Source organism: Aeromonas sp. ASNIH7 (assembly GCF_002903485.1).
Lineage (GTDB): Bacteria > Pseudomonadota > Gammaproteobacteria > Enterobacterales > Aeromonadaceae > Aeromonas > Aeromonas caviae.
The window spans coordinates 1,656,907-1,713,271 of sequence record NZ_CP026226.1 but is presented as its reverse complement, the minus strand read 5'-3'; the positions used below and the strand labels follow the sequence as shown (position 1 = coordinate 1,713,271).

General features: G+C 63.0%; 52 protein-coding genes, 2 pseudogenes and 1 riboswitch (2 of these 55 running past the window's edge). Of the genes and pseudogenes, 40 read left to right on the top strand and 14 right to left on the bottom strand.

Going from position 1 to position 56,365, the window contains the following annotated elements:
- The 26 genes and pseudogenes from C2U47_RS08060 to tldD all read left to right on the top strand — a co-directional run.
- Window positions 1–179, top strand: the final stretch of a protein-coding gene (locus C2U47_RS08060) for an MSHA biogenesis protein MshI (protein ID WP_069785482.1). Its footprint begins 685 nt before the window's first position; 179 of the gene's 864 nt are visible here — the last part of the coding sequence; its start codon lies beyond the left edge, outside the window; its stop codon occupies window positions 177–179.
- Complete coding sequence (locus C2U47_RS08055; RefSeq protein ID WP_069785483.1) at window positions 179–772, top strand: PilN domain-containing protein; 594 nt, start codon at window positions 179–181, stop codon at window positions 770–772. Before C2U47_RS08060 ends, C2U47_RS08055 begins: the two co-directional genes overlap by 1 nt.
- Window positions 772–1,419, top strand: a complete 648-nt coding sequence (gene pilO / locus C2U47_RS08050) for a type 4a pilus biogenesis protein PilO (RefSeq protein WP_039040419.1) — start codon at window positions 772–774, stop codon at window positions 1,417–1,419. The genes C2U47_RS08055 and pilO overlap by 1 nt, the downstream gene beginning before the upstream one ends.
- A 28-nt stretch (window positions 1,420–1,447) precedes the next feature.
- Window positions 1,448–1,777: a SctD/MshK family protein gene (locus tag C2U47_RS08045; RefSeq protein WP_042015443.1), complete on the top strand. Its 330-nt coding sequence runs from the start codon at window positions 1,448–1,450 to the stop codon at window positions 1,775–1,777.
- Between the two features lie 70 nt (window positions 1,778–1,847).
- Entirely contained in the window at window positions 1,848–3,524 is a 1,677-nt protein-coding gene (mshL, locus tag C2U47_RS08040) for a pilus (MSHA type) biogenesis protein MshL (protein WP_069785484.1), read from the top strand.
- Complete coding sequence (locus C2U47_RS22825; protein ID WP_139127957.1) at window positions 3,503–3,685, top strand: hypothetical protein; 183 nt, start codon at window positions 3,503–3,505, stop codon at window positions 3,683–3,685. The genes mshL and C2U47_RS22825 overlap by 22 nt, the downstream gene beginning before the upstream one ends.
- A pseudogene (locus C2U47_RS08035) lies at window positions 3,676–4,565 on the top strand (ExeA family protein). The gene C2U47_RS22825 and the pseudogene C2U47_RS08035 overlap by 10 nt, the downstream one beginning before the upstream one ends.
- Window positions 4,562–5,698, top strand: coding sequence for a tetratricopeptide repeat protein (locus tag C2U47_RS08030; protein ID WP_069785486.1), 1,137 nt, complete (start codon window positions 4,562–4,564; stop codon window positions 5,696–5,698). The pseudogene C2U47_RS08035 and the gene C2U47_RS08030 overlap by 4 nt, the downstream one beginning before the upstream one ends.
- A 74-nt stretch (window positions 5,699–5,772) precedes the next feature.
- Window positions 5,773–7,485 (top strand): MSHA fimbrial ATPase MshE, encoded by a 1,713-nt coding sequence (mshE, locus tag C2U47_RS08025; protein WP_069785487.1) that lies wholly within the window; start codon window positions 5,773–5,775, stop codon window positions 7,483–7,485.
- A 47-nt stretch (window positions 7,486–7,532) separates the two neighbouring features.
- Window positions 7,533–8,756 carry a type II secretion system F family protein gene (locus C2U47_RS08020; RefSeq protein WP_042015317.1) on the top strand — a complete coding sequence of 408 codons (1,224 nt, stop codon included), beginning with the start codon at window positions 7,533–7,535 and terminating at the stop codon, window positions 8,754–8,756.
- A 75-nt stretch (window positions 8,757–8,831) separates the two neighbouring features.
- Entirely contained in the window at window positions 8,832–9,293 is a 462-nt protein-coding gene (locus C2U47_RS08015; RefSeq protein ID WP_103261577.1) for a hypothetical protein, read from the top strand.
- 77 nt (window positions 9,294–9,370) lie between these two features.
- Window positions 9,371–10,030, top strand: a complete 660-nt coding sequence (locus C2U47_RS08010) for a type II secretion system protein (protein WP_103261576.1) — start codon at window positions 9,371–9,373, stop codon at window positions 10,028–10,030.
- 18 nt (window positions 10,031–10,048) lie between these two features.
- Window positions 10,049–10,495 (top strand): prepilin-type N-terminal cleavage/methylation domain-containing protein, encoded by a 447-nt coding sequence (locus C2U47_RS08005; RefSeq protein WP_039040426.1) that lies wholly within the window; start codon window positions 10,049–10,051, stop codon window positions 10,493–10,495.
- Between the two features lie 57 nt (window positions 10,496–10,552).
- Window positions 10,553–11,032 carry a prepilin-type N-terminal cleavage/methylation domain-containing protein gene (locus C2U47_RS08000; RefSeq protein ID WP_069785491.1) on the top strand — a complete coding sequence of 160 codons (480 nt, stop codon included), beginning with the start codon at window positions 10,553–10,555 and terminating at the stop codon, window positions 11,030–11,032.
- Window positions 11,019–11,591 (top strand): prepilin-type N-terminal cleavage/methylation domain-containing protein, encoded by a 573-nt coding sequence (locus C2U47_RS07995; protein ID WP_069785492.1) that lies wholly within the window; start codon window positions 11,019–11,021, stop codon window positions 11,589–11,591. The genes C2U47_RS08000 and C2U47_RS07995 overlap by 14 nt, the downstream gene beginning before the upstream one ends.
- Window positions 11,591–12,433 (top strand): type II secretion system protein, encoded by an 843-nt coding sequence (locus tag C2U47_RS07990; protein ID WP_082189370.1) that lies wholly within the window; start codon window positions 11,591–11,593, stop codon window positions 12,431–12,433. Before C2U47_RS07995 ends, C2U47_RS07990 begins: the two co-directional genes overlap by 1 nt.
- Window positions 12,423–12,884, top strand: coding sequence for an MSHA biogenesis protein MshP (locus C2U47_RS07985; RefSeq protein WP_069785493.1), 462 nt, complete (start codon window positions 12,423–12,425; stop codon window positions 12,882–12,884). The genes C2U47_RS07990 and C2U47_RS07985 overlap by 11 nt, the downstream gene beginning before the upstream one ends.
- A pseudogene (locus C2U47_RS07980) lies at window positions 12,881–15,897 on the top strand (DUF6701 domain-containing protein). The gene C2U47_RS07985 and the pseudogene C2U47_RS07980 overlap by 4 nt, the downstream one beginning before the upstream one ends.
- Before the next feature lie 216 nt (window positions 15,898–16,113).
- Window positions 16,114–17,154, top strand: coding sequence for a rod shape-determining protein (locus tag C2U47_RS07975; protein ID WP_005308111.1), 1,041 nt, complete (start codon window positions 16,114–16,116; stop codon window positions 17,152–17,154).
- A gap of 41 nt (window positions 17,155–17,195) precedes the next feature.
- Complete coding sequence (mreC, locus tag C2U47_RS07970; RefSeq protein ID WP_029313545.1) at window positions 17,196–18,104, top strand: rod shape-determining protein MreC; 909 nt, start codon at window positions 17,196–17,198, stop codon at window positions 18,102–18,104.
- Entirely contained in the window at window positions 18,104–18,589 is a 486-nt protein-coding gene (gene mreD, locus C2U47_RS07965) for a rod shape-determining protein MreD (protein WP_010672635.1), read from the top strand. The genes mreC and mreD overlap by 1 nt, the downstream gene beginning before the upstream one ends.
- A gap of 52 nt (window positions 18,590–18,641) precedes the next feature.
- Window positions 18,642–19,229, top strand: a complete 588-nt coding sequence (locus C2U47_RS07960; RefSeq protein WP_010672636.1) for a Maf family protein — start codon at window positions 18,642–18,644, stop codon at window positions 19,227–19,229.
- A gap of 79 nt (window positions 19,230–19,308) precedes the next feature.
- Window positions 19,309–20,778: a ribonuclease G gene (gene rng, locus C2U47_RS07955; protein ID WP_010672637.1), complete on the top strand. Its 1,470-nt coding sequence runs from the start codon at window positions 19,309–19,311 to the stop codon at window positions 20,776–20,778.
- Window positions 20,779–24,678, top strand: a complete 3,900-nt coding sequence (locus C2U47_RS07950) for a YhdP family protein (RefSeq protein ID WP_180911319.1) — start codon at window positions 20,779–20,781, stop codon at window positions 24,676–24,678.
- A gap of 244 nt (window positions 24,679–24,922) precedes the next feature.
- On the top strand, window positions 24,923–25,729 hold the full coding sequence (locus tag C2U47_RS07945; protein WP_043154366.1) for a carbon-nitrogen hydrolase family protein: 807 nt from the start codon (window positions 24,923–24,925) through the stop codon (window positions 25,727–25,729).
- 57 nt (window positions 25,730–25,786) lie between these two features.
- The gene (gene tldD, locus C2U47_RS07940) at window positions 25,787–27,235 is read left to right on the top strand and encodes a metalloprotease TldD (RefSeq protein ID WP_069652309.1); all 1,449 of its coding nucleotides are present in this window, start codon (window positions 25,787–25,789) and stop codon (window positions 27,233–27,235) included.
- Between the two features lie 103 nt (window positions 27,236–27,338).
- Here the strand turns inward: tldD and C2U47_RS07935 are convergent, their stop codons facing one another.
- The 3 genes from C2U47_RS07935 to C2U47_RS07925 all read right to left on the bottom strand — a co-directional run bounded on the left by C2U47_RS07935 (window position 27,339) and on the right by C2U47_RS07925 (window position 29,861).
- Window positions 27,339–27,542, bottom strand: coding sequence for a hypothetical protein (locus C2U47_RS07935; RefSeq protein ID WP_041212219.1), 204 nt, complete (start codon window positions 27,540–27,542; stop codon window positions 27,339–27,341).
- Window positions 27,543–27,701: 159 nt separating this feature from the next.
- Window positions 27,702–28,424, bottom strand: a complete 723-nt coding sequence (locus C2U47_RS07930) for a MarC family NAAT transporter (RefSeq protein WP_048208904.1) — start codon at window positions 28,422–28,424, stop codon at window positions 27,702–27,704.
- Between the two features lie 120 nt (window positions 28,425–28,544).
- A complete protein-coding gene (locus C2U47_RS07925; RefSeq protein ID WP_039040437.1) occupies window positions 28,545–29,861 on the bottom strand; it encodes an MFS transporter in 1,317 nt (438 codons plus the stop codon).
- Window positions 29,862–30,015: 154 nt separating this feature from the next.
- Here C2U47_RS07925 and C2U47_RS07920 point away from each other — a divergent pair, with 154 nt between their 5' ends.
- Window positions 30,016–30,693: an ATP-binding protein gene (locus tag C2U47_RS07920; RefSeq protein WP_103261575.1), complete on the top strand. Its 678-nt coding sequence runs from the start codon at window positions 30,016–30,018 to the stop codon at window positions 30,691–30,693.
- A gap of 73 nt (window positions 30,694–30,766) precedes the next feature.
- On the opposite strand, the gene ypfJ is transcribed toward C2U47_RS07920, so the two are convergent.
- Both ypfJ and C2U47_RS07910 read right to left on the bottom strand, forming a co-directional pair.
- The gene (gene ypfJ, locus C2U47_RS07915; RefSeq protein WP_042015333.1) at window positions 30,767–31,621 is read right to left on the bottom strand and encodes a KPN_02809 family neutral zinc metallopeptidase; all 855 of its coding nucleotides are present in this window, start codon (window positions 31,619–31,621) and stop codon (window positions 30,767–30,769) included.
- A gap of 74 nt (window positions 31,622–31,695) precedes the next feature.
- Window positions 31,696–31,959 (bottom strand): hypothetical protein, encoded by a 264-nt coding sequence (locus C2U47_RS07910; protein ID WP_039040440.1) that lies wholly within the window; start codon window positions 31,957–31,959, stop codon window positions 31,696–31,698.
- A gap of 140 nt (window positions 31,960–32,099) precedes the next feature.
- On the opposite strand from C2U47_RS07910, the gene C2U47_RS07905 reads away from it, so the two are divergent.
- Window positions 32,100–32,621, top strand: a complete 522-nt coding sequence (locus C2U47_RS07905; protein ID WP_049637292.1) for a GNAT family N-acetyltransferase — start codon at window positions 32,100–32,102, stop codon at window positions 32,619–32,621.
- 103 nt (window positions 32,622–32,724) lie between these two features.
- On the opposite strand, the gene C2U47_RS07900 is transcribed toward C2U47_RS07905, so the two are convergent.
- On the bottom strand, window positions 32,725–32,901 hold the full coding sequence (locus C2U47_RS07900; RefSeq protein WP_010672653.1) for a hypothetical protein: 177 nt from the start codon (window positions 32,899–32,901) through the stop codon (window positions 32,725–32,727).
- Between the two features lie 471 nt (window positions 32,902–33,372).
- Window positions 33,373–34,650, bottom strand: coding sequence for a cation:proton antiporter (locus C2U47_RS07895; protein WP_103261574.1), 1,278 nt, complete (start codon window positions 34,648–34,650; stop codon window positions 33,373–33,375).
- A gap of 204 nt (window positions 34,651–34,854) precedes the next feature.
- Between C2U47_RS07895 and metH the strand changes: the two genes are divergently transcribed.
- The 3 genes from metH (at window position 34,855) to rimK (ending at window position 40,774) form a co-directional block, all read left to right on the top strand.
- Window positions 34,855–38,550, top strand: a complete 3,696-nt coding sequence (gene metH / locus C2U47_RS07890) for a methionine synthase (RefSeq protein ID WP_103261573.1) — start codon at window positions 34,855–34,857, stop codon at window positions 38,548–38,550.
- Between the two features lie 67 nt (window positions 38,551–38,617).
- Complete coding sequence (locus tag C2U47_RS07885) at window positions 38,618–39,685, top strand: Gfo/Idh/MocA family oxidoreductase (protein ID WP_103261572.1); 1,068 nt, start codon at window positions 38,618–38,620, stop codon at window positions 39,683–39,685.
- Window positions 39,686–39,877: 192 nt separating this feature from the next.
- The gene (gene rimK, locus C2U47_RS07880; protein WP_010672657.1) at window positions 39,878–40,774 is read left to right on the top strand and encodes a 30S ribosomal protein S6--L-glutamate ligase; all 897 of its coding nucleotides are present in this window, start codon (window positions 39,878–39,880) and stop codon (window positions 40,772–40,774) included.
- Between the two features lie 154 nt (window positions 40,775–40,928).
- Here the strand turns inward: rimK and C2U47_RS07875 are convergent, their stop codons facing one another.
- A complete protein-coding gene (locus C2U47_RS07875) occupies window positions 40,929–42,185 on the bottom strand; it encodes a sensor histidine kinase (RefSeq protein WP_103261571.1) in 1,257 nt (418 codons plus the stop codon).
- Window positions 42,182–42,850, bottom strand: a complete 669-nt coding sequence (locus C2U47_RS07870) for a response regulator transcription factor (RefSeq protein ID WP_039040446.1) — start codon at window positions 42,848–42,850, stop codon at window positions 42,182–42,184. The genes C2U47_RS07875 and C2U47_RS07870 overlap by 4 nt, the downstream gene beginning before the upstream one ends.
- A gap of 90 nt (window positions 42,851–42,940) precedes the next feature.
- Here C2U47_RS07870 and C2U47_RS07865 point away from each other — a divergent pair, with 90 nt between their 5' ends.
- The 9 genes from C2U47_RS07865 (at window position 42,941) to C2U47_RS07825 (ending at window position 52,580) form a co-directional block, all read left to right on the top strand.
- Window positions 42,941–43,369 (top strand): hypothetical protein, encoded by a 429-nt coding sequence (locus tag C2U47_RS07865; protein WP_103261570.1) that lies wholly within the window; start codon window positions 42,941–42,943, stop codon window positions 43,367–43,369.
- Window positions 43,370–43,447: 78 nt separating this feature from the next.
- Window positions 43,448–43,936: a hypothetical protein gene (locus tag C2U47_RS07860; RefSeq protein WP_042864552.1), complete on the top strand. Its 489-nt coding sequence runs from the start codon at window positions 43,448–43,450 to the stop codon at window positions 43,934–43,936.
- Window positions 43,937–43,998: 62 nt separating this feature from the next.
- A riboswitch (TPP riboswitch) is annotated at window positions 43,999–44,112 on the top strand.
- A gap of 257 nt (window positions 44,113–44,369) precedes the next feature.
- Window positions 44,370–46,361 (top strand): phosphomethylpyrimidine synthase ThiC, encoded by a 1,992-nt coding sequence (gene thiC / locus C2U47_RS07855; RefSeq protein WP_069785503.1) that lies wholly within the window; start codon window positions 44,370–44,372, stop codon window positions 46,359–46,361.
- Window positions 46,358–47,965, top strand: a complete 1,608-nt coding sequence (thiE, locus tag C2U47_RS07850; protein ID WP_103261569.1) for a thiamine phosphate synthase — start codon at window positions 46,358–46,360, stop codon at window positions 47,963–47,965. Before thiC ends, thiE begins: the two co-directional genes overlap by 4 nt.
- The gene (locus C2U47_RS07845; protein WP_069785505.1) at window positions 47,955–48,734 is read left to right on the top strand and encodes a HesA/MoeB/ThiF family protein; all 780 of its coding nucleotides are present in this window, start codon (window positions 47,955–47,957) and stop codon (window positions 48,732–48,734) included. Before thiE ends, C2U47_RS07845 begins: the two co-directional genes overlap by 11 nt.
- A gap of 2 nt (window positions 48,735–48,736) precedes the next feature.
- Window positions 48,737–48,937 (top strand): sulfur carrier protein ThiS, encoded by a 201-nt coding sequence (thiS, locus tag C2U47_RS07840; RefSeq protein ID WP_039040452.1) that lies wholly within the window; start codon window positions 48,737–48,739, stop codon window positions 48,935–48,937.
- Between the two features lie 85 nt (window positions 48,938–49,022).
- The gene (locus tag C2U47_RS07835; protein WP_069785506.1) at window positions 49,023–49,790 is read left to right on the top strand and encodes a thiazole synthase; all 768 of its coding nucleotides are present in this window, start codon (window positions 49,023–49,025) and stop codon (window positions 49,788–49,790) included.
- On the top strand, window positions 49,787–51,058 hold the full coding sequence (thiH, locus tag C2U47_RS07830; protein WP_082189372.1) for a 2-iminoacetate synthase ThiH: 1,272 nt from the start codon (window positions 49,787–49,789) through the stop codon (window positions 51,056–51,058). Before C2U47_RS07835 ends, thiH begins: the two co-directional genes overlap by 4 nt.
- Before the next feature lie 481 nt (window positions 51,059–51,539).
- Window positions 51,540–52,580, top strand: coding sequence for an IS481-like element ISAs19 family transposase (locus C2U47_RS07825; RefSeq protein ID WP_103261568.1), 1,041 nt, complete (start codon window positions 51,540–51,542; stop codon window positions 52,578–52,580).
- 36 nt (window positions 52,581–52,616) lie between these two features.
- Here C2U47_RS07825 and C2U47_RS22820 read toward each other — a convergent pair whose 3' ends face one another.
- The 5 genes from C2U47_RS22820 to C2U47_RS07810 form a co-directional block, all read right to left on the bottom strand.
- Window positions 52,617–53,300, bottom strand: coding sequence for a hypothetical protein (locus C2U47_RS22820; protein WP_158657392.1), 684 nt, complete (start codon window positions 53,298–53,300; stop codon window positions 52,617–52,619).
- A gap of 174 nt (window positions 53,301–53,474) precedes the next feature.
- Complete coding sequence (locus C2U47_RS07820; protein ID WP_001809438.1) at window positions 53,475–54,506, bottom strand: IS630-like element ISAhy2 family transposase; 1,032 nt, start codon at window positions 54,504–54,506, stop codon at window positions 53,475–53,477.
- A 101-nt stretch (window positions 54,507–54,607) separates the two neighbouring features.
- Window positions 54,608–55,123, bottom strand: coding sequence for a hypothetical protein (locus tag C2U47_RS22815; protein ID WP_158657391.1), 516 nt, complete (start codon window positions 55,121–55,123; stop codon window positions 54,608–54,610).
- A 269-nt stretch (window positions 55,124–55,392) separates the two neighbouring features.
- Window positions 55,393–55,959 carry a GNAT family N-acetyltransferase gene (locus tag C2U47_RS07815; RefSeq protein WP_041214329.1) on the bottom strand — a complete coding sequence of 189 codons (567 nt, stop codon included), beginning with the start codon at window positions 55,957–55,959 and terminating at the stop codon, window positions 55,393–55,395.
- Window positions 55,959–56,365 carry the 3' portion of a GNAT family N-acetyltransferase gene (locus C2U47_RS07810; protein WP_041214330.1) on the bottom strand. The gene runs 22 nt beyond the window's last position, so 407 of the gene's 429 nt are visible here — the last part of the coding sequence; its start codon lies beyond the right edge, outside the window; its stop codon occupies window positions 55,959–55,961. The genes C2U47_RS07815 and C2U47_RS07810 overlap by 1 nt, the downstream gene beginning before the upstream one ends.

Here is a 56,365-nt window from a genome sequence, read left to right as displayed (position 1 = left end):
TCAAGCTGCCCGAGCCCGGCCAGTTGCAACTGGCCATCGCCTCCTCCGCCATGGGGGTACTGGTGCGTCACCTGGAACAGACGTTCGGTTTCCCGGTGTCGGCCATGGCAAACAAGGCGGTACTGGCAGGAGTCGAATACCTCAGTGCCTATGGTGCGGCCCTGGGCAGGAGCGACTGATGAAACACCATATCAACCTCTATGGCGCCGAATTCCGGCCAAGACGTCTGTGGGCCAGCCTGCCCCAGATGGCGTTGGTCTGGGGCGGCGTCCTGGTGCTGCTGCTGGGGGCCACCCTCTTCTATGGCTGGCAACAGCAGGGCCTCGATCGTGAATTGGCTGGCGTGCGGGCACAGCTCGACGTGCAGCGCGGCGAGGCCAGGCGTCTCGATGCGGAGCTGGCGCGCCATCTGGCGAATGCAGACTTGCAGCGGCAACTGGCCGACAAGCGGGAAGAGCTGGGGGCCAAACAGGCGCTGATGCAGCAGCTTGGCCACCTCTCCCTGCAAAAATCCCAGGGCTATGCGGGGGTGATGGCGGACCTGGCCCGCCTGCGGGATCCCCGCCTCTCCCTGCAACGGATCGAGATAAGCGACGGGCGCATCAACCTCGCGGGCGTGGCCGAACGCAGTCAGGACGTGCCCGCCTGGGTGAACCGCTTCAGGCAGACCCCCTCCCTGGCGGGCAAGCAGTTTGGCGAGCTCACCCTGAGTCGGGACAAGGAGGGCCAGCTTGCCTTCCAGCTCAGTGGCATAGCGCGGGAGACTCCCTGATGGACATGAAGGCACAATGGCAGGGATGGGCGCAGCAGATCGCAGCCCTCAGCCTGCGCGAGCGGATCCTCATTTTGTTGACCGGGGTCGTGCTGCTCGGGGCCATGGGCATCTATGGCTGGCTGGATGACGCCGACACCCGGCTGGGCCAGGATCGGCAGGCCCTGGCTGCGGCGCAGCGGGATCTGGAGATCCTGACCCTGGAAAACCAGGGCAAGCAGGCCAGGCTGGGGCGGGATCCCGATGCCCAGGTACGCGAGCAGCTCGCCAGTGTCGAGACCACTCTGCGCCAGATGGATGCCGAGCTGCTGGCTCAGACGGTGGATCTGATCCCCGCCCACGAAATGCCCGCAGTGCTGGAGGCCCTGTTGTCCCGCTCCGCCAACCTGCATATGCTGGCGCTCACCTCCCTCAAGCCCGAGCCGCTGATGGCCGGGGAGCAGAAGGTGAACCTGTTCAGGCACGGCATCCGGCTTCAGCTGGAGGGCGGCTATTTCGATGTCTACCAGTACCTGAAAGCGCTCGAAGCCCTGCCTCGCCACTTCTACTGGAAGGGCTTTGACTACCGGGTGGTCGAGCATCCCAAGGCGGCGGTAGCGATGGAGATCTACACCCTCAGCACCAGCAAGGAGTTCATCCGTGGTTAAGCGGCATGTCGGCGGGACGGGATCCCGCATTTTTGCCTTCCCATCCTGGCGCTGGCTGGCCCTGTGGGGGAGCCTGCTCGCGCTGCAGGCCCAGGCCGAGGTGCTGCAGGATCCCACCTTGCCCCTGGCGGGATCCGGTTCGGCGGCGAGTGTCGCCAAGGAGGCCGGTCTGCCCAGGTTGCAGAGCGTCATCCTGGGGAGCGGGCCCGCCCTGGCGGTGCTCGACGGTCAAAGCTACCGGGTCGGCCAGCAGGTCAACGGATTCCGGCTGGTGGGGATCAGCGCCGACAGCGTGGTGCTGGAAAAAGCGGGCAAACGCCAGACACTGACCCTGTTTGGCAGCAAGATCCGGATGTGAAGTGGGTGTCGCACGGGATGGTGCGGGCCAGGTTTGTCGAGTTTCATAGCGAGTCAGGTGCACGAATAACATGAAAAAACACCCTTTTTGTCTGCTTCCCCTCGCGCTGGCGGTGGCGGGTTGCACTACCTATCGTCACCCCGAGCCGGTACAGGCCAAAGATGCACTCAAGCAGGCGATGAGCGAGCAGAGCCCGACCGCCCCCCTGACTTCCCTGCCGCCCTCGGTGCAGAGCGAGCTGTTGCAGCTCAATCGTCCCCAGCAGCCGATGACCATTCCCGAGAAGCGGATGCGCATCGCGGCCCATGACGTGGACGCGGTGGAGTTCTTCGGCTCCCTGTTCAAGGGCTCCCGCTACAGCGTGGCGGTCCATCCCGGTGTGGCGGGCGTCATTTCGGTAGAGCTCAAGGATGTGACCCTGCAGGAGGCGCTGGCGACCGTCGGCGACATGTACGGCTTCGACGTACAGCGCAAGGGCAACGTGTTCCACGTCTATCCCGCCGGTCTGCGCACCGAGACCATTCCGGTCAACTACCTGATGATGGCCCGGCGCGGTCTCTCCCGTACCTCGGTGAGCACAGGCGGGGTGACGGCCAACGACAACAATAATGGCAATAACAACAACTTCGACAACGGCCTGAACAACAGCGGCAACAACAACAGCCAGGGCAACACCGCCAGCGGTGACAACAACACCAACAGCAATGGCACCCGCATCGAGACGGACAGCAACAACGACTACTGGACCGATCTGCGGGATTCCCTGCAGACCCTGATCGGCACAGGGGAAGGGCGGGCCGTCATCACCAGTCCCCAGGCGGGCCTGGTCACGGTGCGTGCCTATCCCAAGGAGCTCAAGGCGGTGCGCGAGTTCCTGGACCAGTCCGGCGAACACCTCAAGCGCCAGGTGGTGCTGGAGGCGCGGATCCTGGAAGTGTCCCTCAACGAGGGTTACGAGCAGGGGGTGGACTGGAGCGGCCTCTCCGCAAGCTGGGACGGCGGCAAGGGTATCACGGGGGGCGGCTCCCTCATGGACAGCCCCATCGCTTCGACCCCCAACCAGATCTTCCGGGCTTTGGGGGGCGGCGCCGGTTTCACCATCTCTGATGGCAACTTCAACGTCGCGGTCAGCCTGCTCAAGACCCAGGGGGATGTGAACACCCTCTCCAGCCCGCGCGTGACGGCCACCAACAACCAGAAAGCGGTGATCAAGGTGGGGACGGACGAATACTTCGTCACCAACGCCTCGACCACCACCACCACCTCGGGGACTTCGGCCCCCATCGTCACCCCGAACGTGGAGCTGACCCCCTTCTTCTCGGGGATAGCCCTGGACGTGACGCCCCAGATCGACGAGCAGGGCAAGGTATTGCTGCATATCCACCCCTCCGTCATCGACACCGAGGAGCAGAGCAAGACCATCAACGTCGGCACCGCCGATCCCCTGGTGTTGCCGCTGGCCAAGAGCTCCATCCGCGAGTCCGATACCGTGGTGCAGGCCAACAATGGGGACATCATCGTCATCGGTGGTCTGATGAAGACCGACAGGCAGGAGATTGTCAGCAAGGTGCCCCTGCTGGGTGACATCCCCTGGGTCGGCGAGGCCTTCACCAACCGCCGGGAGAGCAACCGCAAGGTGGAGCTGGTGATCCTGCTCAAGCCCACCGTGGTGGAAAAGGACACCTGGCAGAAAGAGCTGCAACGCTCCTCCGAGCTGCTCGACAAATGGTATCCCCCCAAGGGCTGATCCGGGATGACGCGCCTGTTGAGCACTCCTTCTCCCATGTGGCGGCGCCTCCCGGCTGCTGCCAGTCTGCCCTGCCCGACGGCGGTGGCGCCATGTCGCTGATCCGGGGCTGTCTGCGGCTGCGCGCCCTGGACTCTGGCCGGGAGGGAGCATGTATCTGAGTCACTTCGGACTGCGGGAGGCCCCCTTCGGCCTGACCCCGAACACCGGTTTCTATTACGGCCTGCCCCCCACGAGGAGGCCATGCAGGTGCTCAACTGGGCGCTCTCCCAGGGGGAGGGGTTCATCAAGGTGACCGGCGAGGTCGGCACCGGCAAGACCCTGCTCTGTCGCAAACTGCTGAGCGAGCTCGGCTCCGAGGCCTGCCCGGTGCGCCTGGCCTGGCTGCCCAACCCCCATCTCACTCCGGGGGAGCTGCGCACGGCCCTGGCCCTGGAGCTGGGGTTGACGTTGGCGGGGGAGAGCGAGCTGGATCTCACGGATCGTATTCACCGCCATCTGATCTCCCTGCATCGGCAGGGGAGCAGGGTGGTGGTGCTGATCGACGAGGCGCAAGCCCTGCCGGACGAGACCCTGGAGGCGATCCGGCTGTTTGGCAACCTGGAAACCGAATCCAGCAAGCTGCTGCAAATCGTGTTGTTCGGCCAGCCCGAGCTGGATGCCAGGCTCGGGCAGCCCCGTCTTCGCCAGTTGCGCCAGCGCATCGGTTTTTCCTACCGCCTGCGGCCGCTGCGGCTCGACGAGACCCGGGCCTATCTGGAGTACCGGCTGCAGGTGTCCGGCTATCGCGGGGCCGCCCTGTTCGATGGCCGCGCCCTGCGCAGGCTGTGGCGCGCATCCCGCGGCATTCCCCGCCTCATCAACATACTGGCGCAGAAGTGCCTGATGCTGGCCTATGGCCGCGGTGTGCGGCGGATCGACAGCGCCCTGGTCCGGCTCGCCATCCGGGATACCGATGATGCCCGCCGTGGCCGTCTCACCCTCTGGTGGCCCCTGTTGTTGTTGCTGGGCGCTGCCCTGGCGTATGGAGTCTGGTCATGAGCGTGATCAATCAGATGCTGAAAGATCTGGATAGGCGTCAGCAAGAGGCCGAGGGAGCCGCCGTCTATGTGGCGCCGGTGCGCCAGCAAGGCTGGTGGATGCTGGTGCTGACCCTGCTGTGTACCCTGGCCCTGGGGATCCTCGGCTGGCGCACCTGGATCTTCTGGCAGCAGAGCCAGCGAGCCTCCCTGCCAGCGGCGCAGGTCGAGGCCCCCCGCACCGCCCCTGCGGTGGCGCCATCCGCGCCCCTGGCCGTGGTGGCCACCACACAGGCGGTCTCCTCTGCCGCGCCAATGGCAAAGGTGCCCACCGCCAGTGCCGAGTCGACCGCCGCGAGAGTGGCCCCCTCCGCAGCCGAGCAGGCGCCGGCCGATGAGGCCGTGCTCGCCGATGAGGGCAATCCGCAGGAAGCGCTGGGGGACGAGACGATCCCGAGCGACGAGGAGCTGCAGCCGGACCTCTATGCCGAGCTGGCTGCTGAGCAGGGCGCCGAAGAGGCGCCTGCACCCGCCGCGCCGCGCAAACCCGGGATCCTGAAGATCGAGACGGTGGAACTCTCCGACGCCGAGCTGGCCACCCTGGCCGAGCGCAAGGCGACCACGGCCATGGCCAAGGGACGGATGCAGGAGGCGCAGGATGGCTACTACGAAGTGCTGGCCCACGATCCCCACAACCAGGGGGCGCGGGAACAGCTGGCGGGCCTGCTCTATGGCGCCGGACGGCTGACCGAGGCCGCCCAGGTGCTGGAAGAGGGGCTGAGGCTGGATCCCGCGCAGGCGGACCTGCGTCTGCTGCTGGCCCGTGTGGCCATCAGCGGCGGGGATCGGCAGAAGGCGCTGGACTGGCTCACCGGCTATCAGCCCGATATTGCCAGCAATCTGGATTATTACGCCACCTGGGCCGGTCTTGCCCAGGAGCTGGGGCAGCCTGTCCAGGCGTCCGAGATGTACGTCAGGCTGCTGCGCCAGCAGCCGGATCAGGGGCGATGGTGGCTAGGACTGGGGGTGGCGGAGGATGGTCAGGGACACCGTCAGCGGGCACTGGATGCCTATCGCAATGCCCAGTTGCACGGCAATCTGGGGGAGGCCTCCACCCAATGGCTTGAACAACGAATTGGCCAACTGACCCATTGATTAAAGCGGCAGTTCGATGAGCCCATGCCATCGGACCAGGCAGCGGGCGTGAAGCAACAGAGATCGGAGCAACAATGGCACAACCCAGACTGAAAATGCGCCTAGGCGACTTGCTGGTACAGGAACAGATCATCTCGGATGATCAGCTGCAGCTCGCCCTGCAGCAGCAGCGCCAGACCGGCCGCAAGCTGGGGACCACCCTCATCGATCTCGGCTTCATCAGCGAGGTGCAACTGCTGACCTTCCTCGCCCGTCAGCTGGATGTGCCCTTCTTCGATCTCAACAACCTCACCATCGACGTCTCGGCCGTGACCCTGTTGCCCGAGGTGCAGGCGCGCCGCTACCGGGCGCTGGCCGTCAACCTGAGCGACGACAAGGTCACAGTGGTGATGTCGGATCCGGCGGATCTGAGCGCCCTCGACGCCATCGCTGCCCTGCTCAGCCCGCGGGAGCTGGTGCTGGCGGTGGCCCGTGAAGGCCAGCTGCTGGAGTATTTCGATCGCCTCTATCGCCGCACCCGTGAGATAGAGAACTTCGCGGTGCAACTGCACGAAGAGCACCAGGAGACCGGCTTCGAGCTGGGGGCCGGCAGCCTCAATGCCGCAACCGACGAGGGGGAGGCGACGGTGGCCAAGCTGCTGCGCTCCCTGTTCGAGGACGCGGTACAGGTGGGTGCCTCCGACATCCATATCGAACCGGACGAGAAGGTGCTGCGCATTCGCCAGCGTATCGACGGCGTGCTGCACGAAAACATCCTGAGCGAGGTGCGCATCGCCCAGGCGCTGGTGCTGCGCCTCAAGCTGGTGGCCGGGCTCGACATCTCGGAGAAGCGTCTGCCCCAGGATGGCCGCTTCAATATGAAGGTGCGCGGCCGCGATGTGGATGTGCGGATGTCCACCATGCCGGTGCAGTATGGCGAGTCCGTGGTGATGCGGCTGCTGGATCAATCCTCCGGCATCTTGTCGCTCGCCGAGACCGGGATGCCCCCCGCCATCCTGACCCGCTTCCGTCGTCAGCTCAAACGCCCTCACGGCATGATCCTGGTGACGGGGCCGACCGGTAGCGGCAAGACCACGACGCTCTACGGCGCCCTCTCCGAGCTCAACCAGGCCAGCCACAAGATCATCACGGTGGAAGACCCGGTGGAGTACCGTCTGCCCCGCATCAGCCAGGTGCAGGTCAATCCCAAGATAGGGCTCACCTTCTCCCAGGTGCTGCGCTCCACCCTGCGCCAGGATCCGGACATCCTGCTGGTGGGGGAGATGCGGGACAACGAGACGGTGGAGATCGGCCTGCGCGGCGCCATCACGGGCCACCTGGTGCTGACCACCTTGCACACCAACGACGCCGTGACCAGCGCCCTGCGTCTCATCGACATGGGGGCGCCCGGCTATCTGGTGGCGAGCGCCCTGCGGGCCGTGGTGGCCCAGCGCCTGGTGCGGCGGGTGTGTGAACACTGCGCCTGCGAGACGGCGCCGGACGAGGGGCAGGCCACCTGGCTCTCGGTGCTCTCCGGTGAAGCGCCGGGGCAGCATCGCTATCGCAAGGGACGAGGCTGCCAGAGCTGCAACTTCACCGGCTATGCGGGCCGGATCGGGGTGTACGAGCTGCTGGAGCTGGATCAACCCATGATGGATGCCCTGCGCCGCAACGATGCCGAGGGGTTTGCCCGGGCGGCACGGGCGCACGAGCACTACCGTCCCCTGGCCCTGACGGCGCTCGACTATGCCCGCGAGGGGATCACCTCGGTGGACGAGGTGCTTCGGCTGGCCGAGGACCTGGGGTAACGCATGAGGCATCTGGATCGTACTGAATTACTCTGCCGGGGTCGCCCATGAACCGTTTTGCCTACAAGGGGCGTGACAGCCAGGGCCAGGCCGTCAGCGGCGTGGTGGAAGCGGTCAGCGAGCAGGCCGCCGCCGAGCAGCTGATGCGCCGCGGGGTGATGCCCACCGAGCTGAAGGCCGGCAAGGCCAGGTCTGCCAGCATCGACTGGTCGCTGCTGCTGGAAGGGAGCGTCAAGCTGGAGGAGCTGGTGGTCTTCAGCCGCCAGATGTATGCCCTGACCCGTGCAGGCATCCCTATCCTGCGCGCCATCGCGGGGCTGGAGGAGAGCGCCCACAGCAAGCCCCTCAAGCGGGCGCTTCACGCTCTGGGGGAGGATCTGGCCAACGGCCGGCCGCTGTCGAGCGCGATGCAGTCGCACCCGAAGGTGTTCAGCAGCCTCTTCGTGGCCATCATCCACGTGGGGGAGAACACGGGTCAGCTGGAGGAGGCCTTCCTGCAGCTCGCCAACTATTTCGATCTGGAGCTGGAGACCCGCAAGCGGATCAAGACCGCCATGCGCTACCCCACCTTCGTGCTGATTGCCATCGCCGTCGCCATGGTGATCCTCAACATCATGGTGATCCCCGTCTTTGCCGGGATGTTTGCCAAGTTCGGGGTGGAGCTGCCGCTGGCGACCCGGATCCTGCTGGCCACCTCCCACTTCTTCGTTCACTACTGGTGGCTGCTGCTCGCCATCCTGGTGGGCGCCGTCGTCGGCTGGCGACGCTGGGTCGCCACCACCAAAGGCAGGCTGGCCTGGCACAGATGGCAGCTGCGGCTGCCCATCGTCGGCTCCATCATAGAGCGCTCCCTGCTTGCCCGTTTTGCCCGCAGCTTCTCCATGATGCTCAAGGCCGGGGTGCCGCTCAACACGGCGCTGACCCTGGTGGCCGACGCGGTGGACAACGCCTGGATGGCGGGACAGATCCGCGACATGCGGGGCGGCATCGAGCGCGGCGAGAGCCTGCTGCGCACCGCCGGCGCCAGCGGCCTCTTCACCCCTCTGGTAATGCAGATGATCGCGGTGGGGGAGGAGACCGGCCAGGTGGACGAGCTGCTGCACGAAGCGGCCGAGTATTACGAGCGTGAGGTGGATTATGACCTCAAGAGCCTCACCGCCCGCATCGAACCCATCCTCATCGGCATAGTGGCGGTCATGGTACTGGTGCTGGCGCTGGGTATCTTCACTCCCATGTGGGACATGATGCGAGCGGTGCGGGGTCAGTCGTGAGTTATCTGTGCAACCAGCATCTTCACTCTCCCAATGGCGGGGAGATGATGCGGGCCGTGCGGGGCAAGTGATGCGATGAGCAGACAGTCCGAGCAGGATGAGCGCTGGCTGGGAGGCTACAGGCGGTTGATCGCCTGCATCCTGCTGCTGGTCATCCTTGCCACCCTGGCCCTGAGCTATCGCAGCCACAGGGAAGAGGCGCTGGCGGTCAGCCTGACCCTGCTGGGGGAGCAGTTTGCCGAGCGGGTCCAGCGGCTGCACGGGCGCTGGCTCGATGAGCGGCGCCCCGCCGTGCTCCATGCAGAGGGGCGGGCCTGGCAGTTCGATGGGCGAGGCTGGCCGCTGGCGGTGTTGCCGCTACAGTCACCGTCCGAGAACTGCCGCGGGCTCTGGTCGGCCTTGCTCGGCCAGGAGGCGCTGTCGATGCCCACCCTGCAGGTGCTGGCTAGCCCGGATGGGGGGGGATGCGAATTTGGTTGGGAGGCTAACTGGTTGATCTATCGCTTCGCCGACGGCAGTTTGCTGAACAAATCTTGAACAGTATCGTTCTAGCGTCTCGGCGACATGATTTTTTTCTATCTGCATGAAATAATGCGGAACATTACGGAGGCAGCATGGCAACAAAGAGAGTGATACCCGGCCAGGGGCCCGGTCAGATGGCCGGTTTTTCCCTGATTGAGCTGGTGATCGTCATCGTGATCCTGGGGATCCTGGCCGTCACCGCCTTGCCCCGTTTTCTCGATGTGACCGACGAGGCGAAGAAGGCGAGCGTGGAAGGGGTGTCTGGCGGTTTCGCCACCGGAGTGTCCCTGGTGCGGGCCCAGTGGGAGGCCGAAGGGCGTGCCAGGCAGGATGGACTCAACACAGTGCTCTATGACGGCTCGCGTTTCTATCTGACCACGCCGACCGACAGTCAGGTCAGCAATGGCGAGCTCTCTCCCGGGTATCCCATGGACACGGCAGCAAGCGGCACGCCCGATGTGGATCCGGCCAGCCTGACGGCGGCCCGCTGCCTCAATATTTGGGAGGGGTTGTTGCAGAATCCTCCCAAGGCTACTGCCCGTTTTGACGAGGTGCGCGGTAGCGGCAATGACCTGAAGTTCTATGCCACGGTGAGCAACAATGGACTGGATTCGGTCTGCCGTTACTATCTGGTCAACAGCCTGAGCAAGGGAAGTGATGGGCGCTATCAGGACCCGCAAGGGAGCACGGATGAGTTCATGAGTTTCAGTTACCGCCCGGCCTCCGGCCAGGTGACTACCAATATCAATTGATAAACAGAGGAAAACGTAATGAAGAAGCAAGCGGGTTTTACCCTGATCGAACTGGTGATCGTGATCATCATCCTGGGCATTCTGGCGGTCACCGCCGCGCCCAAGTTCCTGAATCTGCAGGATGATGCCAAGAAGTCTGCCGCGCAGGGCGTGCAGGCAGCGTTGTCCAGCGCTGCCAATCTGGTCTATAGCAAGGCAGCTCTGAATGGGCAGGAAAAGGCATCTGCGGCAGGTGGTACTGACTTGAATGGAATGACCGGTGTCAAGGTTATCTATGGCTACCCGACCGCTGATACCATTTCCGCTGCTGTAACCCTGGACGGCTGGGTTGCAGCTTCTGGCGCAACTGCTCTCGAGTCAACTTTTGCCCCTGCTAATACCAGTGGCAATACTTGTACCGTAAAATACACAGCCGCAACCAGTGATACTGTTCCTTTCAAAACCGAGTTGCAAAACTGTAAGTAATACGTGTTGACAAGCGAGGCTTCGGCCTCGCTTTTTCATTATTCAATGAGCAAGCAAATGCCGAGAAACAAGGGCTTCACCCTGATAGAACTGGTTATCGTAATCCTGTTGCTCGGGATTCTGGCCGCCTTTGCCGTGCCTAAATGGCTGGGCAAAGGCGGCTTTGAAACCCATACCCTGCGTGACGAGCTGGTGGCCCGGCTGCGGCTGGTGCAGACCATGAACATGCAGGAAGGGGACGCGCGCTGCACCCAGCTGGTGGTGGAGCCGAGCCGCTTCGGTCATCTGACCCTGCTTGGCAGCTGTACCCCCAAGCCCATCTCCGGCTGGAGTGCGGACGAGCAGAGCCGGGGGCGAGTCATCACCGCCTCCGGCGGCCTCTCCCTGCCTCAAGGGAGCTTTTCTTTCGACAAGCGCAGCGGCCGTCCGCTTTCACCCTCAACCTGCGTCAATGGCTGCAATCTGGCGGTGAGCAGCGGGCAGGAGAGCGCCCGGCTGCGCATCGAGCCGGAAGGTTATATCCATGCCCTCCCTTAAGGCCCGGTGCGGCTTCACCCTGATCGAGTTCGTGGTCGGTATTGTGCTGCTGGCCATCGCCCTGACCGGCGTCCTGGGGCTTCTCATCAATCAGGCACCCCAGGCGGTGGATCCGGTGCAGCAGGTACGCGCCGCCCAGCTCGCCCAGCGCATTCTCGGCGAGATGCTGGAGAAGTCTTTCGACGAGCATTCCGATCACAACGGCGGCCGTTTTCGCTGTGGCGAGACGGCCGGTGTGCCCGCCTTTACCTATCCCCCCTGCACGGCGAGCGCCGACTATGGCCCCGATGGTGGCGAGACCCGCCCCTACGGGTTCAACGACGTGGACGATTTCGACACGGCAGGCCGCTGGGTGGACGCCAGCTACTTTACTCAGGCCTCGGCCGCGAGCAGCGAGGAGGAGTATCGACGCTACCAGGTGAAGATCGCGGTGGTGCCGGATACCCTCTTTGGCAGCGCGGGGGAGGGGGCTGAGTCCATCGGCAAGCGCATCACCCTGACCGTGCGCCTGCCGGACGGGAGCGAGCTGGTCTTCGGCCTCTATCGGGGGAACTACTGATGGGCAAGCCACATTCCCGTGATGTCGCGTGGGAACACCCATGTGCCAGACTCGCCCGTGACCGCGTCCGACCCGGGCGTGAGGGGGGCTTCACCTTGGTGGAGCTGGTGATGGTGATCCTGCTGCTCGGGGTGATGGCGACATTTTCCAGCCAGTTTATCGGCATCGGTACCCAGATCTACGGAGATGCCAGCCGCCGCGAGCAACTGATGAGCGATGCCCGTTTCGCCCTGGAGCGGCTCAACCGCGAGCTGCGCGATGCGGTCCCCGGTTCGGTGCGCATCGAGGATGAGGCGGGCAAGGGGGCGGATCAGGGGACCTGCCTGCGCTTCTGGCCCATCGCCACCGCCAGTCGTTATCTGAGCCTCAATAAATCCGTAGCAGGTAATTTCGAGCTGACTATGGTGGCTTCATCCGCCGGCGAGCTTCCTACTGATGGCTATCGGGCTGTCGTGTATCCCATTACAGGAGAGGGTGGCCTAGAAGCGGGATGCATTCATGGCAAGTGTGTGGCCAATGTGGTGGGGGATGGCTCCTTCGAGCCAACAACTAAGATCGGAACTGTGACCGTAGATGCGGCGTTTGATAGGGAGTCCCCCGCCAAACGCATTTATTTTGCTAATCAGCAGGTGCGTTATTGTATCGACACTCAGGGTACTTTGATGCGATACCGTGAATCAACACACGCCCTGATGGCAGAACATATTCGACCCTCCGAATCCTATTTCTATCGGGATCCTGCCGCCTTCAGCTCGAGCGAGGTGGGGCTGCGGCTAGTGTTTGAGCAGCGCGACGAGCACGTCGTCTTCCACCACAAGCTGGAGACCCTCAATGTGCCCTGACACTCCCTCCATGGTGAGGTCCCAGCGGGGCAGCGCCATCCTGATCGCGCTCTTCGTCATCGTCATCATGGCCCTGCTGGCGGCGGCCATGGGGCGTTTCCTAGTGGACAGCAGCGAGAAGCACACGGTGGAGGTGCGCGGGGTGCGTGCCCTGATGGCGGCCCAGAGCGGGTTGGAGATTGCCCTGTACCGGCTCTACCCGAGCGGCCAGTGGCAGGGGCAAGCCTGCGGCCCCCTGACATTCACTTTCACCGAGGCTGGGCTGGCGGGCTGCAAGGCCAGTGTCAGCTGCACCAAGCTGCCGGTGAGCGTGGCCGGCGTGACCCAGACTGGTTATCGCTTCAGCAGCGAAGGGCGCTGTGGTGAACCCGGGGCCAACAGTGGCCCCAACCCGGACTTTGCCGTCAGCCGCACCCTGGTGGCGGAAGCTTTCGATGGAGTGAATCCATGAGATTCTGGTTGCTGGTCTTAACAATGCTCTCTGGCATGGTTCATGGATTCGAAACCGTTGACAGTGACACCTATTTCCCGGCTGTGGTTCAGGGCCATCGCGGCAATAACAACGCGGTCTGTACCGGCCAGGATAACGCCATGCTGACCCAGAACAACCAGGCGAAAATAACGGGCACGGCAGGTGCCGCATTGAATTTCTGTGACTCGAATCAGGGATCTGGAATGCCATTGGATGGCTGTGACAACGCCAGTGGATCGCGCCGGCTCTGCTCCATCACGGGCCGCTCCATCCGCGGTCTGTCTACCTCGGGTGGCAACCGCTTTCTGAGCAGTTCCGGCAACGATGGCAGCCTGGGGTACTGCAGCGCGGGACAACAGCTAACCCTGGGTAGCGCCAGCCAATACCAGTTCGGGACTATCAGCCTCTACAGTGCCTGCACCCTGACCTTCTCCAGCACCCGTCAAGAGTACAGAATCCAGTCTCTCGCTTTGGGGGGAGCAAAAGTGGTGCTGCCCGCCGGGGATTATTGGATAGACAGACTCGTCGTCAATCAGGGCGGGGAGATTGAAACCCGGGGCAATGTACGTATCTTCGTCAACGCGGTGGAGTTTAATGGCGGGCGTCTCAACGCAGCCAAGACGGGATCTGTGCTGCTGTTTGGATACCAGAATGTCAATTTGAATGGTGAAAGCCTGGTCAACGGCCTGGTATATGCCGATCAGGCATTGAACATGAATAACGCGAGCGTTATCAACGGTAGAACGACCAGTCGCTCCCTGTTTATGTCTGGCACCACCGCCATCAATGACAAGATGTCCCCCCCGTCACCGCGGCGATCGATCACTTCGAGTTCGATCACTCCGGTCAGGCCCTGACCTGCAACCCCGAGACCCTCACCATCCGGGCCTGCGCCAACGCCAGTTGCAGCCAGCTGTTCACGGACCAGGTGAGCGCCATCCTGACCCCCCTGAAGAATGGCAGCAACGGCTGGATAGCCGACAGCCAGGTGAGCTACAACGGCAACACCGCTACCGTGACCTTCAGCAACGGCACCGCCAAATTGCAGCTGCGCAACAATCTGGCGAGTGTCATGAAGGTGGGGGTGAGTGGTTCTATTCCCTCCACCAAGCCGCTTAGCGAGACGCTTTGCCGGGCGGGCAGCGGCGCCCTGAGCGCCGCCGCCTGTACCTTGAGCTTTGCCGACAGCGGCTTCCTGTTCAATGTGCCGGATACCCTGGCCAACAGGCCCCAAGATGTAGTGATCAGTGCCGTCAAAAAGGACAATGCGACCCAGCAGTGTGTCCCCGGTTTTACCGGTGAGCGTTCGGTCGGCTTCTGGGGAACGTATGTCACCCCGAATGACAATTCTGCCGGGAGTCAGATGGCGATAGATGGCAAGACGATTTCGACTTATGCCGCCAATGTAGTCTCGCCAGCGGCGACAACCCTCAATTTGACCTTCGATGGTCAAGGCAAGGCGACGTTGAAGAGTGTTCGCTATCCGGATGCGGGCCAGATGCGACTCAATGCCCGCCACGATGGCAGCGGGGATACCGCAGGGCTGGTGATGACGGGGTCGGATCTGTTCGTGAGCCGCCCGGTGGGGCTCTGCATCACGCCCACCCAGGGGACCTGTGCGGCAGGGGATATCACCTGCCCTGTGTTCAAGAGGACGGGAGACAGCTTCTCGCTCAATATCCGGGCCATGGCGTGGCAGAGCGACACCGATGAGGATATCTGCACCGGCAATAGCACCACCCCCAACTTCGTGTTGTCCGACATCGCCCTGACCAGCGAGCTGGTGGCCCCTCAGGGGGGCGTGGCCGCCCAGGTCACTCCGACCAAGTACAGCCACGTTGCAGCCAGTGCCGGCCTCAATACCCCCGCCCTCAGTCTCAACGAGGTCGGGGTCTTCAGGATCAAGGCGACGCCACCGGTGGCAACGTCGCCAGAGGGAAGCACAGTATCAACGGACTATTTCGGTTACACCATCCCTCCCGCCACCAGCGTGCCGCTGGGGCGCTTCGTACCCTGGGACTTCAACATGACGAGCGGCACCGTCACCCCGGCCTGCGGTGGTTTCAGCTATATGAGCCAGCCATTCGGGGTACAGACGGTGGTGGAGGCGCGCAACAAGGAAGGGAGTGTCACGAGGAACTACCGTGATGCCTTTGCCAGGGGGGCCCTCACCCTGGTGGCCGCCAACAATCAGGACGGGGTGGACAGATCCAATCGGCTGGCGCCGCTGGCCGCCAGCTGGACCGAAGGAACAGGCAAGCAGTCAGGTCAAACCCGCTTTATGCGGCTGCGCGAACTGACCCCTAGCCTGACCGCACCGGAAGAGCCCTTGCCGCTCCTGCGACTAGGGCTCAGAGTAACGGACGGTGAGACTCCTGAGACCAGCTTCCTCAGCGGACGGAACATGAATCCGTCCGTCAGCGGCACTTGCCAGAGCGGGGTGAACTGCACCGCCAAACAGCTCTCCATTCCGAAGGGATCGGACGATACCATGATCGCCTACTACGGCCGGCTGCTCGCCAGCACCCGTCAGGGGGTCGATAGCGCCCCGCTGGCGCTGCCCCTGCAGGTGCAATATTTCGAAGGGGGCCTGTGGCGAGCCAATTCGCAAGATAGGCGAGCCAATTCGCAAGATATCTGTACCCAGATCTCCCTGGCGGGAGGTGGTATCGTCTTTACCGATGCGGAGCAACGCTATGACTCCGCGACGGGGGATCTGATCCTCAAAGACGGTACCCGCATTCGCCTTGGTCTCGGCAATGTGGCTCCGGGCGGTACTCAGGTCGGTTTCGACGCAGGCGAGACCCGGTTCCACTTCGCGCCGCCCAATCAGGCGGTGCGCATTCCCTATCGGATCGTGCTGGAGCAACAGCCATCCCAACCCGTCTGGTTGGCGGATCCGGCCACGGCGGATCACCTGCTGGGAGAGGCCATTTTTGGCCGGGATCGGGGTAATGACAGAATTATTTATCGCCGCGAAGTGATGCCCTGACACCCGGGCTGACACGGGGAGATAGACGCATTGCTGTACAGCGGCGTCTTATCTCCTTGTTTCGTAGTGTTTGTCGGCCTGAGCGGGTGAGTGATGACTCGCATTTTTGTCGCGCCTGATTGATTGGCGACAGTTTGAGCGCTTGCCCATTGGGGTGGGCATTGGTAAAGTTAGCCGGTTTTCTGCACCTCCAAATTCTTAGGATTTCCCGTAGCCATGTTCAAAAAGCTCAGAGGCGTCTTTTCCAACGATCTGTCGATCGACTTGGGAACTGCCAACACCCTGATCTATGTAAAAGATCAAGGGATCGTCCTTAACGAACCCTCAGTTGTCGCCATTCGCCAAGAGCGCGGGAACGCCAAATCGGTCGCTGCTGTCGGTCATGCCGCCAAGCAGATGCTGGGTCGTACCCCTGGTAACATCTCCGCCATTCGCCCGATGAAAGACGGCGTGATCGCCGACTTCTACGTGACCGAGAAGATGCTGCAGCACTTCATCAAGCAGGTTCACGACAACAACTATTTCCGCCCCAGCCCGCGCGTGCTGGTGTGCGTACCCTGCGGCTCCACCCAGGTGGAACGTCGCGCCATCAAGGAATCCGCTCTGGGCGCCGGCGCCCGCGAGGTTTACCTGATCGATGAACCCATGGCTGCCGCCATCGGTGCCGGCCTGCCGGTCTCCGAAGCGACCGGTTCCATGGTGGTGGACATCGGTGGCGGTACCACCGAAGTGGCCATCATCTCCCTGAACGGCGTGGTCTACTCCCAGTCCGTCCGTATCGGTGGCGACAAGTTCGACGAAGCCATCATCAGCTACGTCCGTCGCAACTACGGCAGCTTGATCGGGGAAGCCACCGCCGAGCGCATCAAGCACGAGATCGGCTCCGCCTATCCGGGCGAAGAGGTGCGCGAGATCGAAGTGCGCGGTCGCAACCTGGCCGAGGGTGTGCCCCGCAGCTTCACCCTGAACTCCAACGAGATCCTGGAAGCGCTGCAAGAGCCGCTCTCCGGCATCGTCTCCGCCGTCATGGTGGCCCTGGAGCAATCCCCGCCCGAGCTGGCGTCCGACATCTCCGAGCGCGGCATGGTGCTGACCGGTGGTGGTGCCCTGCTCAAGGACATCGACCGTCTGCTGATGGAAGAGACCGGCATCCCGGTCGTCGTGGCTGAAGATCCCCTCACCTGTGTCGCCCGTGGCGGTGGCAAGGCGCTGGAGCTGATCGATATGCACGGTGGCGATCTGTTCCACTACGAATAAGACCCAAAGCCGGCCGAGCGCCGGCTCTTTTTTGACGACTCATGAAACCCATCTTCGGTAGAGGCCCTTCGCTTCAGTTACGGTTGTTTCTCGCCGTCATCATCTCCGTCGCTGCCATCGTCGCGGATTCCCGCTTCGGTGTGTTCAGCCATGTCCGCGTTTATCTGAGCTCCCTGGTGAGCCCGCTGCAATACATCGCCAACGCCCCCGGCACCCTGCTCGACACCATGTCGACCCAGGTGCAGACCCGCGCCGATCTCATCGAGCAGACCAAGCAGCAGGAGCAGCAACTGTTCACCCTGCGCTCGCGCCTGCTCAAGATGGATCAGCTGGAGCACGAGAACCAGCGTCTGCGCGAGCTGCTGGGGTCGCCGGTACACAAGGAGTCCCGCAAGATGGTGGCCGAGCTGCTGTCGGTGGATTCCGACCCCTTCAGCCATCAGGTGCTGATCAACAAGGGGGCGCTGGATGGCGTCTACAACGGCCAGCCGGTGATCAACGATCAGGGGGTGGTCGGTCAGGTGCTCCACGTGGGCTCCACCACCAGTCGCGTCCTGCTCATCACCGACTCCAGCCACGGTATCCCGGTGCGGGTGCTGCGCAACGACTTGCGCGCCATCGCCTCCGGCAGCGGCGAGCTGGACAAGCTGGAGCTGCGCAACCTGCCCCGCAACACCGACGTCCAGGTCGGCGATCTGCTGGTCACCTCGGGCCTGGGCGGCCGCTTCCCGGAAGGTTATCCGGTGGCGACCGTGACCCGCTCCGACTACGTGGAGGGCAAGCCCTTCGCCCAGATCGAGGCCAAGCCGCTGGTGGCGCTGGACCGTCTGCGCTACCTGCTGCTGCTGTGGACCGACAAGAAACCGGAAGTACACGACAAGGATGCCCTTGAGCCTGCGGCGAGCGCCTCGGCGGCCACGGCAACCTCGGCGGCGGGGGCGACGCGCTGATGCTGCAACCCGCCAGCGGCAGGATCTGGATCTGGTGTTCGATCCTGCTGGCCCTGTGCCTCTCCATCCTGCCGCTTCCCTTTCAATTCGAACCCTTCCGTCCGGACTGGCTCGCCATGGTGCTCATCTACTGGGCGCTGGCGCTGCCGCACCGGACCAACGTCGGCACCGCCTGGGTGGCGGGCCTGCTGCTGGACGTGCTGCTCGGCAGCACCCTCGGCGTGCGGGCCATGGCCATGGCCATCACCACCTACCTGGCGGCCTTCCAGTTCCAGAAGATCCGCAACTTCTCCCTCTGGCAGCAGGCGCTGATCATCGGTCTGCTCTCCCTGGTGGGGAAGATCACCGTGTTCTGGGCGGAGCATCTGTTCAGCCGGGCCAGCCTCAACTTCGCCTACTTTTGGTCGACGTTGACGACGATGTTAATATGGCCCTGGATTTTTATGGTCTTGCGCAAGGTGCGGCGTCGCTTCAATATCAAGTGAATGTGAATAAAAACAACGCATTGTAACTGCGCATCGTCTCATTGAGTGAAGTATGAACAAGCACAACGAACTGCAACTCTATCTCGCCTCGGGCTCCCCCCGCCGGCACGAGCTTCTGACCCGCCTGGGCTACCGTTTCGAGGTCCTCAAGCTGGATGTGCCGGAGCTGCGCAACGACGGTGAGAAGCCCCAGGATTACGTCTGCCGGCTGGCCCGCGACAAGGCCATGGCCGGTGTGGCCGCGGCGCCCACGGCGCTGCCGGTGCTGGGGGCCGATACCATAGTGGTGCTGGGGGAGCGGGTGCTGGAGAAACCCTCCGACCTGCTGGACGCCAAGGACATGCTGGAAGCCCTCTCCGGGCGGGTACACCAGGTGATGACGGCGGTGGCCCTGGCCACCCCGGAGCGGTGCGATGTGCGACTGGTCACCACCAACGTGGCGTTTCGCAAGCTGGACGAGGCCGAGATCGAAGCCTACTGGCGCACCGGCGAGCCGTGCGACAAGGCGGGCGCTTATGCTATCCAGGGCATTGCCGGCAAATTCGTCAGTCGCCTCGAGGGGAGCTACAGTGCCGTGGTCGGCCTGCCCCTGCTGGAGACGGACCTGTTGATCAAGCAGCACCTCGAGCAGACCCGGTAATCCTCTCGTCAGCAGTGCGCTGCTGAGTTACCCGTTGTTCGTCGTGCCAGAATTCAAAACTAGAAAGGCAAGGTAACTTATGTCGGTAGAACTGCTGGTAAACGTCACCCCCTCCGAAACCCGGGTCGCCCTGGTCGAGAACGGTCTGCTGCAGGAAGTGCATGTGGAGCGTCAGGCCAAGCGCGGCATCGTGGGCAACATCTACAAGGGCAAGATCAGCCGCGTGCTGCCCGGCATGCAGGCCGCCTTCGTCGACATCGGCATGGACAAGGCCGCCTTCCTGCACGCCTCCGACATCGTCCCCCATACCGAGTGCGTGGCGATCAAGGAGAAGGAGCAGTTCCAGGCCGGCAACATCGCCGAACTGGTGCGCCAGGGGCAGGACATCATGGTACAGGTGGTCAAAGACCCGCTCGGTACCAAGGGGGCTCGCCTCACCACCGACATCACCCTGCCATCCCGTTATCTGGTCTTCATGCCGGGCAGTGCCCACGTGGGGGTCTCCCAGCGCATCGAATCCGAGGCGGAGCGCGAGCGCCTCAAGCGCACCGTGGCCGGCTATGTGGACGAACTGGGCGGCTACATCATCCGCACCGCCGCCGAAGGGGTGGGGGAGCAGGAGCTGGAGCAGGACGCCGCCTTCTTGAAGCGCCTGTGGCGCAAGATCCTCGAGCGCAAGCAGAAGTATCCCCCCTGCAAGATCCTCTACGAGGATCCCAGCCTGGCGTTCAGGGTGGTGCGTGACTTCGTCGGTGCCGAGCTCGACAAGATCCGGGTCGACTCGCGCCAGAGCTTCGATCAGCTCAAGCGCTTCACCGAGGAGTACGTGCCCGAGCTGGCCAACAAGCTGGAGTACTACACCGGCGAGTCGCCGATCTTCGATCTCTACGACGTGGAGAACGAGATCCAGCGGGCCCTGGAGCGCAAGGTGGAGCTGAAATCCGGCGGCTACCTCATCATCGACCAGACCGAAGCCATGACCACGGTGGACATCAACACCGGGGCCTTCGTCGGCCATCGCAATCTGGAAGAGACCATCTTCAACACCAACGTCGAGGCCACTGCCGCCATCGCCCGTCACCTGCGGCTGCGCAACCTCGGCGGCATCATCATCATCGACTTCATCGACATGCAGTCCGAGGATCACCGTCGCCGGGTGCTGCACAGCCTGGAGCTGGCGCTGGCCAAGGACAGGGCCAAGACCAACGTCAACGGTTTCTCCCAGCTCGGGCTGGTGGAGATGACCCGCAAGCGCACCCGGGAGAGCCTGGAGCACGTGCTCTGCGCCGAGTGCCCCGAGTGCAAGGGGCGCGGCCGGGTCAAGACGGTGGAGTCGGTCTGCTTCGAGATCCTGCGGGAGATCATCCGGGTCAACCGCGCCTACGACGCGGATCAGTTCACCGTCTATGCGGCCCCCTCGGTGGCCGATTACCTGCGGGGGGAGGAGTCCCACAGTCTGGCGGAGCTTGAAGTCTTCATCGGCAAGCAGGTCAGGGTGGTCTCCGAGCCGCTCTGTGGGCAGGAACAGTTCGATGTGGTGATGATGTAATTGGTCTATCGCTGGCTGAGTCGGGGCTGGTTGGCCCTCGGAGTCTTCTTCGTGCTGCTGGCCGTTCTGGTCAGCGTGGTACGACTGGGCGGCCCCTTGCTCAACCAGCACCGGGCGGCCGTGATAGGGACCCTGCTCGGGGAGAGTCAGCTCGAGGTGAGCGTGGATCACGTCGGGCTGGAGTGGACTCCCCGCGGTCCGGCAATCGGGCTGGAAGGACTGGCCATCGCCCCCGATTCGGGGCGTTTCTCCCTGCGCCTTGGCAAGGTGTGGGCCCACCTCGACTTCTGGCGCTCCCTCAACGAACTCAGACCGGTGTTTGGCCAGTTGATCCTGAGCGACGGCAACATCGCGCTGGACATGACCCAGCCCGCCACCCCCGTCAGCGGGAAGAGCGCGAACCAGCAGGAGGCCCTGCTGCGCTTCCTGCTGACCCAGCTCTCCACCTTCGACATTCACGACACTCGCCTGAGCCTCACCACGGCACTGGGGGAGGTGCGCGCCCTCGACATCGCCCAGTTGCGCTGGCAGAACCGCGGCAAGCGGCATCAGGGGGTCGGCAAGGCCTATCTCATCAACGGGGTGGGGGAGAGCACCCTGGACCTCATCATCGATGTGGATGCCCCCGAGGTGCGGCTCGACCGCCTCAAGGGCCAGCTCTATCTGGGGGCCAGAGAGCTGGACATCAGCCCCATGCTGGCCAGGATCCACGCCGGCGCGCCGCCGGTGAGCGGCCAGCTCGACTTCCAGCTCTGGAGCGAGTTCGAGAAGGGCAGGCTCGGCAACTCCCTGCTGGCCTTTGGCAACAACCACCTGATCTGGAAAGACGAGATCAAGGGGGAGCCGCACCGCCTCGACCTGCAGGGGGGCAAGATCCAGCTGCGCCGGGACGGCGAGGCGTGGCAGCTCGCCAGCCACGACGTCACCTTCAAGCTCGATGGCGCCACCTGGCTGCACAGCCGCCTGCAGCTCGAGCGCATCGGCTCGCGCATCCAGGGCTATGTGCCCGCCATCGATCTCGACCAGATTGCCAACCTGAGCCAGCTGGTCTCCGGCCTCTATCCCGAGCTGACTGAGACCCTCAAGCGCACCCGGCCAAGGGGCCAGTTGCAGGAGCTGGTCCTGCAAGCCGACGGGGACTGGCAGGGGCTCTCTTTGCAGGGGCAACTGCGCGGCTTCGGGACCCGGGCCTGGCACGATGTGCCCGGTCTGCAAAAGCTGGACGGCGACTTCTGGCTGACCCCGAACGGGGGGCGTGCCCGCCTGACCCTGGGCAAGGGCAAGGTGGATCCGGCCCGCCACTTCAAGGAACCCATCCCGGTGGACAGCCTGAGTGCGGCCCTCGACTGGTGGCGGGCGCCGCAAGGCTGGGTGCTCTATGGCCAGGACATTGCCCTGGACAACCCGGATCTGCGCCTCGCCAGCCGGTTTCGCCTCGAGCTGTTCGAGCACCCCTTCCTCGCCCTGACCGGGCGCATCGACGTCAAGAACGCGGCCCATGCGGATCGCTACTACCCCCTGGCGGTGATGGATGAGGGGCTGGTGAGCTACCTGAGCGGCGCCATCAAGGGGGGTAAGGCCAAGGGGGCCGACCTGCTCTGGTACGGCGAATTCCGTGACTTCCCCTACGACAACGGCAAGGGCGTCTTCCAGGTGGCGGTGCCGCTGCAACAGGCCACCTACGAGTTTTTCCCGGGCTGGCAGCCGCTGACCGACCTGCAGATCGATCTGCTGTTCCAGAACGCCAGCCTCGACATGAACAGCCGCGCCACCCAGCTCGGCAAGGCCAGCTCCGACTCGGTGCACGCCTGGATCCCGGACCTCTATCCGGGGGCTCACCTCTACGTGGATGCCAAGGTTGAGGGTGAGGGCAAGGCCATCAGCGACTATTTGCAGGACTCGCCGCTGGGGGGATCCGTCGGTCAGGCGCTGCGGGAGGTGGAGATCCGCGGCCCCATGAAGGGTACGGTGAAGCTCGACATACCGCTGGATGGCGAGGGGGAGGTCAAGGCCAGCGGGGAAGCCAGCTTCAAGGACAACAAGGTGAGGATCGCCTCCCTGGATCTGCCCCTCGACGGGGTCGCAGGGACGCTCGAGTATGACAACGAGCAGACGCGCATTCACAACCTCAAGGCCAGCCTGTGGAACCAGCCGCTGACCCTGGATTATCAGGGGCGGCAACTGCCCCACGGCTATCAGGCCGATCTCAAGTTCCAGGGGCAGTGGGACAGCCGCCGCCAGCGCCGGGACATACCGGCCCTCGAGATGCTCCAGGGGCGCAGCAACTGGTCCGGTACCCTGGGGCTGACCCTGCCCGAGAACAAGGCGTTCAGCTTCCAGCTGGCGCTGGACTCCAACCTGCAGGGCATGGGGCTGGATCTGCCTGTGCCCCTGACCAAGGCGGCGGGTACCCGGCTGCCCCTCAAAGTGACAGCCCGTGGGCGGGATGGCAGCGCCGACATCCGTGCCGTGCTGGGGGCGGACATCGACATGCAGAGCCGCCTGGTGTACGGCGACGGCGTCCCCTACCTCAGCCGGGTGCGGGTCAACATCGGCCAGCCCGGGGCGCGGGTGATGCAGGACAAGCCCATGCTGCTCGCCATCAACCAGCAGCAGGCGGACGTGGCCGGCTGGCTGGCCCGTCTCAAGCAGTGGCTGCCGGCCGGTTCGGCGCCGAGTGACAATGCTGTGGTGGGCCCCTCTTTCTTGCCCCAGGAGTGGTGGGTGGATGGCCAGCTGGCCCGTGCCGACATCGGCAGTGCCAGCCTCAAGGCGGTACATTTCACCCTGGGGCCGGTGAACCAGGCCACCGAGGTGATGATCGACAGCCCCGACGTGATGGGGGTGGTGCGGGTGCCGGTGGCCGATGGGCGCCCCATCGATGCCAAGTTTGCCCGCATCTACTGGTCCGGCAAGGGGACCGATCTCAGCCCGGATCCCGATGAGCGCCAGGACAGGGCCATCATGAATGCCATTCCCTGGCTCACCTTCAGCTGCGTGGATTGCCGCTTCGGCGAGCTGCCCCTGGGTGAGGTGAAAGGGGAGCTGCTGCCCGGGGCCAACCGGCTGGATCTCAAGGGACTGGAGATGCGCCTGGCGGGCAGCACCCTGCGCGGCAGCGCTGAGTGGCTGGCCCGTGGCAGCCAGATGCAGACCCGTGCCAGGGTGAACCTCGAGACCCGCAACAGCGAGCTCCTGCTCAAGCGGCTCGGCTACACCTCGCCCATCGGGGATGCCCCGGGCAAGCTGGCGCTGGATCTGAACTGGCGTGACGTGCCCTACCGCCTGAGCCTGCCGACTCTGGCGGGCAGTGCCGACTACCAGCTGGAGGGAGGGACCCTGCGGGAGGTCAACGACAAGGGGGCCCGACTGCTCTCCCTGCTGAGCCTCGACTCCCTGATGCGCAAGCTGCGCCTCGATTTTCGCGACGTCTTCGACAAGGGCTTCTATTTCGAGTCCATGTCCGCCTCCGCCAAGGTCAATCAGGGGGTGGTGGAGAACAACGACTTCTACATGAAGGGCGCCGCGGGCAACCTGCGGGGCAAGGGCATCGCGGATCTGGTGCGCTGGCGGCTCGACTTTGATCTGAGCTTCTCCCCGAACCTGGGGGGTACCCTGCCGGTGGTGGCGGCCTTCTCCCTGACCCCCATCACCGGGCTCTATGTGCTGGCCCTCTCCAAGCTGCTGGAGCCCGTGGTGGACGTGGTGACCCGCATCGATTTTCGGGTCTCCGGCCCGCTGGACGCCCCCAGGCTGGTGGAGGCGGGGCGGGATCGCGCCCGCATCAAGCTCAACCAGCACCAGAAGGATACGGTGGATGCGGTGGCGCCCGGCCTGCCCGCCAAGGAGGTCACCCCCTTCCTGCTCGATCCCAAGCATCAGGGCTCGGGTCAGCGCTGAGGGCATGCACCGGGCTGGGGGACTTTCCCCCGGCCGCCAAACCCCTCATAGTGCGGATATTGCCCGCGAGCCGAGAAGGCCTTGTGTCACCGGCTCGTCCAACAGAAGAGTGCAGATATTGCCCCGCGAGCCGTGAAGGCCTTCTGTCACCGGTCACCGGCTCGCCCAACAGAAGAGTGCGGATATTGCCCCGCGAGCCGAGAAGGCCTTGTGTCACCGGCTCGCCCAACAGAAGGAGCGCGTCATGTGGCTAGCCGCCATGCAGTTGATATCGGGTCGTACCTGGCAGGATAACCGGGAGCGGATCGCCGCCGAGCTGGCGAGTCTGCCCGGGGAGCGCCCCTTGCTGGTGCTGCTGCCGGAAAACTTCGCCCTCTTTGGCGAGCGGCAGGGGTATCTGGACGGGGCAGAGCCGTTGGGAAATGGCCCAATCCAGCAGCAACTCTCTGATTGGGCCAAATCCCACGGCATCTGGCTGGTGGCCGGAGCCATGCCCACCGCCATCGCCGGTGCCGACCACATTCACACCAGTACCCTGGTGTTCGATCCCGACGGCGAGCTCAAGGGGCATTACCACAAGATCCACCTGTTCGACGTGGACGTGGCGGACAATCACGGCCGCTACCGGGAGTCGGAGACCTTCAGCCCGGGTGATCAGCCTGTGCTGGTGGACTCCCCCTTTGGTCCCCTCGGCCTTTCTATCTGTTATGATCTGCGCTTTCCCGAGCTGTACCGCCAGTTGGCCCGGGCCGGTGCCCGGGTGCTGCTGGTGCCTGCCGCCTTTACCGCCGTCACCGGCGAGGCGCACTGGGAGCCTCTGCTGCGGGCCCGTGCCATCGAGAACCAGTGCTACGTGGTGGCCGCCAACCAGGGGGGCACCCACGAGACGGGGCGCCAGACCTGGGGCCACAGCATGGTGATCGACCCCTGGGGCCGGGTGCTGGCCTGTCGGGCGTCGGGGCAGGGCACTGTGCTGGCGCCGCTGGATGGGGCCCTGGTCGATGAATTGAAACGCACCATGCCGGTGCTGCAACACGCCCGCCTGTTGTGAGCCCGCGGCCGTGGATTTAACCGTTACGACATCTCGCATGAGAGTGGAGAGAAAGATTTGAGTCTATTGAGCCAGGTTAGTGCCTCCCTGTTGGCCCCGAACGATCTCGACGAAGGGCGGCTGCAACAGCTGCTCGGCAGCCTGATGAGCCATCAGGTGGAGTTCGGCGACCTCTATTTCCAGCGCAGCTGGCACGAGTCCTGGATGCTGGAGGACGGCATCGTCAAGGATGGCAGCTACAACATCGATCAGGGGGTGGGGGTGCGCGCCGTCAGCGGCGAGAAGACCGGTTTCGCCTACTCGGACGAGCTGAGCCTGCTGGCGCTGCAACAGTCGGTGACTGCCGCTCGCGGCATCGCCGCCGCCGGTGCGCAGGGCAAGGTAAAGGCATGGGCTCGCACCGAAGCAAACCTGCTCTACCCGGCGCTGGATCCCCTGCAGACCCTCGACAAGCAGCAGAAAATAGCCCTGCTGGAGCAGATGGACAAGTTCGCCAGAAGCCTGGATCCCGCCATCAATCAGGTGATGGCTTCCATCAGCGGGGTCTATGAAGAGATCCTGGTGGCCGCCACCGATGGCACCCTGGCCGCCGACGTGCGCCCCCTGGTGCGCCTCTCGGTGACCGTCATTGCCGAGAAGGGGGATCGCCGTGAGCGCGGCAGCGCGGGGGGCGGTGGCCGCTTCGGTTATGACCATTTCCTCGAGCTGGACGGGCTCGAGAGCCGGGCGTTTGGCTATGTGCGCGAAGCGGTACGCCAGGCCCTGGTCAACCTGGAGGCCATCGACGCCCCGGCCGGCACCATGCCGGTGGTGCTCGGTGCCGGCTGGCCCGGTGTGCTGCTGCACGAGGCGGTGGGTCACGGTCTGGAAGGGGACTTCAACCGCAAGGGCTCCTCCGCCTTTGCCGGGCGCATCGGCGAGCAGGTGGCTTCCAAACACTGCACCATCGTCGATGACGGCACCCTGCCGGGTCGGCGCGGCTCCGTCTCCATCGACGACGAGGGGACGCCGGGGGGCTACAACGTGCTCATCGAGAACGGCATTCTCAAGGGTTACCTGCAGGACAAGCAGAACGCCCGCCTGATGGGCGTGCCGCTCACCGGCAACGGCCGCCGCGAATCCTACGCCGCCCTGCCGATGCCGCGCATGACCAACACCTACATGCTGGCGGGTCAGTACGATCCAGCGGAGATCATCGCCTCGGTGAAGAAAGGCATTTATGCCCCCAACTTCGGTGGCGGCCAGGTGGACATCACCTCCGGCAAGTTCGTCTTCTCCGCCTCCGAGGCCTACCTCATCGAGGATGGCAAGATCACCGCGCCCATCAAGGGGGCGACCCTGATCGGCAACGGCCCCGAGGCGATGAGCCAGGTTTCCATGGTGGGCCGTGATCTCGCGCTGGATCGCGGAGTCGGGGTCTGTGGCAAGGAGGGGCAGAGCGTGCCGGTCGGTGTCGGCCAGCCCACCCTCAAGCTGGATCAGCTCACCGTGGGCGGCACCCAGTAAGGTCACACACCTTTGTAAACCCCGGCCCGGCGCCGGGGTTTTTATTGGAACGCGCAAGCAATAAAAAGCCCCGGCAGGCGCCGGGGCTGGGAAAGGGGTCGGGTCAGTTGACCGAAATGGCGCGGGCGTCGATGAAGAAGCGGGCGTGGCCGTGGTCATCCACCCTTATCTGGGCGAGCAGGCGATCCTTTCGCTTGAACTCCCATCCTGTCTTGATCCGGGTCAGCGCGGGGCTGGCGGCACCGACCACGTTCAGATACTCATGAAACAGGCTGTAGCTTCCAATCTCGGTCAGCATCTTTTCCATTTGCATATCTCCTCAAGTGATGGGGTCAGCACATGCCACGCTAGCGGCAACCTTCTGAACCCTGCCTGTACAAAAACCAGACTACCCCATCAAGATGAAGGCAATATGATCAGGCGCAAGATCAGGAGGGATTTGCACGAAAAATGACACCGTTTTCAATCAGGGCTGGCGCGGCACGGCGAGATGATCGAGGGCGGTGGATCCGGCATGGGTCGGCAAGGCGGCAGCGGGTTGTTCCATCACCTGACCATGGAAGACGGGATCCTGCGCCACCTCCTTGACGCCGTTGATGCAGAACTGCATACCCATGCACACCAGCAGGAAACCCATGATGCGTGTCATGGCGTCGATGCCGGTGGCCCCCAGGATCTTGCACACGGGATCTGCCAGCTTGAGCACACCCCAGCTGATCAGGCTCATCAGGGCGAAGGCGGTGACCATGGCGGCATAGATGACGACGCGATCGGCCTCGGCCGGCAGCTCGGCGATCTGGGCCGCGCCGCTGATCACCAGCGCCATGGTGCCGGGTCCGCACATGCTGGGCATGGTCAGGGGCACGAAGGCGATATTCTGGTTGGCCTCGACCCCCGCAGACTGGTTTGGCGAGGGGAACAGCATGCGAAAGCCGATGAAGGCGATGATGAGGCCACCGGCCAGGCGCAGGCCGGGAATGGAGATCCCGAACAGATCCAGGATGGAGGATCCGATGAAGAAGCTGACGCACAGGGTGGCGAACAGATAGAGGGCGGCCATGTTGATCTGGCGGCGAATGTGCTCGCGGGACATGCCCTTGCTCAATCCCAGCAGCAGGGTGGCCGTGGTGGGCGGGTTGACCATGGGCAGCAGGGCCAGCAAGGCGAGAAAGACGACCTGGAAGAACATAGTGGACCTCGGGCAGATGGACGGATTGGGGTGAGCTGGCAGGTCCGCAGCGGACCGCCACCCGGTCGATGATATCCGCAAAGAACAAGCCCCGACAGTGCGGGGCTTGCTTGGGAAGGATCAGGCGGCCTGCGGGGTGGCCTGGCGTTGGCCGCGCTGGCGCAGCCAGAGCCAGATGCCGAGCACGAAACCGAGGGCGGCCAGGCTGACCACATAGTGGGAGGGGGCCAGCACGTCCTCCTTCATCCAGAGGGTGACCAGCATGGGGGTGAGGCCGCCGAAGATGGCGTAGGCCACGTTGTAGGAGAACGACAGCCCGGAGAAGCGCACCACCGGCGGGAAGGCATTGACCATGACGTAGGGCACGGCGCCGACGATCCCCACCGCAAAGCCCGCCAGCATGTAGAGGGGCACCAGCTGATCCGTGCCGGCTGCCAGGCTGTGGTAGAAGGTATAAGTGGCGCCGGCCAGCAGCAGGGAGCCCAGGATGAAGGTAGGACCGCTGCCGATGGCATCGATCAGGCGACCATAGACGATGCAGCCCAGGGTGAGGGCGACGATGGCCAGGGAGTTGGCGGTCAGGGCATCGGCCGGGCTGATGCCGTGGACCTTCTGCAGATAGGTCGGGGTCATCAGGATCACCACTACTATGCCGGCGGAGAGCAGCCAGGTCAGCAGCATGGAGACGACGACGCTGCCCTTGTGCTCACGCAGCACCGTCTTGAGGGGCAGCTCCTCGGCCAGGGACTTGTTGGCCTGCATCTCTGCGAAGACCGGAGTCTCGTGCAGCCAGCGGCGCAGGTACATGGCGACGATGCCGAACACGCCGCCGAGCACGAAGGCCAGACGCCAGCCCCAGTCGCTCACATCGCCCGGGCTCATGCCACGGTTGATGGCGGTGGCCACCAGGGAGCCGAGCAGGATGCCGGCGGTCAGCCCTGCGGTGAGGGTACCGCAGGCGACACCGACCCGGCGGGCGGGCACGTGTTCGGCCACGAAGACCCAGGCTCCGGGGACTTCCCCGCCGATGGCGGCCCCTTGCAGGATCCGCAGCAGCAGCAACAGCAGGGGGGCGGCGATGCCGAGCACGGCGTAGGTGGGCAGCAGGCCGATCAGCAAGGTCGGCAAGGCCATCAGGATGATGCTGAGGGTGAACATCCGCTTGCGGCCGATGAGATCGCCAAAGTGGGCCATGATGATGCCCCCCAGGGGGCGAGCCAGGTAGCCGGCGGCGAAGATGCCGAAGGTCTGGAACTGGCGCAGCCACTCGGGAATGTCGGCCGGGAAGAAGAGCTCGCCGATGACCACGGCGAAGAAGACGAAGATGATGAAGTCGTAGAATTCGAGGGCGCCGCCCAGCGCCGCCAGGCTCAGGGTTTTGTAATCCTGTCGATTGAGGGGGCGACCGTGGTCGTGCGATGTGCTGACTTTACTCATATCCTTATGTTTCCCATCGTTTTTTTAGTTATTCTCCCCGGTGTGCTGCGGGGATACGCTCACCCACGAGGGTATGCTTTTGTGTCCCGCAATGTAAATCGCACAATTCGCAACACTGTCTTGCAGCACGGTGCGGCAAGTAGCTGGAGAGATCATGACGAAGAAAAAGGTACTGCTCTCCTGGAGCAGCGGAAAAGACAGCGCCTGGGCCTTGCATCGCCTGCGCCAGGATCCGGCCATCGAGGTGGTGGGGCTGTTCACCACCCTCAACCAGGCGTTCGAGCGGGTGGCCATGCACGGGGTGCGCAAGCAGTTGTTGTTGGCACAGGCTGAGTGCGTGGGCTTGCCGCTGACCACCATCGACCTGCCCTGGCCCTGCAGCAACGAGGAGTATGGGCGCATCATGACAGGCTTCATCGCCGATGTGCAGGCCAAGGACATTCACCACATGGCGTTCGGGGATCTCTTTCTTGAGGATGTGCGCGCCTATCGGGAGCGGCAACTGGCGGGGACCGGCATCACGCCGCTCTTCCCGCTCTGGGGCTGCGACACGACCGAGCTGGCGCAGGCGATGATCGACGCCGGGCTCAAGGCCAGGGTCTGCACCCTGGATCCGGGCAAGCTGGACGCCGGGTTAGGTGGTCATGAATTCGGCCCGGCCTTCCTGGCTGCCCTGCCCGCCGGGGTGGATCCCTGCGGCGAGAACGGGGAGTTTCACACCCTGGCCTGGGACGGCCCCATGTTCCTGCATCCCCTGCCCATCCGGGTGGGGGAAACGGTGCTGCGGGACGGCTTCGTCTTCACCGATCTGCTGGCGGAGGATCCCGAATGAGGGAAGACCCCCTCGGGTGAGAAAGGAAAGGGGCCGGCTCCGTGAGGAATCGGCCCCTTTGCGTTTGTCCCCTTCAGCGGGCGGCGAAGGTGTCGCAACTGGCGGGCTTGCCGCTGTCAAAACCGCGTTTGAACCAGGCGAGGCGCTGGGCCGAGGTGCCGTGGGTGAAGCTGTCGGGAACGACCCGGCCCTGACCTTGCTGCTGCAACCTGTCGTCGCCGATGGCCTGGGCGGCGTTGAGCGCCTCTTCCAGATCGCCGCGCTCCAGCACCTGCTCTTTTTCCATGTAGTGGCCCCAGACCCCGGCGAAGCAGTCCGCCTGCAGTTCAAGCTTGACCGACAACCGGTTCTGGGCGACCTGGCTCAGCCCCTGTTGCTGCTGGCGCACCTTGGTGGAGATACCGAGCAGGTTCTGCACGTGGTGGCCCACCTCATGGGCGATCACATAGCCCTGGGCGAAGTCGCCGTCGGCCCCCAGCTTGTCGCGCATGTCCTGATAGAAGGAGAGATCGATGTAGACGGTGCTGTCGGCCGGACAGTAGAAGGGCCCCATCACCGACTGCCCCTGGCCGCAGCCGGTGCGGGTTGCACCGCGATAGAGCACCAGTCTGGGGGCCTGATAGTGGTTGCCGCTTTGCTGGAACATCTCGCCCCAGGCGTCCTCCGTGGAGGCGAGCATCACCGAGGTGAAGCGGGCGAGGGGATCGTTGGCAGCCTGGGACGAGTTCTGACGCTGGGGCTGGCTCTGCGGGGCCGGATCCTGCAGCAGGGGGCCGAGGTCCACGCCGTAGTACCCCGCCACCATGACCACCACCAGCAGGATCAGGCGCCCCTTGCCACCGATGGGCAGGCCGCCGCCCCCGTTGCCGCCGCCTTGCTGGCGTCGGTCTTCCACATTGTTGCTCTCACGGCGATCTTGCCAGCGCATATCCCCATACTCCCGTCATTGGTGGTGGCAGTAATGATAATGGCTGGCGCCGGGGCTTGCCTAATCGGCCCGGGTCATTCGGCCCAGGGCATCTCGGGCAGGCTGTCGAGAAACTCGCCGTAACGGACGAGGTTGAAGGGGCCCTGTTCGGCTTCCATGGCCATGAGTTCGGCGCCCAGGGCGCAGGCGATGTATTGCAGCGCCTCTTCCCGCGGGGTGCCCTTCATCACCAGGCGCATCAGGGTGGCTTTCACCTGGAGGGGATGGCCGTCGGCGAGCTGGTTCTCCACCATCTCCAGCAGTGTCTCTTCATCAAAAAATTCGGGGGTATCGGTCATGGCCGTTCTCCTGCCTGTTCCATGGGGTGGGCAGTATAGCGGGGACGCGGCTCCCGGGGGCGAAAATATCGTCCGGGTCTTGCCAAGGGGACGGGGCGAGAGCAGTCTTGGACACTCTCTCTGCCGAACGAGCCCATGCCATGATCCTCTCCGAGCGCCTGGAACTGCGCGAACTGACCGTTGTCGATGCCCCCTTCATTCTCGAACTGCTCAACGATGGTGATTTTCACCGCTACATCGGCGATCGCGGGGTGCGTACCCTGGCGGATGCCGAAAACTACATCCAGCAGGGGCCTGCGGTCAGTTATGCCCGCCACGGTCACGGACTCTATCTGGTGGTGCGGCGGGAAGACGGGGCCAGGCTCGGCATCTGCGGGCTCATCAAGCGCGATACCCTGCCCTGTGAAGACATCGGCTATGCCTTCCTGCCCGCCTGGCGCGGTCAGGGTTATGCCATCGAAGCCGCGCGGGCGGCCATGGCAGATGGCCGCGAACGGCTCGGCATCGAGCGGGTGGTCGCCATCGTCACCCCGGGCAATGAGCGCTCGGTCCGGCTACTCGCCAAGCTGGGGCTGAGTCAGGGCAAACGGGTCAGGTTGGGGGCCGGCGAGGAGGAGTGCCTGCTGCTGGAGGCGCCGGACAAGGAGACTTGCGGAGTCTAGCCACTGCTCTGGGAGCGGGGCCATGCAGACTATGACGTCAGGCAAGGAGGCCGCCGTGAGTTGCGGCCTGTCTGCATCGGGCGCTGCCGGTGGGCAGGCAAAGTCAGTTGAGCTCTTCGATGGAGAACTCGCCGGCGATACCATCACAGGAGATGGCGAAGCCGCCGCTGAAGCGGGTGCTGAACTGGATCAGGAACGCATCGTCGTCGTGTTCTTGCACGGGCAGGTTGATGGGTTTGCTGCGACGCAGGGGTTTGCGGATTTGTACGTGTTTCATCATGGTATTTCTCTATATAAATTAAGTGTTTGCTCCTTGTATTGGCAAATGTCAGGTCAATGGGCGCGGTCAGCACGATGGCGGACGAGCGCGCAGGAATACCCAGCCCGGTTCAGGGGCGTCTGCACTTTCAAGGAAGGCGCCAAGGACCATGCGGATGCATGATGCTACTTGGGAGTGGGCAGATCGGGTCTGCACCGTGAGAGCCGGGCAACGCAGGCAGACAGCCTGAACGGTTCTCAAGGCGAGTAAATCAGAAGAAGGTTATGCGGGTACTGGCAGGATTCATCGTGAGGTGAAGCATTGCGAACATAATCAGGGCTGATTAACTAGCCGGCGCGCATTCTCTCCTCGAAATGTGTAAAAAGCAAACACTAATTGTGAGTTCACCCAATCATTCCCTGTTTTTCACTGCCACGGGGACGACAAAAGGGCTCCCGAGGGAGCCCTTTTCATTGCCGGTCAGGGACGGGCTCAGGCGTCGCCGCAGGCCTTCTTGGCGGCGGTGATCATGGGGGTAATGGTCATGCCCTGTACCACGATGGAGAACATCACCACCGAGTAGGTCATCACCAGGATCACCTGGCGCAGATCGACGTTGTGTTCCGGGATCATCATGACACCGGATGGCAGTGCCAGGGCCATGGCCATGGCCAGACCGCCACGCAGGCCGCCCCAGGTGAGGATGCGCACCGAGAAGGTGTTGTAGCTGCGGAACTTGCGGAACGCCACATAGGGCATGGAGACGCTGATGAAGCGTGCGGCCAGGCAGAGCGGTACCGCGATGACCAGCAGGATCCAGTCGCGCCAGTCGAGGTCCAGCAGCACCAGTGCCAGACCGATCAGCAGGAACAGCAGGGCGTTGAGGAACTGATCCATCAACTCCCAGAAGTGATCCAGGTGGTGCTGGCTCTGCTCGGAGAAGCCGGAGTGACGGGTCCAGTTGCCGATCATGATGCCGGTCACCACCATGGCCAGGGCGCCGGAGACGCCGATCATGTTGGCGAAGGCGAAGCCCGCGGTCGGGATGCAGAGGGTCAGCAGCAGCTCCAGGGAGCCGTCGTCGGTGGCGCTGATCATCACGTGGGCGATGAGACCCAGCACGGCCCCGAACAGGATGCCGCCGAGAGCCTCATGCAGGAACAGACCGGCCACGCTGCCGAAGGTGGGCTCCACGCCGCCAAAGGCCACGGCAAACACGGTGGCGAAGATGACCAGACCGACACCGTCGTTGAACAGGGATTCCCCCTCGATCTGGATGGCGATCTGGGGTGGCGCCTTCATCTTCTTGACGATGGCCAGTACGGCGATGGGGTCGGTGGGGGAGATCAGGGCACCGAACAACATGCAGTAGACCAGCGGCACATCCCAGCCCAGCAGCTTGGCGATGAACCAGAAGCCGTAGCCGATGAGGAAGGTGGAGAGCAGGGTGGCGGCTATGGCCAGAATGGTGATTTCCCACTTCTGGCTACGCAACGCCTTGAGGTTGATGCCAAGGCCGCCGGCGAACAGCAGGAAGCCCAGGATCCCCTTCAACAGGAAGTTCTGGAAGTCGATGCTCTCCATGGTCTTGATGGCGAGAGGCTCCAGATTGAACCAACCCAGTTTGCCAAACAGCACCAGCAGCGCGGAGATCAGCATGGAGCCCGCAGTGATGGCGATGGTGGTCTGGATCTTCACAACATACTGGTTGGCAAAGGCGATGAAGATCGCCAACGCTGCCAGGAAGCAGAGTGTGTAGTAGACGCTCATAGTTATTTTTCTCTTTGGTAAACAGCAAGCACGTATCCCTCTTGAGGACGGGCATAGGGTACTCCCGGGTTAGATCATGCTCATTACCTATTTATGGTTATATTTAATCGCTGCCATGGACAGATAGACGGCTAGATTTCCATTTAATTTGATTGCTGCTAGGATGGGCATCACGCAGTTGCATGGATGTAAGGGGTACGAGCGGTGTCGAGCAGAGAGTCGAACAAGAAAGCGGATGTCACAACCAGGCTGGAAGCCTGTCTCAAGGAGCGGATCCTGATCATCGACGGGGCCATGGGCACCATGATCCAGGGTTACAAACTCGGTGAGGCGGACTATCGGGGGGAGCGGTTTGCCGACTGGCATACCGACATCAAGGGCAACAACGACCTGCTGGTGTTGAGCCGTCCCGCCGTCATTCGCGAGATCCACGACCAGTATTGTGCCGCCGGGGCCGACATCCTCGAGACCAACACCTTCAACGCCACCCGCATCGCCATGGCGGACTACGAGATGGAAGCGCTCTCGGCCGAGATAAACCGGGAGGCGGCCCGCCTGGCCCGCGCCGTGGCGGACGAGTGGACCGCCAAAGACCCGGCGAAACCGCGCTTTGTGGCAGGGGTACTGGGCCCCACCAACCGTACCGCCTCCATCTCGCCAGACGTGAACGACCCGGGCAAGCGCAACGTCACCTATGACGAGCTGGTTGCCGCCTACACCGAATCGACCCACGCCCTCATCGAGGGCGGTGCCGACATCATCCTGATCGAGACCATCTTCGACACCCTCAACGCCAAGGCGGCCGCCTTCGCGGTGGACCTGGTGTTTGAGGAGCTGGGTTACAGCCTGCCGGTGATGATCTCCGGCACCATCACGGACGCCTCCGGTCGTACCCTCTCGGGCCAGACCACCGAGGCCTTCTACCACTCCCTTCGCCACGTCAAACCGGTCTCCTTCGGCCTCAACTGTGCGCTGGGGCCGGACGAGCTGCGCCAGTACGTGGAGGAGCTGTCCCGCATCAGCGAGACCCATGTCAGCGCCCACCCCAACGCCGGTCTGCCCAATGCGTTTGGCGAGTACGATCTGGACGCGGTAGAGATGGCGGAGCATATCCGCGAGTGGGCCCAAAGCGGCTTCCTCAACCTGGTGGGCGGCTGCTGCGGCACCACCCCGACCCACATCCGCGCCATGGCTGACGCCGTGGCGGGCATCAAGCCCCGTGCCCTGCCGGATCTGCCGGTGGCCTGCCGGTTGTCGGGCCTGGAGCCTCTCATCATCACGGCGGACTCCATGTTCGTGAACGTGGGTGAGCGGACCAACGTCACCGGCTCGGCCAAGTTCAAGCGCTTGATAAAAGAGGGGCTCTACGACGAGGCGCTGGATGTGGCCAAGCAGCAGGTGGAAAACGGCGCCCAGATCATCGACATCAACATGGATGAGGGGATGCTGGATGCCGAGGCGGCCATGGTGCGCTTCCTGAACCTCATCGCCGGGGAACCGGACATCGCCCGGGTGCCGGTGATGATCGACTCCTCCAAGTGGGAGGTGCTGGAGGCGGGCCTCAAGTGCGTGCAGGGCAAGCCGGTGGTCAACTCCATCTCCATGAAGGAGGGGGAGGACAAATTCATCGAGCAGGCGAAACTGCTGCGTCGCTACGGCGCCGCCGTCATCGTCATGGCGTTCGACGAGGTGGGCCAGGCCGATACCCGTGCCCGCAAGTTCGAGATCTGCCAGCGCGCCTACCGCATTCTGGTGGACCGCGTCGGCTTCCCGCCGGAAGACATCATCTTCGACCCCAACATCTTCGCGGTGGCGACCGGCATCGACGAGCACAACAACTACGCGGTGGACTTCATCGAGGCGGTGAAGGACATCAAGGAGCACCTGCCCCACGCCATGATCTCCGGTGGTGTCTCCAACGTCTCCTTCTCCTTCCGTGGCAACGAGCCGGTGCGCGAAGCCATCCACGCTGTCTTCCTCTACCACGCCATCAGGAACGGCATGGACATGGGGATCGTCAACGCGGGCCAGCTTGCCATCTACGAAGACATCCCGGCCGAGCTCAAAGAGAAGGTCGAGGCGGTGGTGCTGAACCTCAACGACAACGCCACCGAGGCGCTGCTGGCCATCGCAGAGAAGTATCGCGGCGCGGGGGCCCAGGCTGAGGATCCGCGGGATCAGGAGTGGCGCAGCTGGCCGGTGGGCAAGCGGCTCGAACACGCCCTGGTCAAGGGGATCACCGACTTTATCGAGGAGGACACCGAGGAGGCGCGCGCCCAGGCCGAGAAGCCGCTGCACGTCATCGAGGGGCCGCTGATGGATGGCATGAATGTGGTGGGCGATCTGTTCGGCGCCGGCAAGATGTTCCTGCCCCAGGTGGTGAAGTCGGCCCGGGTGATGAAGCGGGCGGTGGCCTACCTGCAACCCTACATCGAGGCGGAGAAGTCCGGCGGTTCCAGCAACGGCAAAATCGTGCTGGCCACCGTCAAGGGCGACGTGCACGACATCGGCAAGAACATCGTCGGGGTGGTGCTCCAGTGCAACAACTTCGAGATCGTGGATCTCGGGGTCATGGTCTCCTGCGAGACCATCCTCAAGACGGCCCGGGAAGTGAACGCCGACATCATCGGCCTGTCGGGCCTCATCACTCCGTCCCTGGACGAGATGGTGCACGTAGCGAAAGAGATGGAGCGTCAGGGGTTCAAGCTGCCGCTGCTCATCGGCGGTGCCACCACCTCCAAGGCCCACACCGCGGTGAAGATAGAGCAGAACTACTCCGAGCCTGTGGTCTATGTCTCCAACGCCTCCCGCGCCGTGGGGGTGGCCCAGAGCCTGCTGAGCCCGGAGCTCAAGCCCGCCTTCGTCGCCCGCATCGACAAGGAGTACGAGATTGCCCGGGATCAGCATGCCCGCAAGCAGCCGCGCTCCAAGCCGGTCTCCCTGGCCCATGCCCGGGCCAACCGCCATCAGCTGGACTGGGTGGGCTATGAGCCCCCGGCGCCCCGGGAGCCCGGCGTGCAGACCTTCGAAAACGTGCCCATCTCTGTGCTGCGCCCCTACATCGACTGGACGCCGTTTTTCCTGAGCTGGGAGCTGGCGGGCAAGTTCCCCCGCATCCTGGAAGATGAGGTGGTGGGGGAGGAAGCGACGCGCCTCTACGCCGACGCCAACGCCATGCTGGACCAGTTGGAAAAAGATCGGAGCGTGCGCTGTGCCGGCATCGTCGGCCTGTTCCCCGCCAACGCCGTGGGGGACAGCATCGAGGTCTACACCGACGAGTCCCGCACTGAAGTGAAAAAAGTGCTGCACCACCTGCGCCAGCAGAGCGAGAAGCAGGGCTTTCCCAACTACTGTCTGGCGGATTATGTGGCGCCGAAAGAGAGCGGCAAGCCCGACTGGATCGGCGCCTTCGCGGTGACCGGCGGCATCGGCGAGGAGGCCATCGCCAAGGCCTACAAGGCGGACCACGACGACTACAACGCCATTCTCATTCAGGCGGTGTGCGATCGCCTCGCTGAGGCCTTTGCCGAATACCTCCACGAGCAGGTGCGCAAAGTGCACTGGGGCTATGCCCCGGACGAGGCGCTCAGCAACGAAGAGCTTATCCGCGAAAATTACCAGGGAATACGCCCGGCGCCGGGCTACCCGGCCTGCCCGGAGCACACCGAGAAGGGGAGCATCTGGGAGCTGCTGGACGTGGAGCAGGCCATCGGCATGCAGCTCACCGAGTCCTACGCCATGTGGCCGGGGGCGGCGGTATCCGGCTGGTACTTCTCCCACCCTGAGAGCAAATATTTCGCGGTGGCCCAGATCCAGCAGGACCAGGTGGAAGACTACGCCATGCGCAAGGGGATGACCCTGGCAGAGGCCGAACGCTGGCTGGGGCCCAACCTGCATTGATCCCCGTCTGCCCCGCTTCACGCAGTGCGGGGCAGACGCCGGGTATGCACGCCATATCGAGGTTGCCATGAAGATTGGATTTGTCGGTCTGGGGGCCGTGGTGCAGACAGCCTATCTGCCTGCACTCGCCGCCCTGGCGGAAAATACCGAGATATGGGGTTTTGATCCCGCCATCACCCTGCCCGGCGTCATGTCTGCCCCGACCCTGGAAGCCCTGCTGGCCGAACCCCTGGATCGGCTGGTGATCGCCACCCCTTCCCTGCTGCATCTGCCCGTGCTGGAGCAGGTACTGGCCAGCGCCATTCCCCTCATCCTGGTGGAGAAACCCGTGGTAGCCACCCTGGCCCAGCACGATCGCCTGCACGCCCTGCTGGCGGCCCCCGAGGTGGCAGCCAGGGTGCTGGCGCTGGATCACTGGATGGCCCGCAATGCCGTCCAGCAGTTGCTGCTGAGCGGCAAACTGGATGAAGGCTGGCAGCCTCGGGAACCAGAGGGCGCCGGGGTCGGGCTGGCCACCCTCGCCGATATCAGCGCGGTGGAGGGCTTTTTGCTGGAACCCTGCGGCCTGGACGAGGCTGGGCATCCCTATGCCCTCAACTTCGCCACCGGGGAGCCGGATCGGCGGGTCCTGCGCCATCCAGACGGGGTGATCCTCGACATCGGTACCCATCTGCTGGCGATGATCCGGGAGCTGCTGGTGGCCCTGGGTGGGGACGACCGCCTGCACCTGATCGCGGAGGGCGTCTGCGACCGGCTGGGGCAGCCCATCCGGCGCGGGGATCTGGAGACCGCCGAGGGGCGGGCCTGCCTGCGCGGCGAGGCGGCAGGGGTGCCCCTGACCCTCTGGCTCGACAAGTATGCCGGTCCCGGGGTGGAGAAGAAGGGGCTTTGCCTGCACTTCAAAGACGGGCGGCGCATCGAGCTGCTTCGCCGCGGCAACCTGGAGTGGCTGCACCATCACGACGTCGACGGGATGCGGGGCTGGCAACATGAGGGTCCCCTCTATTGCCACTGCATCGCCCAGACCCTGCTGGTCCCCGTGCCTTTGGGAGGCTGGGCCGGCACCACGGCGCGCCGTTTGCAGGAGGTCGCCCTGCTGCTTGAGTTGCAACAAGGGCTGCGCGGCCCCCATTGACGTCGCTGTGCGCCATCCGGCATGAGGGCTGGTGGCTGGTGCCGTCTTGCAGAACGGTCCGTTCTTGAGTGCAGCACTCTCGGTTTTTGCCCGTTCTTGCAGAACCGCGCATGGTGAGGGGAAAGGATTGGCGTTGCCAGTCGTTCATGGCACCTTATACTCTCCAGTCCGATTATCAGGTCTGCCATTTCCATGAATATTGCCATTTTATCCCGTGAGCCCAACAACTACTCCACCCGCCGTCTGGTCGAGGTGGCCCGGGCCCGTGGGCATCAGGTCGAGGTGCTCGACACCCTGCGCTGCTACATGAACATCGCCTCCCACAGCCCCTCCATCCATTACGAAGGACGGGAGCTGGAGAGCTATGACGCCGTGATCCCGCGCATCGGTGCCAGCATCACCTTCTATGGCACCGCCGTGCTGCGCCAGTTCGAGATGATGAGCACCATGGCCCTCAACAGCTCGGTGGCCATCTCCCGCTCCCGGGACAAGCTGCGCGCCATGCAGCTGCTCTCCCGCCACGGCATCGGCCTGCCGGTGACCGGCTATGCCCACAGCACCCACGACGTACCGGATCTCATCACCATGGTGGGGGGCGCCCCCCTGGTGGTGAAGCTGCTGGAGGGCACCCAGGGGATTGGCGTGGTGCTGTGCGAGACCCAGAAGGCCGCCGAGAGCGTCATCGAGGCCTTTATCCAGACCAACAACAACATCCTGGTGCAGGAGTACATCCGCGAGGCCAACGGCGCCGATATCCGCTGCCTGGTGGTCAACGGCAAGGTGGTGGCCGCCATGCGCCGCCAGGCCCAGCCGGGGGAGTTTCGCTCCAACCTGCACCGGGGCGGCACAGCCGAAGCCATCAAGATCACGCCGGAAGAGCGTGCCACCGCCGTGCAGGCCGCCAAGATCATGGGGCTGGACGTGGCCGGGGTGGACATCCTGCGTAGCGCCCGCGGCCCGCTGGTGCTGGAGGTGAACTCCTCCCCCGGTCTGCAGGGGGTGGAAGCCGCCTCCGGCAAGGACGTGGCGGGCAAGATCATCGAGTTCCTCGAGCTCAAGGCGAGCCGCAAGCACAAGCCGGCGGAATGAGTCCAAAACGAGTGTCAGACAGGTAAACACAGGGCGCCCTCGGGCGCCTTGTTGCTATCTGGCGGGTGGGCTGGAAGGCAGCGGGCTTGCCGGGAACTGTCTCCCTTCTCCCGCTGTGTTGAACAGCCGGGGAGAAGGGCCGGGGATGAGGGGGTTATACCGCCCCGGGGGCGCCGGGGATCATCACCAGCCGGGCGCTGAAGACCCCCTCCACCAGGTGGGTCTCAATCTGCCAGCCCAGCTTCTCGCAGATGCGCTGGATGATGGTGAGGCCGCAGCCGTAGCCGAGGATCTGATCCGGCGCGGCGGCGGTGGGGTTGCTGATGGTGAGCACCTGCTCGTGCAGGGTGATCTCGATGTGCCCCTCGGCGTAGCTCAGGGCGTTTTTCAAGAGGTTGCCGAGGGCGATGGCGAGCAGAGAGAGGGGAGCCTGCACCTCGCTCTCCTCGTCCAGTTGCAGGCGAATGTCCAGCGTCTCCCGTTGCAGCAGGGGGGCGAGGCGGGTCAGCTCCCGGCGAATGAGCGGCGCCACCTGCTGGGGCGGGCGTTCCACGGCCTCCTTGCGTCCCAGCAGCAGGAAGGTTTCGGTGAGCAGGGCCATCTCGTCGGCGGCGGCGCGGATGCGGCTGACGGCGCGGGCTGCCGGGGCGGGCAGGTCATTCACCTTGCCGAGCAGGGCCGCGGATCCCTGGATCACCATGTTGGGGGTGCGCAGCTCGTGGCTGGCAAAGCGGCTGAACTCCTGTTCACGGGCAAACACGGCGGCTACCTCGTGCTTGCCCGCCAGCAGCGCCTGCTCTATCTCTCGCAGCTCCTGCCAGGGGGCATCGGGCACGAAGTCCCCCTGATCCGGGGTCAGGTGGGCGACCCGCTGGCGCAGCCGCTCCAGCGGCCTGGTGATGTGACGCACCAGCCAGATGCCGAAGGCGAGGCTCCCCAGCAGCAGAGCCAGGCCGATGAGGCGGGTCACCAGATGCAGCTTGGCTTCGTAAGGGTCCAGGTAGTCGTCCGCATCGTCGTTGAACACCAGATAGAGCAGCCCCTGACCCGAGGGGTGGGCGCGTACCAGGAAGTGCTTGTCCTCCCGGCCCAGCTGATGCTCGAAGAAGCCGGGGCTCTGGTAGGCCTTGAGCCAGGCGGGCAGGCGGCCCGCCTCTGTCCAGTAGCTGGAGAACTGGCGCGGGCTGGGGGCGGGGGCCGCCATTCCGAGGCGCAACCAGTCGTCGTCATAGCGGGTTGCCTCCGCCTCCAGCCAGTGGCGCAGGCTCAGCTCCTCCATCTTGTTCTCGGCCACCACCATCAGCAGGCTCAGGATCACCAGCAGCAGCAGACCGGCCCCTCCCAGCGCCAGCACCAGGCGCCGGCGCAGGCTCGGCAGGCCGGGGGCAAGGGGCGGCGTCGGGTTCGTCATGGGGTCACCAGCCGGTAGCCCTGGCCGTGCAGGGTCTCCAGCATGGGGGTGGGGAAGGGCTTGTCGAGGACATTGCGCAGGGCATAGATGTGGCTGCGCAGGGCGTCGGAGTCGGGCTCCTCGTCGCCCCAGACGGTGTCGAGCACCTCCTGGCGCGTCACCAGCTGGGGCGCGCGCTTCACCAGCAGGGTGAGGATCTGGAACGGGATCTTGCCGAGTTTGAGCTCCACCCCGGCGCGGGTGGCGCGGCCGCTGGCGGGATCCACCGTCAGATCGCCAAAGCAGAGCACGCCCATGTCCCCTCTGGGGCCACGCAGGCTGAGGGCCTCCAGGCGCACCTCCAGCTCCTCCATGGCGAACGGCTTGACCAGATAGTCGTCGCCCCCCGCCCGAAAGCCTGCCAGCTTGTCCTCCAGGCTGTCACGGGCGGTGAGAAAGAGCACCGGGGTCGCGATGCCGTCCGCACGCAGCCGCTCCACGGTACGCAGGCCGTCGAGGCGCGGCATCATGACGTCCATGATGATGACGTCGAAGCGCTCCTGGGCCAGCAGTTGCAGGGCCGCCTGGCCGTGATAGGCGCAGTCCACCCTGTGCCCGGCCAGCGCCAGATAGTCCATGATGGTCTCCGCCACCTGGGGACTGTCTTCCACCACCAGTATTTTCATGCTCTGATCTCCTGGTCTGTGCCGCTATTTCACGGCCATTTCACACCGGATGGGTCATCCTGTGTGCCAGTGTAACCCCGAGGATCCCCGATGAAGAAGTCTCTCCGCGCCTTCTGGTTATTGATTCTATTGCCTTTTGGTCTGGTGCAGGCGGCCGAGTTCAAGCTCACGGGCCGCACCACCTGGCAGCTTGGCCAGTTGATGGTCAACGGCATTCCCTTCGTGATCGATGAGCGCACCCGCTTCAAGGATGGCCTGGATGAGGACGATCTCGGCGGGACCTGGGTCGATCTGGAAGGGGTCGTGCAGGAGACGGCGGCAGGGGAGCGGCGGCTCGTTCGCGAGGTGGAGGCGCTGGAGGAGGAGGACGAGATGGAACTGGAAGGGCCGGTGGAAGGGGGACGGATCTGGGGTTATGTCACCTCGGATGGGAGCCTCTCCCCGTTCGAGGGACGCTGGCTGGAGCTGGAGTGCAAGTTTGACGGCATGCGCCTGAGCCAGTGCCGGGAGGATGACTGACCGGTCAGGGCGGACCGGGAAAAATTGCCCGTCCGGGGCCATAGTTAAACCTCACCCCGTGACCCCGGACCGCCTGCCATGACCCGAACCGCACTCTGCCTGCTGCTGTTGCCCTTCTGCACCCTTGCCGACGACGCCGAGCTCTGGCTGGTGGAGCTGGAGCACAACGACGGGGTGCGCCTGCAATTCCAGGGGGCTGAGCTGGAGCTCGGCAGTGCCGAACTGCACGGCGTGGCGCAGCCGGACGGGCTCGTGCCCGGCATGCACCTCGCGATCCAGAGCCGCTACGGCGTCGCCGAGACGATCCGGGTGCTCGACGGGGCGCCGGATCCGGCGCTCGGGGCCAGCTGGCGGCGGGCGGAGGATCGACTGCTCACCCATAATCAGCAGGCATTGCTGCTACAGGATCTCGGCGTGCTGGTGTTTGATGCTGACACTCGCTGGATCAACGGCAGCACCGCCGATCTGCAACCGGGTCGCCGCCTGGTGCTGAGCCGGGATGAAGAGGGCCGCCTCACCGATATCCTCATTCCTGACCCCGAGGATCCCCTCGACGCCGAAGAGTGAGACCTCTCTCCCTTTCCCCTTGTTAATGGCTTGTACTTTAAATTTCCCCACTTATACTGGCGCACATCTTGTCGGAGTGCTGACCGTCGAACGACGCTAAGCTGAGACCGTTAATTCGGGATCCGTGGAACCTGATCAGGTTAAGACCTGCGAAGGGAAACAAGGGTAACTTGCGGGTTACCGCGCCGGGGAAGGCACACCTTCCCGCCAGCCAGAGGCAGACCGCCTCTGGCTGCCACAGGCGCACAGGGGGAGGTTGTCCCGCCGGGCCGTCAGGCCTGCGGATCTGCCACACAGGGCAGAGGGACGGCAGAGCAGGGAAGATCCATGCCCGGCTCACTCCCCCGAGCACACCCCGCCGCAAGTTCATCTTCTCCTCGAACTCCAGACAAGCAAACACCCATAACTTCAACCAGTTAATGTGAGTTTTGCTATGTCTACCAATGTTTCTGATACCACCAAATCCAGCCGCCGCGAGCAGCGCTCCAGCGCCCAGACCTTTATCGACAACCTCAAGGGGATGGCTCACCCCAACTCCCGCCGCATCTTTATCCAGGGTTCTCGCCCTGACATCCGGGTGCCTTTGCGGGAAATCCAGCTGGCCGACACCTTCGTCGGCGGCACCAAGGAGGCTCCCCAGTTCGAGCCCAACGAGCCGGTGCCGGTTTACGATACCTCGGGCCCCTATGGGGAAGAGGCCGCCCCCATCGACGTGCGCCGTGGTCTGCCGCGCCTGCGCGAAGCCTGGGTGCTGGAGCGTGCTGACACCGACGCGCTGGACGGGCTGAGCTCCACCTTCACTCAGGAGCGCCTGGCGGACGAGGGGCTGGATCACCTGCGTTTCGAACATTTGCCGAGCGCCCGCCGCGCCAAGCCGGGCCGCCGGGTCACCCAGCTGCACTATGCCCGCCAAGGCATCGTCACCCCCGAGATGGAATTTATCGCCATCCGCGAGAACATGGGCCGCGAGCGAGTGCGCTCCGAGCTCCTGCGCACCCAGCACCCGGGTCAGGGCTTTGGCGCCAGACTGCCCCAGAACATCACCCCCGAGTTCGTGCGCGATGAGGTGGCCGCCGGTCGCGCCATCATCCCCAGCAACATCAACCACCCGGAAGCGGAGCCCATGATCATCGGCCGCAACTTCCTGGTGAAGATCAACGCCAACATCGGCAACTCGGCGGTCACTTCCAGCATCGAAGAGGAAGTGGAGAAGCTGGTCTGGTCCACCCGCTGGGGCGCCGATACCGTGATGGATCTCTCCACCGGCCGCTACATCCACGAGACCCGCGAGTGGATCCTGCGCAACAGCCCGGTGCCCATCGGTACCGTGCCCATCTATCAGGCGCTGGAGAAGACCAACGGCATCGCCGAGGATCTCACCTGGGAGCTGTTCCGCGACACCCTGCTGGAGCAGGCCGAGCAGGGGGTGGACTACTTCACCATTCACGCAGGCGTCTTGCTGCGCTTCGTGCCCATGACCGCCAAGCGCCTCACCGGCATCGTCTCCCGTGGTGGCAGCATCATGGCCAAGTGGTGCCTGTCGCACCACAAGGAGAACTTCCTCTACGAGCACTTCCGCGAGATCTGCGAGATCTGCGCCGCCTACGACGTCAGTCTGTCGCTGGGGGACGGTCTGCGTCCGGGCTCCGTCTATGACGCCAACGACGAGGCCCAGTTCGCCGAGCTGCGCACCCTGGGCGAGCTCACCAAGATTGCCTGGGAATACGACGTGCAGGTGATGATCGAGGGCCCCGGCCACGTGCCCATGCACATGATCGAGCGCAACATGACCGAGCAGCTGGAGCACTGCCACGAGGCGCCCTTCTATACCCTGGGCCCGCTCACCACCGACATTGCCCCGGGGTACGATCACTTCACCTCCGGCATCGGCGCCGCGCTCATCGGCTGGTACGGCTGCGCCATGCTCTGCTACGTGACCCCCAAGGAACACCTGGGCCTGCCCAACAAGGAGGATGTGAAGCAGGGGCTCATTACCTACAAGATCGCCGCCCACGCAGCGGATCTGGCCAAGGGCCACCCGGGCGCCCAGATCCGCGACAACGCCATGTCCAAGGCGCGCTTCGAGTTCCGCTGGGAGGATCAGTTCAACCTGGCCCTGGATCCCGACACCGCCCGCGCCTACCACGACGAGACCCTGCCTCAGGAGTCCGGCAAGGTGGCACACTTCTGCTCCATGTGCGGGCCCAAGTTCTGCTCCATGAAGATCACCCAGGACGTGCGCGACTACGCCGCCAAGCTGGAAGCCGTAGAGATAAAGCTGGTCGGCATGGACGGTCAGCAGGAGCGGGTGGTGGCCGAGGTCGAGAGCGGTATGGCCCGCATGGCTGAAACCTTCAAGGAGACCGGCGGCGAGATCTACCATCAGGCGGCGACCCTGAAGCAGGCCGCAGGGGAGGAGGCGTGAGCAGCGAGCGCGGGGCTGTCAGCCCCGCCGACCTGCCCGCCGTGACGCAGGCCCGCCCCGTGGTCTGGACCATCGCCGGGTCCGACTCCGGCGGTGGGGCCGGCATTCAGGCCGACTTGCACACAATGCATGACCTCGGCGTGCACGGCTGCTCCGTCATCTCCGCCATCACGGCCCAGAACTCGGTGGCGGTGAAGATGGTCGACCCCGTGCTGATGCAGACCTTCGCCGCCCAGATCGATGCCCTGGGGCTGGATCTGCCACCCGCCGCCATCAAGATCGGCCTGCTGCCGACCCGGCTGCACGTGGAGGTGCTGGCCCGTCGCCTGGCAGCCACCCCGGCCCCCTTCGTGGTCTACGACCCGGTGGCCATCGCCAGCACCGGCACCCCCATGGCGGAGCCCGGCATGCTGGTGGCGGTGCGCGAGCACCTGCTGCCGCGCCTCTCCTTGATCACCCCCAACGGTCCCGAGCTGGAAGCCCTGACCGGCCTGCCCGCCACCAGTCCCGAGCTGGTGCGCCTCGCCGCCCGGCGGCTGCGCGAACTCGGCGCTCGCGCCGTGCTGGTCAAGGGGGGCCACCTTGAATGGGGCGGGGATCTCTGCCTCGACTACTACCAGGACGAGAGCCGCGAATTCTGGCTCGCCGCGCCGCGCCTCGATACCCGCCACGGCCACGGCACCGGTTGCGCTTACGCCAGCGCCATCGCCGCCGTGGTGGCGCAGGATTACCCGCTGGAGGACGCCATCACCCTGGCGCGGGCCTACCTGCAACAGGGCTTGGCGGCGGCGCAGGGGGTGGGGGCAGGCCCGGGGCCCATCGCCCATCTCGGCTGGCCTGCCGATCTTGCCCACTTCCCCCGTGCCGTGCTGGCGGGCTCACCGCTCGATCGCCGCTTCGGATTGTATGAAACAAGCAGCGCCCGTCTGCCGCAGGGCCCCTTTGCGCCGACCGAACACCACCTCGGCCTCTATCCGGTGGTGGACTCGGTCAAGTGGCTCAAACGCCTGCTGGGGGCCGGGGTCAAGACGATCCAGCTGCGGATCAAGGATCTGCCCGCCACAGAGGTGGCGCCGGCCATTCGTGATGCGGTCGCGCTCGGTCGCCGCCATGGGGCGCGGCTCTTTATCAACGACTACTGGCAGCAGGCCATCGAGGCGGGCGCCTGGGGCGTGCATCTGGGGCAGGAGGATATGGAGACCGCCGATCTCGCCGCCATTCAGGCGGCGGGGCTGCGCCTTGGCATCTCCACCCACGGCTACTTCGAGCTGATGCGGGCCCGCGAGCTTGCCCCCTCCTATATCGCGCTGGGCCATATCTTCCCGACCAACACCAAAGCGATGCCTTCGCGCCCCCAGGGGCTGGCGCGGCTGCACCACTACCGCGCCCTGATGGCGCAGTGGCCCACGGTGGCCATCGGTGGCATCAGCGAGGAGCGGGTGGCGGCGGTCAAGGCAAGCGGGGTCGGCAGCATTGCGCTGGTCTCGGCCATCACGGCGAGCGATGACTGGCAGGGCGCGACCGAGCGGCTGCTCGCTGCCGTGGGGGCGGGGGATGAACCGCGCTCGGCCTGCGTGATACGGGAGGCAGAACATGCGCTCTGATGCCGCTTCTCTTAGTGACAAAGAGTATCTGAGATACGGCCGCCAGCTGATGCTGGCGGAAGTGGGGGAAGCCGGTCAGGCGCGGCTCAAGGATAAGTCCGTGCTGATCGTCGGTCTCGGCGGGCTCGGCTCGCCGCTCGCCCTCTATCTGGCGGGGGCCGGGGTGGGCACTTTGTGGCTGGCCGATGGCGATACGGTGGACTCCAGCAATCTGCCGCGCCAGATCCTGTTCGATAGCGAGGCGGTCAACCACTCCAAGGCGGAGCTGGCCCGCGAGCGCTTGTCCGCCCACAACCCGCTGGTGGAGCTGATTGCCATCAATCAGCGACTCGATGCCGCCAGCCTGCCGGAGTTTGTGACCGAGGTGGATCTGGTGATCGACTGCTGCGACAACCTCGCCACCCGCCAGGCCATCAACGCCGCCTGCGTGGCCCAGGGCAAGCCCTGGGTCTGTGCCGCCGCAGTGGGCTGGCAGGGGCAGCTGATGGTGCGCACCAGCAGCGATCACGCCTGCTACGCCTGCCTTTATCCGCTGGATACCAAGGTGAGTCAGAGCTGCGAGACCAGCGGTGTCACCGGCCCGCTGGTCGGGGTGATGGGCTCTTTGCAGGCGCTGGAGGCACTGAAACTGCTGCTCGGGATGCCGAGCCCGGTGGCGGGCACATTGCGCCGGTTTGATGCCCTGACCCATCAGTGGCAGACCCTCACGCTGGCTCCCGACCCCGATTGCCCGGTTTGCGGCAGCACCCACCCGGCCCTGGAGAATTAACCATGAAGATCCGATTGAACGATATCGAGCTGACGCTGCCCACCGGCCAGCGCCTGACTGAGCTGCTGGCGGTGCAGGAGATTCCCCCTCAGGGGGTAGCGGTGGCCCTCAACGGCGCCGTGCTGCCCCGTGGCCGCTGGGCCGAGACCCGTCTCAATGACGGGGATGAACTTCACCTCTTCACCGCCATCGCGGGAGGCTGACCCATGATGCTCGCAGTCCCATCTTCGAGCGCCCTGCCTTGCGGCGGGGCCTCATCTCTTCTTATCGCAGTGGCCGGAGGCTGACATGCTCAAGATTGCCGATCACACCTTCTCTTCGCGCCTCTTCACCGGCACCGGCAAGTTTGCCCGCCCGGAACTGATGGCCGCCGCCATCGAGGCAAGTGGCTCCCAGCTGGTGACCATGGCCATCAAGCGGCTCGAACCGGGCAAGGCCCACGACGATATCCTCACGCCCCTTCGGCAACTCGGGGTCAAGTTGTTGCCCAACACCTCGGGGGCCAAGACCGCCGCCGAGGCGGTATTTGCCGCCCACCTGGCCCGCGAGGCGCTGGGGACGAACTGGCTCAAGCTCGAGATCCACCCCGATCCCCGCTACCTGCTGCCCGACCCCATAGAGACCCTCAAAGCCGCCGAACAATTGGTGAAAGAGGGCTTTGTGGTGCTGCCCTACTGCGGTGCCGACCCCGTGCTGTGCAAGCGGCTCGAAGAGGTGGGCTGCGCTGCCGTGATGCCGCTCGGCGCCCCCATCGGTTCCAATCAGGGGCTGGTGACCCGGGAGTTTCTCTCCATCATCGTCGAGCAGGCCAATGTGCCCGTGGTGGTGGATGCGGGCATAGGTGCGCCAAGCCACGCCGCGGCCGCCTTTGAGCTGGGTGCCGACGCCGTGCTGGTCAACACCGCCATTGCGGTGAGTGGCGACCCGGTCGCCATGGGCCGCGCCTTTGCGCTGGCCTGCACTGCCGGGCGCTGCGCCTATGAGGCAGGCCTTGGCGCCCGCGCCCTGCAGGCCCAAGCCTCCAGCCCGCTTACCGATTTTCTGGGGGCGCTATGAGTCAGCATGCCAATGACCCCACCCCGACCCTCCCCTTGCCAGGGGAGGGAGTGTCGACTCCGCCCTCTTGTGAAGTAGGAGATCGGGGGGGCGGATTAACACCTCCCCCTTGTGAAGGGGGAGGCCGGGAGGGGGTTGAGAGAAAGTTGGAGAGTTTTCTCGATAGATGGCTCGAGCTGGAGTGGGACGATATCGGCATGCAGATCCGCGCCAAGACCGCCGCCGATGTAGAGCGGGCGCTGACTACCTCCCGCCGCACCCTGGCCGACTTTATGGCGCTGATCTCCCCGGCCGCCGAGGCGTATTTGCCGCAGATGGCAGCCGAGGCCGAGCGCCTGACCCGCCAGCGCTTTGGCAACACCATCGGCTTCTATGTGCCCCTCTATCTGTCGAACCTGTGCGCCAACGACTGCACCTACTGCGGCTTCTCCATGAGCAACCGCTTGAAGCGCAAGACCTTGAATAGCGAAGAGATAGAGCGCGAGTGTCTGGCCATCAAGGCGCGCGGTTTCGACAGCGTGCTGCTGGTGACCGGCGAGCATGAGCACAAGGTGGGGCTCGCCTATTTTCGGCAGGTGTTGCCCATCATCCGCCGTCACTTCAGCACGGTGGGGATGGAGGTGCAGCCCCTCTCCCAAGACGAATACGCCGAGCTCAAGACCCTCGGCCTCGATTCGGTCATGGTCTATCAGGAGACCTACCACGCCCCCACCTATGCCCGCCATCACCTGCGCGGCAACAAGCAGGACATCGCATGGCGCCTCGCCACGCCGGATCGGCTTGGCCGCGCCGGTATCGACAAGATAGGGTTGGGGGCGCTGATCGGTCTCTCCTCGGACTGGCGCGCCGACAGCTACTTTGTCGCCGAGCACCTCGCCTGGCTTGAGCGCCACCACTGGCAGAGCCGCTACTCGCTCTCCTTCCCGCGCCTGCGCCCCTGCACCGGTGGGCTGGAGCCTGCCGTGGTCATGTCGGATCGCCAGCTGGCCCAGCTTATCTGCGCCTGGCGCCTCTTCTCGCCGACGCTGGACTTGTCCCTCTCCACCCGCGAGTCGGCTACGTTTCGCAACGGCGCGGTGCGCCTTGGCATCACCCAGATGTCGGCAGAATCCCGCACCCAGCCGGGTGGCTATGCCGAGGGGGATAAAGAGGAGCTGGAGCAGTTCGCCATCCACGACGACCGCCCGGTGGGGGAAGTCGCCGCCGCCGTGCGGCAGGCGGGTTTGCAGCCGGTGTTTAAAGATTGGGAACCCTTCTTGGGTCGCTAACGACGTTTACACCTGCAGTAAGAGATAGCGGCAAGCAGATCGGAGGGGCAGCTCCCCGCCACTGCTTGCCGCTTTGCTTTGTTTGCTCCAACAGGATTGTTTCGTTGGTGCGACGATGATTCTTGATATCGTTTCGCCAGTGCAAAAATCGTGGCTGCTGCTCAGCTTATCGCATGGGTCATTGCGACCATTAGCAGTGGCCGATTTGGGGGAAAGGGGTGGCCGGTGGCGGCTATGTAGCCTGCGTAGGGTGCAATAAGCGGAGCGCATTGCTCCGCTATTGTGACGAGAGGTGCACTTCACTTCGTTCATTGCCCCCTGTGGTACTAGGCATCTACGGGGTCTATTATGATGAGCCCATCAGTGGTCATTATGTATGGAGATGGTATTCACCTGACAGGTGCCCACAAAAGGGAGTGGTCATACGGCTTCAAACCGGATAACAAAACGGTACCCCTACCGTGTTATCCGGAGTCACCGTATGACCACCAACGAGAAAGTAGCACGTCGTAAACTCAGCCTGCTAGAGCTCGCCAAAGAGCTCAATAACGTCAGCAAAGCCTGCAAGCTCATCGGCTACAGCCGCCAGCAGTTCTACGAGATTCGCCGTAACTACCAGACCTATGGGGCTGAGGGCTTGCTCGACAAACTCCCCGGCTGCAAAGGGGCGCATCCCAACCGGGTCGCTCCCGAGATTGAGCAGGCCATCCTCGATTACTCCCTCACCAGACCAACCCATGGCCCGCTGCGGGTCGCGCAAGAACTGGCTCTGCAAGGCATCAACGTCAGTGCGGGCGGTGTGCGTGGCGTGTGGCAACGTCACGACTTGCTCTCCAAGCATGACCGCTTGTTGCGCCTCGAGAAAACCCACAGGGAACAGACGATTGAGCTCAATGACGAGCAGATCCGCCTGCTCGAGCGCTTCAGCCCCGAGTTTCTCGAACGCCAAATTGAGGTTCACTACACCGGGGAACTGGTGGCGGTCGACACCTTCTTCGTCGGCGCACTCAAGGGGGTGGGCAAGGTGTATCTGCAAACCGTACTGGACTGCTACAGCCGCCATGCCTGGGGACGGCTCTACACCAGCAAGCTGCCGGTGACCTCGGTCCATGTGCTCAACGAAACGGTCCTGCCGTTCTTCGAGGCTCACGAGGCGCGGGTCTATACCATCCTGTCGGACAACGGGCGCGAGTTCTGCGGGCGCCCTGACCATCACCCCTACGAGCTGTTCCTGCAACTGGAGGGGATTGAGCACCGGACCACCAAGGTACGCAGGCCGCAGAGCAACGGCTTTATCGAGCGGTTACATCGTACCCTGCTGGATGAACACTTCCGTATCAAGGGGAGGACAACCTGGTATGAGTCGGTAGAGCAGATGCAGACAGACCTGGATAGCTACCTGGAGCACTACAACACCCAGCGGCCACATCAGGGCAGGATGATGGAAGGACAGACTCCCTACAGCATGTTCAAAAAGGGTCTGAAATTGATACCGAAGGAAGTGCGCACTAAAGTAGCGTAAACAAGACACCGGTTTGAGGCCGGTGTCAGGTGATAACTAGATCTGTACAGTCATTAGTGCATCAAGAGGTGGATATTCAAACCCTTTTTCATTTAATTCCTCCCAGAAGTCTTTCCATAACTTCTTATGGTTTAATACCTTACATTTCGTTTTTAAGTAAAGTTCAGCAAATACATCACCAATGCCACCAGCATTAAGAATTTGATTTATTCCCCTCCAAGAGCTGCTGAGCGATTTTTCAAAAACAAGCTTCAAACCATCATCGTCTATGAATTCACCATGATGGAGAAGAATATTAACACCATTATTATACGCTGAAGCAAAGCTTCCAGACTCTACAAAAATATTTATAGCCTTGTTTACTAATAATGGGGAAGGCGACTCTTTAACCAATTTTTTTAATTCATCATCCGTTTTCCCTGCGATAGCTGAAATAAAGTATGATTTTACATCTTCAATGTTTTCACTTGCTTTAGTTAGTCGATATTCAATCAACGATGTCACTTCCATTACTTTTATTGTTTGTTCCACTCTTTTCTTTATAGCTTCACTAATATAACTCCATAAGTCTGGCTTGATTGAAGTGATAACTATGAATCTTTTTAGATTGTTATCATCTGTGTTGGATAAGATGTCTGTAAGCTTTTCCCTACATGTGGTTACATACTCAGTTGAATTTAGTCTTTCTATAGAGGATAACGCAGAGGTTATTTTGCGCATTAGAGAGAAACTCAATGGAGCGGTGTCTTTGAATAGTCTTTTAAATAATATTATTGTGACGTTTCTATATACGGAGTCTTTTACTCTGCCAAGATATTGGTCAGCTTTAAGAACAATAAATGCTTTTTCTGATTCTTCAGGGAATGATTCGCTAAATAACTGATCCCAATAGTGCTACACCTTCGCTGTGCCATAGCCATTCCCCGGGAAAGGAGACACGGTATCCATGAAGTGTTTCACTCGGGCCAGCAGGTTTGCCATCCCTCTGCATTGATGATTGCGCGTGATGGTTTCATGTAACTTGTGCCATAGCCGTTCTATGTGATTAACCCAAGGGCTGTAAACTGGCTGGAACACCAGGCAGAACTTGGGATTCTTCTTCAACCATCGCTCGGTCTGTTTGCTTTTGTGAATGATGTAGTTATCGAGGATCAACGTGATGGTTTTGGCTCGTCGGTAGTGGTGGCGCAGCTTTTCCAGCATGGCAATAAACAGCGATGAGTTTTTCTTGATCCCGCTGACGTAAAGTACCCTTCCGTTGCCTGCGTGGAGAACGCCTGCCAGATAATGCTTGGCATTCTGCCCCGGTGTGACAACCCGCTTTTGCTGCGCTCTGAACATCCAGTCGGCTCCTAATTTGGGATTGAGGTCTATATCGACTTCATCCTCATAAAACACCGGATTATCGGCATCACAGCGGGCCAGCGCGGCGTCGATATTCGCCATTTTTTCCTGATAGGCTGGGTCTTTTATCCGCAAGGTCGGCACGGGCCTGCGCCAGACAATGCCCATACGAGGTAACCATCGGCGGAGCGTGGAGGCTGCCACATTGAGCCCTGTTAACCGATTGATTTTTATAGCCAATAGTTCAGTACACCAACGGCTGCGCTGATAACCAAAATCTTGCGGAGAAAACTGCATGAGCAGCACCAGTAGGGTGACAATCTTGGCGATAGGTAAGACTGGGGCACGGCCAGCCGGTAAGGCTTCTAGCGCATCTATGCCTTCATCTCGATACCACCGAAGCCAACGACCGATGGTCGAGCGCGCAGCGCCGGTAAGGTGATGAACATCGGTGATCGTGCGTCCTTCATGTAACAGCAAGATGGCCATCAAGCGACGAGCATGTCCTTTATCACGGGTGGCATGGATGATTTTGTGAATGCGGCGCCGTTGTGGTCGTGGCAGAGGTGGTAGGATAGGCATCAACTCAGTCCTTTGGGTGTGGCTTGTTTTGTTTAGCGACTAATCAGATCGCACAAACTGGACTGAGTTCCCTTCCTCCGGTGATCTACTATTCGGAACAGCTATTTAGTAATTAAACTGTAAATGCTACCAAGGATTGACTTTCCTTTTATCGGCGGCTGATTTAATAGATAGGCTGATGCTTGAAATATATATGAACGTACCATTTCAGGGGGAGGGATAAACTGGGCGCCATCTAATGAAAAGGTCGGGTGAGCACAAATATTTCGATCTTCTTTTATTCGCTCTAGATGCGTCTTTTCAATTAACGAGATTAATCCTAGGTCTTCATATGCAATACGCAGCACATCGTTCTCAAAATCAAGCATACTTTTGAAGTCATTAGGCGTTATATTTCCTAACCTTTTCTCGATTTTTATTGCTTCTGCATCGCCACCTAGTGCAAGTTCTCGCGTCTTCTCGATTACATCAACACAAATAGAGATCCATGTTGATGTAACTGCTGCTCGATATGCGCCAGATCTATAAGATGTTATAGCTTCTCTCAAATACTCCTTTGAAAATCTGCTCTTCACTTTTGACAATAATTCATCTAAATCAGTTAATTGGTTATACATGACATACCTTACAGGCTAATAGGATTAAGTGAGTTTATAAAGTGTATATATATTCCAAGGTTTTAATAAGACTTTGTTTTCGGAAGTGTGAGGAGGTTCATATTAAACCTGGAAGATACTTTGTTATGTTTTTTTAGAAATTAATTCGAGTGGTTTCTATTTGTCTGTGCTGTTGTTTTATGGTTGTTGTGGGCTGATAATATCCGATATGACTATAGTGATTTTAAGTTCAGGTGATATTTCATGTTGTTAATAAAAAGACGGTTAAATCACGTTATAACCGTCGGCAGAATACTGGCGGTAGGAACAAGCGAATAGATATGCGCATCAAAAGGCTGGCCATGTAGGAAGATGCGATTTCTAGCCCGGCACTCAAAGGTAGCCCCGGCGGCAATGGCAACCGCTTCGCTGGCGCTGTTGCCAACTCCCATCACGATCTCCAGCCGAAATAGTCCCAACTGCTGAAAGCCAAAGTCACGGAGCAGGGCGACCGCCTGTCGGGCGATACCGCATCCTTGGCAGGATTGGCGTACCCAATAGCCGATATTGCCGTAGCGATGATGGGGTGACAGCTGGTTGATTCCTGCGCCACCCAGCAGTTGGCCGGTGGTGGCGCAGAAAATGCCCATATCAAAGGCGCGTCCCGCCGCGCGATCCTGATCGCAGCTGGCAAACCACTCCTGCGCGCTGTCCTGAGTAAATGAAGGGGAGCACCAGCTCATCCATTTTCCGACCGTTTCGATGGATTCATGGGCTGCGCGGACAAACTCGTCGGCATCGGCCGGTTCGAACGGGCGGATCACGAGTCTGGCGTTGGCAAGGCGCGGGAGTGTCATCACTTGTCCTGCTTTTTCAGAAAGTAACTGATATGCCCCGGCGGCATATCGGGCAGCTGGCCAAAGACTTCGTAACCCTGCTTCTGGTAGAAGGGGAGAGCCTGAAAACTGGTGGTTTCCAGATGGTAGTTGGTGATGCCCTTGCTTTGGGCGTACTGCTCCATGGCGCCGAGCAGGCGGCCGCCCCAGCCATCGCGGCGGATGCTTTCGTCGATCCAGAGCCAGTCGACGTGCAGCCAGCCCCACTTGATGTCGGCGATGATGCCGCCGTGTACCTTGCCCTCTTCATCCTTGATAAAGCTGGCGATCCGCTCGCGCCGAAGTTCGAACAGTTGAGTGCCTGCCTGGCTTACGTTGTAGCCCGTCAGGCCAATGCGCAGCGCTTCGATCTCATCGTCCTGAGGCG

Excerpts from the sequence above, each read along its gene's own strand:
- C2U47_RS08055 (WP_069785483.1), top strand. The coding sequence starts at position 179 with ATGAAACACCATATCAACCTCTATGGCGCCGAATTCCGGCCAAGACGT.
- pilO (WP_039040419.1), top strand. The coding sequence starts at position 772 with ATGGACATGAAGGCACAATGGCAGGGATGGGCGCAGCAGATCGCAGCC.
- mshL (WP_069785484.1), top strand. The coding sequence starts at position 1,848 with ATGAAAAAACACCCTTTTTGTCTGCTTCCCCTCGCGCTGGCGGTGGCG.
- C2U47_RS22825 (WP_139127957.1), top strand. The coding sequence starts at position 3,503 with ATGGTATCCCCCCAAGGGCTGATCCGGGATGACGCGCCTGTTGAGCAC.
- C2U47_RS08030 (WP_069785486.1), top strand. The coding sequence starts at position 4,562 with ATGAGCGTGATCAATCAGATGCTGAAAGATCTGGATAGGCGTCAGCAA.
- mshE (WP_069785487.1), top strand. The coding sequence starts at position 5,773 with ATGGCACAACCCAGACTGAAAATGCGCCTAGGCGACTTGCTGGTACAG.
- C2U47_RS08020 (WP_042015317.1), top strand. The coding sequence starts at position 7,533 with ATGAACCGTTTTGCCTACAAGGGGCGTGACAGCCAGGGCCAGGCCGTC.
- C2U47_RS08015 (WP_103261577.1), top strand. The coding sequence starts at position 8,832 with ATGAGCAGACAGTCCGAGCAGGATGAGCGCTGGCTGGGAGGCTACAGG.
- C2U47_RS08010 (WP_103261576.1), top strand. The coding sequence starts at position 9,371 with ATGGCAACAAAGAGAGTGATACCCGGCCAGGGGCCCGGTCAGATGGCC.
- C2U47_RS08005 (WP_039040426.1), top strand. The coding sequence starts at position 10,049 with ATGAAGAAGCAAGCGGGTTTTACCCTGATCGAACTGGTGATCGTGATC.
- C2U47_RS08000 (WP_069785491.1), top strand. The coding sequence starts at position 10,553 with ATGCCGAGAAACAAGGGCTTCACCCTGATAGAACTGGTTATCGTAATC.
- C2U47_RS07995 (WP_069785492.1), top strand. The coding sequence starts at position 11,019 with ATGCCCTCCCTTAAGGCCCGGTGCGGCTTCACCCTGATCGAGTTCGTG.
- C2U47_RS07990 (WP_082189370.1), top strand. The coding sequence starts at position 11,591 with ATGGGCAAGCCACATTCCCGTGATGTCGCGTGGGAACACCCATGTGCC.
- C2U47_RS07985 (WP_069785493.1), top strand. The coding sequence starts at position 12,423 with ATGTGCCCTGACACTCCCTCCATGGTGAGGTCCCAGCGGGGCAGCGCC.
- C2U47_RS07975 (WP_005308111.1), top strand. The coding sequence starts at position 16,114 with ATGTTCAAAAAGCTCAGAGGCGTCTTTTCCAACGATCTGTCGATCGAC.
- mreC (WP_029313545.1), top strand. The coding sequence starts at position 17,196 with ATGAAACCCATCTTCGGTAGAGGCCCTTCGCTTCAGTTACGGTTGTTT.
- mreD (WP_010672635.1), top strand. The coding sequence starts at position 18,104 with ATGCTGCAACCCGCCAGCGGCAGGATCTGGATCTGGTGTTCGATCCTG.
- C2U47_RS07960 (WP_010672636.1), top strand. The coding sequence starts at position 18,642 with ATGAACAAGCACAACGAACTGCAACTCTATCTCGCCTCGGGCTCCCCC.
- rng (WP_010672637.1), top strand. The coding sequence starts at position 19,309 with ATGTCGGTAGAACTGCTGGTAAACGTCACCCCCTCCGAAACCCGGGTC.
- C2U47_RS07945 (WP_043154366.1), top strand. The coding sequence starts at position 24,923 with ATGTGGCTAGCCGCCATGCAGTTGATATCGGGTCGTACCTGGCAGGAT.
- C2U47_RS07935 (WP_041212219.1), bottom strand. The coding sequence starts at position 27,542 with ATGGAAAAGATGCTGACCGAGATTGGAAGCTACAGCCTGTTTCATGAG.
- C2U47_RS07930 (WP_048208904.1), bottom strand. The coding sequence starts at position 28,424 with ATGTTCTTCCAGGTCGTCTTTCTCGCCTTGCTGGCCCTGCTGCCCATG.
- C2U47_RS07925 (WP_039040437.1), bottom strand. The coding sequence starts at position 29,861 with ATGAGTAAAGTCAGCACATCGCACGACCACGGTCGCCCCCTCAATCGA.
- C2U47_RS07920 (WP_103261575.1), top strand. The coding sequence starts at position 30,016 with ATGACGAAGAAAAAGGTACTGCTCTCCTGGAGCAGCGGAAAAGACAGC.
- ypfJ (WP_042015333.1), bottom strand. The coding sequence starts at position 31,621 with ATGCGCTGGCAAGATCGCCGTGAGAGCAACAATGTGGAAGACCGACGC.
- C2U47_RS07910 (WP_039040440.1), bottom strand. The coding sequence starts at position 31,959 with ATGACCGATACCCCCGAATTTTTTGATGAAGAGACACTGCTGGAGATG.
- C2U47_RS07905 (WP_049637292.1), top strand. The coding sequence starts at position 32,100 with ATGATCCTCTCCGAGCGCCTGGAACTGCGCGAACTGACCGTTGTCGAT.
- C2U47_RS07900 (WP_010672653.1), bottom strand. The coding sequence starts at position 32,901 with ATGATGAAACACGTACAAATCCGCAAACCCCTGCGTCGCAGCAAACCC.
- C2U47_RS07895 (WP_103261574.1), bottom strand. The coding sequence starts at position 34,650 with ATGAGCGTCTACTACACACTCTGCTTCCTGGCAGCGTTGGCGATCTTC.
- C2U47_RS07885 (WP_103261572.1), top strand. The coding sequence starts at position 38,618 with ATGAAGATTGGATTTGTCGGTCTGGGGGCCGTGGTGCAGACAGCCTAT.
- rimK (WP_010672657.1), top strand. The coding sequence starts at position 39,878 with ATGAATATTGCCATTTTATCCCGTGAGCCCAACAACTACTCCACCCGC.
- C2U47_RS07875 (WP_103261571.1), bottom strand. The coding sequence starts at position 42,185 with ATGACGAACCCGACGCCGCCCCTTGCCCCCGGCCTGCCGAGCCTGCGC.
- C2U47_RS07870 (WP_039040446.1), bottom strand. The coding sequence starts at position 42,850 with ATGAAAATACTGGTGGTGGAAGACAGTCCCCAGGTGGCGGAGACCATC.
- C2U47_RS07865 (WP_103261570.1), top strand. The coding sequence starts at position 42,941 with ATGAAGAAGTCTCTCCGCGCCTTCTGGTTATTGATTCTATTGCCTTTT.
- C2U47_RS07860 (WP_042864552.1), top strand. The coding sequence starts at position 43,448 with ATGACCCGAACCGCACTCTGCCTGCTGCTGTTGCCCTTCTGCACCCTT.
- thiC (WP_069785503.1), top strand. The coding sequence starts at position 44,370 with ATGTCTACCAATGTTTCTGATACCACCAAATCCAGCCGCCGCGAGCAG.
- C2U47_RS07845 (WP_069785505.1), top strand. The coding sequence starts at position 47,955 with ATGCGCTCTGATGCCGCTTCTCTTAGTGACAAAGAGTATCTGAGATAC.
- thiS (WP_039040452.1), top strand. The coding sequence starts at position 48,737 with ATGAAGATCCGATTGAACGATATCGAGCTGACGCTGCCCACCGGCCAG.
- C2U47_RS07835 (WP_069785506.1), top strand. The coding sequence starts at position 49,023 with ATGCTCAAGATTGCCGATCACACCTTCTCTTCGCGCCTCTTCACCGGC.
- thiH (WP_082189372.1), top strand. The coding sequence starts at position 49,787 with ATGAGTCAGCATGCCAATGACCCCACCCCGACCCTCCCCTTGCCAGGG.
- C2U47_RS07825 (WP_103261568.1), top strand. The coding sequence starts at position 51,540 with ATGACCACCAACGAGAAAGTAGCACGTCGTAAACTCAGCCTGCTAGAG.
- C2U47_RS22820 (WP_158657392.1), bottom strand. The coding sequence starts at position 53,300 with ATGCGCAAAATAACCTCTGCGTTATCCTCTATAGAAAGACTAAATTCA.
- C2U47_RS07820 (WP_001809438.1), bottom strand. The coding sequence starts at position 54,506 with ATGCCTATCCTACCACCTCTGCCACGACCACAACGGCGCCGCATTCAC.
- C2U47_RS22815 (WP_158657391.1), bottom strand. The coding sequence starts at position 55,123 with ATGTATAACCAATTAACTGATTTAGATGAATTATTGTCAAAAGTGAAG.
- C2U47_RS07815 (WP_041214329.1), bottom strand. The coding sequence starts at position 55,959 with ATGACACTCCCGCGCCTTGCCAACGCCAGACTCGTGATCCGCCCGTTC.